We start from the raw sequence: 55255 nt of genomic DNA, 5'->3' as shown, positions 1-55255 counted from the left end.
GAACGCCACCCAGATCGCCGTCGGCATGGGCTTCCACGTGACCCTGCTCGACCGGGACATCAACAAGCTCCGCGAGGCCGACAAGATCTTCGGCACCAAGGTGCAGACGATCGTCTCCAACGCCTACGAGCTGGAGAAGGCCGTCGTCGAGGCCGACCTCGTCATCGGCGCCGTCCTCATCCCGGGCGCCAAGGCCCCGAAGCTGGTCACCAACGAGCTCGTCGCCAAGATGAAGCCCGGAAGTGTCCTTGTCGACATCGCGATCGACCAGGGCGGCTGCTTCGAGGACTCGCACCCGACCACCCACGCCGAGCCGACCTTCCAGGTCCACAACTCGGTCTTCTACTGCGTCGCCAACATGCCGGGCGCGGTCCCGAACACCTCCACCTACGCCCTCACCAACGCCACGCTGCCGTACATCGTGTCGCTGGCGAACAACGGCTGGGTCGAGGCGCTCCGCCGCGACGCCGCGCTCGGTCTGGGCCTCAACACGCATGACGGCAAGGTGGTTTACAAGGAGGTCGCCGAGGCGCACGGCCTCGAGCACGTCGAGCTGAGCACCCTCCTGGGCTGACCCCCCGCGGCACCGTCGTCAACGCGTGCCGTCAATCCGCGCACCGGCCGGACCTTGTTCGACAAGGTCCGGCCGGATGCGTGTCCGGACCCGGCGAAACGTTCGGCCAACTCGCCTTGAACGTAACTGTTTAACCGTTTCGCGCACCACTGAAACGTGTGGATGCGTGCCCGCGCACCCTTGACAGAGACGTGTTCGGTTGCCGACACATCGGGCCGGGTCCGGCGGATTGTGTTGCTGCGGACCGGTGACACGCCATAGAGTCGCCAACCGTCGGCATGGTGCCACGCTGACCTATCGATAAATGTTCCTGGTGACATCCAAGGAGGTAAGACGACTTGTGAATGAGTCGACAATTACTCCCGGGAGCGGTGCGCCAGGTGCTCCGATCGGCTCCGTCGCGGTGCGGACCTTCGCGACGCACCAGCCCATGACGACAGCCCATACGATGAAGACGATGGACGGCCTACACGTGAACGCCACGGCCGGCAACGAGATGGGCCGAGAGTCCACCCACTTCGCCGCCTTTGACGAGGTGCCCGAGGGGCACTTCTACGACCCCGACGCCGAGTACGAGCCCGACCCGGAGTACGCGGCCACCCTCGCACCCGACGCTGCCCGCCAGCGCCGCGAGCGGATCGGCCCCACCGGACGGCCCCTGCCGTACTTCCCGATCCCGGGTCCGCTGACCGACCACGGACCCGCGAAGATCATCGCGATGTGCAACCAGAAGGGCGGCGTCGGCAAGACCACGTCGACCATCAACCTGGGTGCCGCGCTCGCGGAGTACGGACGACGGGTGCTGCTCGTCGACTTCGACCCGCAGGGAGCCCTGTCGGTCGGTCTCGGCGTGAACCCGATGGAGCTCGACCTCACCGTCTACAACCTGCTCATGGAGCGGGGCATGTCGGCCGACGAGGTGCTCCTCAAGACCGCCGTACCCAACATGGACCTGCTGCCGAGCAACATCGACCTCTCGGCCGCCGAAGTCCAGCTCGTCAGCGAGGTCGCGCGCGAGTCCACGCTCCAGCGCGCCCTGAAGCCGCTGATGAACGACTACGACTACATCGTGATCGACTGTCAGCCCTCGCTCGGCCTGCTGACCGTGAACGCCCTGACGGCGGCTCACAAGGTCATCGTGCCGCTGGAGTGCGAGTTCTTCGCGCTGCGCGGAGTGGCCCTGCTGACCGAGACCATCGAGAAGGTCCAGGAGCGGCTCAACCCCGAGCTCGAGCTCGACGGCATCCTCGCCACGATGTACGACTCCCGGACCGTGCACAGCCGTGAGGTGCTCGCGCGCGTCGTCGAGGCCTTCGACGACCACGTGTACCACACGGTCATCGGGCGGACCGTGCGCTTCCCGGAGACCACCGTCGCCGGCGAGCCCATCACCACGTACGCCTCCAACTCCGTGGGCGCCGCCGCCTACCGTCAGCTCGCCAGGGAGGTGCTCGCCCGGTGTCACGCCGAGTGAGTCTGCCCGGCGCCGACGAACTCTTCCGTACGACCGGGGGGATGGCGCTCCAGTCGTCCGCGCCCCGCCGGGCCGTTCCCGCACCCGCGGGTGAGAGCGACCCGGCGGCGGCCGAGGGCTCCGCGGAGCACACGGCGGCGGGCACCGAGGCCGCCGAACCCCGCGCCCGGACGGCGGAGCCGGAGAGCGCCGCCCCCAAGGCCGCGCCCTCCGCCGCCGTACCCGCCCCGGCGGCCCGGCGGCGCGGCGGTCGTACCCCGAACCGGCGGCCCAGCGGCCGGGAGCGCCACGACGAGAAGATCACGGTCTACGTCTCCGCCGAGGAACTGATGGACCTGGAGCACGCCCGGCTCGTGCTGCGCGGCGAGCACGGACTCGCCGTCGACCGGGGGCGGATCGTCCGGGAGGCCGTCGCGGTCGTCCTGGCGGACCTGGAATCCCGCGGCGACGCGAGCATCCTCGTCCGCCGCCTGCGCGGCCGCTGACGGTAGCCTGCGGGCTGCCGCGCTCCTCGCTCCCCCTGGACCCCCATGCACCACGCCTCCGACGAAACGTCCCGCCCGCCGCGCCGCCGCGCCCTGGGGCGCGGCCCGGGCGAGGGGGCCGGGGGCGGCGGCCCCGAACCGAGCGCCGCCGGGCCCGGCGCGGAGTCCGACGGCCGACCTGTAGCCGGGCCTGAACCCGTATCCGGGTCCGGACACCGGGCCGAGGGCGAGCGCCGGGCCGAGGACGAGTGCGGCGGCCCAGAGGCCGACGGCCGACCCGAAGCCGGGGCCGGGCCCGAGGCCGAGCCTGGGCTCGAAGCCGGTTCCTCCCTCGGGCCGGAATCCGGGCCCAGGACCAGGCCCGAAGCCGGGCAGGAACCTGGACTCGGGTCTGAGCCCGGGCCCGGCGTCCGGGCGGTGACTGGAGGTGAAGCCGGGGCCGGGAACGCAGGCACCCGTGGGGGCATCGGGTCCGGTGAGGACGGCGGGGCCGTCGGTGGACGGCCGGCCGAGGCCGACAGGGCCGGCGCGTCCGACGTGGCCGGGGCGTTCACCCCGGGTGCCGAGCCCGGTGCGGTCGGCGGCTCCGGCGGCGCGCCACCGGCCGAGGGCGACACGGCCGACGTGGCCGATGGGTCCGACGTTGCTGGGGCGCCCGACGCCGGCGACACAGCCGGGGCGCCGGACGCGGCCGAGGGGGGTGGTGGGCGGTTCACCGTGCGGCTCGCCAACTTCGAGGGGCCCTTCGACCTGCTCCTCCAGCTGATCGCCAAGCACAGGCTCGACGTCACCGAGGTCGCCCTCTCCCAGGTCACCGACGAGTTCATGGCGCACCTGCGCGCCCTCGGCCCCGACGGCGACCTCGACCAGACCACCGAGTTCCTCGTCGTCGCCGCCACCCTCCTCGACCTCAAGGCCGCCCGGCTGCTGCCCGCCGCCGAGGTGGAGGACGAGGCCGACCTCGCCCTCCTGGAGGCGCGCGACCTGCTCTTCGCCCGGCTCCTCCAGTACCGGGCGTACAAACGCATCGCGGCGATCTTCGAGGAGCGCTGGGAGACCGAGGGCCGCCGCCATCCCCGTACCGTCGGACTCGAACCGCACCACGCCGAGCTGCTCCCCGAGGTCGTCATCTCCCTCGGTGCCGAGGGCTTCGCCCGGCTGGCCGCCAGGGCCATGCGGCCGAAGGCCGAGCCGCAGGTGTACGTCGACCACATCCACGCCCCGCTCGTCAGCGTGCGGGAACAGGCCGCCGTCGTCGTCGCGCTGCTGCGGGAGCGCGGGACGGCGCTCTTCCGGGAGCTGATCGAGGACGTCGACGACGACACCCTGACCGTCGTCGCCCGCTTCCTCGCCCTCCTGGAGCTCTACCGGGAGAAGGCCGTCGTCCTCGACCAGGAGACCGCCCTGGGAGACCTCACGGTCTCCTGGATCGGCGGGGAGAAGGACCCGTCCGTGGCCGTGACCGACGAATTCGACCAGGAGGCCACCGCGTGAGCGACTTCGGGCCCGACCTCAAGCCCGCCCTCGAAGCCGTCCTCATGGTCGTCGACGAGCCCGCCACCGTGGACCGTCTCGCCAAGGTCCTGGAGCGCACCCCCCGCGAGGTCGCCGACGCCCTGCGCGAGCTCGCCGCCGAGTACACCGCCCAGGGCCGCGGCTTCGAGCTGCGGCAGGTGGCCGGCGGCTGGCGGTACTACACCCGCCCCGCGTACGCCCCGGCCGTCGAGGCCTTCGTCCTGGAGGGGCAGCAGGCGCGGCTCACCCAGGCCGCCCTGGAGACGCTCGCGGTCGTCGCGTACCGCCAGCCGGTCAGCCGTTCCCGGGTCTCCGCGGTCCGCGGAGTGAACTGCGACGGCGTGATGCGGACCCTCCTCCAGCGGGGTCTGGTGGAGGAGACGGGCGCGGAACCCGAAACAGGTGCGATCCTGTACAGGACGACGAACTACTTCCTGGAGCGGATGGGCCTGCGCGGCCTGGACGAACTCCCCGAGCTCGCGCCCTTCCTCCCCGAGGCGGAGGCGGTCGAGCCGGACTCGCTGGAAGCGGTTCCGTCGTTCGATCCGGATGCACCGGATCGTGAGAACGACGACAAGACGGAAGTTTGATGCGAAGCAGCAGCGGCAGGAACAGCAGCGGAAACAACGGCGGGAGCCGTGGTGGCAACAGCGGCGGCCGCGGCGGCAGCAGCGGTGGCGGCCGCGGCGGCAGCGGCTCCGGCGGTGGCGGTGGCTACCGCGGGGGCAGCGGCGGCAGCGGTGGCGGTGGCGGCTACCGGGGTTCCGGTGGCGGCGGCGGCAGCGGCTCCGGTGGCGGTGGCTACCGTGGCGGCAGCGGCTCCGGCGGCTCCGGCTCCGGTGGCGGCGGTTACCGGGGTGGCAGCGGCTCCGGCGGCTCCGGCGGCGGTTACCGGGGTGCCGGTGGCGGCGGCCGGGACGACCAGCGCCCGAGCAACCCGCGCCGGCCTCGCCCCGAGGAGCGCTCCTACGACGTGAGCGGCCCCTCCGAGCCCCCGAAGAAGGGCCGCGGCGCCGCGGCCCGCGGAGGTGCCAAGGGCGGCCCCAAGGCCCCCCAGGGCGGTACGCCGCCCCGTCGCGGCCCGCACGGGCAGCGGCAGGCCCCGGCCCGCTCGCGCGAGCTCGACGCCAAGATCGAGCAGCGCAACCGGGAGCGGTACGAGGGCCGGCCGGAGATCAAGACCCCGAAGACCTTCCCCGGCGCCGAGCAGGAGGGCGAGCGGCTGCAGAAGGTCCTCGCGCGTGCCGGCATGGGCTCGCGGCGCGCCTGCGAGGAGCTCATCGAGCAGGCCCGCGTCGAGGTCAACGGCGAGATCGTCCTGGAGCAGGGCAAGCGCGTCGACCCGGAGAAGGACGAGATCAAGGTGGACGGCCTGACCGTCGCCACCCAGTCGTACCTGTTCTTCGCGCTGAACAAGCCGGCCGGCGTCGTCTCCACCATGGAGGACCCGGACGGCCGCCAGTGCCTCGGCGACTACGTCAACAACCGTGAGACCCGGCTCTTCCACGTCGGCCGGCTCGACACGGAGACCGAGGGCATCATCCTGCTCACCAACCACGGCGAGCTGGCCCACCGCCTCACGCACCCGAAGTACGGCGTGAAGAAGACCTACCTGGCCGCCATCACAGGACCGCTGCCCCGCGAGGTCGGCAAGCGGCTCAAGGACGGCATCCAGCTGGAGGACGGCTACGCCAAGGCCGACCACTTCCGCGTGGTCGAGCAGACCGGCAAGAACTACCTCGTCGAGGTCACCCTGCACGAGGGCCGCAAGCACATCGTGCGCCGCATGCTGTCCGAGGCGGGCTTCCCGGTCGAGAAGCTGGTCAGGACCGCGTTCGGTCCGATCGCGCTCGGCGACCAGAAGTCGGGCTGGCTTCGCCGGCTCACCAACACGGAGGTCGGCATGCTGATGAAGGAAGTCGGCATGTAAGGCCCCTGCTCCACACGGCGAAGCCCGTGACCGCCGGGCGGTCACGGGCTTCGCCGTGTTCCCGCCGCGTCCTTTTCGGTCTTGTGGCCGAAGGCCGTCCCCCTTTATAGTCAACATGACTCTTAAGGAGGCGGGCGTGAGCCTCGCAGACGTACTCGAGCCGTTGCAGCAACCGCTCTTCACCGTCCTGGACACCCCGGTCAGCTGGACCGAGGTCCTGGGGTTCGGCAGCGGAGCGCTCTGCGTCTGGCTCGTCGCCCGCCAGCACCTCGCCAACTGGCCGATCGGCATCGCCAACAACCTGTTCTTCGTCCTGCTCTTCACGCAGGCCGGGCTCTACGCCGACGCCGGCCTCCAGATCGTCTTCATCACCCTCGCCGTGTACGGCTGGTGGACCTGGACCCACGGGGGTGGACCAGGCTCCGACACCCTCCCGGTGCGCCGCACCACGCGCACCGAGTGGACGTGGCTGATCACGGCGGGGGTGGTGGGGACCCTCGGGCTCACCCTGCTGCTCGACCGCGCCACCGACTCCACCGTCCCCTTCTGGGACGCCCTGACGACCGCGCTCTCCCTCATGGCGACCTACGGCCAGTGCCGAAAGCGGCTGGAGTCCTGGTGGCTGTGGATCGCCGCCGACGTGGTCTACGTACCGCTGTACGCGTACAAGGAGCTGTACCTGACCTCCCTGCTGTACGTCGGCTTCATGATCCTCTGCGTCCTCGGCCTGCGCGGCTGGACCAGGGACCTCACCGGATCCCGGCGACTCGCGGAGGTGACGGCGTGAAGCGATACGGCCACGGCCTCGTCCTCGGCAAGTTCTATCCGCCGCACGCCGGCCACCACCACCTCGTCCGCACCGCCCTCGACCGCTGCGAGCGCCTCACCGTCCTCGTCTGCGCCTCCTCCGTGGAATCCGTCCCGCTCGCCGAGCGGGTCGCCTGGATGCGCGAGATCCACCCCGACGCCCTCGTCGTCGGCGCCGTCGACGACATCCCCGTCGACCTCCACGACCCCGACGTGTGGGACGCCCACATGGCCGTCTTCCGGGCCGCCGTGCCCGAGCGCGTCGACGCCGTCTTCACCTCGGAGCCGTACGGGGAGGAGCTCGCCCGCCGCTTCGGCGCCGAGTCCGTGTGCGTCGACCCCGGCCGCACCCGCTTCCCCGTCTCCGGCACCGCCGTCCGCGCCGACCCCGCCGGCTGCTGGGACTTCCTGGAACCGCCCGTCCGGGCCGCGCTCACCCGGCGCGTCGTCGTCCTCGGCGCCGAGTCCACCGGCACCACCACCATGGCCCTCGCCCTCGCCGACCACTACCGGCGGCGCGGCGGAGTCTGGGCCCGCACCCGGTACGTACCGGAGTACGGCCGCGAGTACAGCGAACTCAAGCTCGCCGAACTCCGCGCCGAACGCCCCGACGCCACCTGGTCCGACGTCACCTTCCACTCCTCCGACTTCCCCGTCATCGCCCAGCGCCAGGCCGAACTGGAGGAGGAGGCGGCCCGCGACGGATCGCCCGTGCTCTTCTGCGACACCGACGCCTTCGCCACCACCATCTGGCACGAGCGGTACATGGGCACCACCAGCGCCGCCACCGGCGAGATCGCCGCCCGCGGCCGGCAGCACCTCTGGCTGCTCACCGACCACAGGGGCGTCGACTTCGAGGACGACGGGCTGCGCGACGGGGAGCACCTGCGGCCCTGGATGACCGCCCGCTTCCTCACCCAGCTCGCCCACTCCGGCCGCCGCACGGCCGTCCTCAGCGGGCCCCACGAGGAGCGGCTCGCGGCCGCCGTCGCCGCCGTGGACGCGCTGCTCGCCGAGGGCCCGCACCTCACCGACCCGCTGCCGGAGCGCCGATGACCGGCCACCGCCCGCCCGAGGGCTACGACCCGAGCGCGTTCGAGCCGTTCGCCGTCACCGCCGACCTCGCCGTCCTCACCCTCCGCGAGGAACGCCTCCACGTCCTGCTCGTCGAGCGCGGCCAGGAGCCGTACGCCGGGTCCTGGGCGCTCCCCGGCGGATTCGTGCTGCCGCGCGAGTCCGCCGAGCGGGCCGCCCGCCGCGAACTCGCCGAGGAGACCGGCCTCTCCGGGGACACCGTCGCCGGACTCCACCTCGAACAGCTCCGCACCTACAGCGAGCCGGACCGCGACCCGAGGATGCGGGTCGTCTCCGTCGCCTTCACCGCGCTCGTACCCGACCCTCCCGAGCCGCGCGGCGGCGGCGACGCGGCCCAGGCGCGGTGGATGCCGTACGACACCGTCCGGGATCTCGCCTTCGACCACGACCGGATCCTCGCCGACGCCCACGAACGGGTCGGCGCCAAGCTGGAGTACACCTGCCTCGCGACCGCCTTCTGCCCGCCCGAGTTCACCCTCGGCGAGCTGCGGCAGGTGTACGAGACGGTCTGGGGCGTCGAGCTCGACCGCCCCAACTTCCGGCGCAAGGTCCTCACCACACCCGGCTTCGTCCAGGCCGTGGAAGGACCTCCGCGCCTCACCGGCGGACGGGGGAAACCGGCCGCTCTCTACCGGGCGGGCGGGGCCACCACCCTGCACCCGCCCCTCCTGCGACCCGAAGGACGCCCCGCATGAACCTCGCACGCACCGCGACCAAGCAGGCCGCGACCGGCTCCCTGATCGGACTGGCGCTCGGCGACGCGCTGGGCTTCCCGACCGAGTTCAACGACGTGCCGTCGATCCTCGCGAAGGTCGGCCCCTGGCGGGAGATGGCACTGCCCGTCCGCGGCGGCAAGGCGTACGTCACCGACGACACCCAGATGACGCTCGCCTTCGCCCGGGGGATCCGCACCGCCATGGACCGGGGAGTGCTCGCCCCGCTGCGCCTCGCCAGGCCCGTCCGTGACGAGTTCGTCGACTGGTACCACTCCCCGGAGAACAACCGCGCCCCCGGCAACACCTGCCTGCGCGCCTGCATGCTCCTCGACGGCGACCGTCCCTGGCAGGACGCCAGCCAGATCGGCTCCAAGGGCTGCGGCGCCAATATGCGCGTCACCCCCATCGGGCTCGTCCCCGGCCTCAGCGAGGAGCAGCGGGCGGGCGCCGCCCAGCTCCAGGCGGCCCTCACCCACGGACACCCCACCGCGCTCGCCGCCTCCGACCTCACCGCCCGTGCCGTGTACCTCCTCGCCCAGGGCGTGGACCCCGCCGGCCTGGTCGGACAGCTGCGCTCGTACGCCTACGAGAACCGCTCCCGCTACCACGAGAACTGGCTCGGCGACCTCTGGACCCGCTCCCAGGACCCCTCCGCCCTCTCCTTCGTCAAGCGGGGCTGGGACGAGTGCCTGGCGATCCTGGAGCGCCTGGACGCCGTCCAGCGCACGGCCGACCCGGAGCTCGACCCCTGTACGTACACCGGTGACGGCTGGATCGCCGAGGAGGCCCTCGCGACCGGGCTCCTCTGCTTCCTCCTCTTCCCCGGCGAACCCCTCACCGCGCTGCGCCGCGCCGCCTGCACCCGCGGCGACTCCGACTCGATCGCCGCCCTCGCGGGCGCCTTCGCCGGGGCGCACCTCGGCGCCGACGCCTGGCCGAAGGAGTGGGAGGAGCGCGTCGAGTACCGGAGCGACCTGCTGACCTTCGGCGCGCTCTGGGACGCTTGAGCCATGACGCTCAGCCTGGACCTGGACCTTTCCGCCGTCGTGGCGGAGCAGCCCGACCCCCTGCTCTTCGCGACCGTCTCCGGCGCGCACCTGTACGGGTTCCCGTCCCGTGACTCGGACGTGGACCTGCGGGGCGTGCACCTGCTGCCGGTGGAGGCCCTCACGGGCCTCCGCGAGCCGGAGGAGACCCGCAGCCGGATGTGGGACCGTGACGGGGTCGAGATGGACCTCGTCACCCACGACCTGCGGAAGTTCGCCCGGCTGATGCTGCGCCGCAACGGCTACGTCCTGGAGCAGCTCACCTCCCCGCTCGTCGCGCACACCACGGAGATCCACGCGGAGCTGGTCTCCCTCGTGCCCGAGGTGCTCACCTCCCACCACGCGCACCACTACCGGGGCTTCGCCGGGACGCAGTGGCGGCTCTTCGAGAGCGGCGGCGAGCTCAAGCCGCTGCTGTACACCTACCGGGCGCTGCTCACCGGCATCCATCTGATGCGCTCGGGCGAGGTGCAGGCCCATCTGCCGACCCTGCTCGGGGAGGTGGCCGAGGCGCCGGCCCGGCTGCCCGACCTCGTCGCGGCGAAGGCGGCGGCGGAGCACGGGCCCGCGGAGGTGCCGGTCGAGGCCGTACGGGCCGAGACGGAGGCCCTGCACGCGGTGCTCGAAGAGGCCCGGGCCGCGTCGAGCCTGCCGGAGTCGGCGGTACGAGCCCCCGACCTGCTGCACGACCTCGTCGTACGGGCCCGGCCGGCCGGCCGCTAGAGCCGACCGTTGGAGCCGGCCGCCCGCTGGACGGTGTCGAGGGCGGAGGCGCGGCGGGCGCGGACCAGGAAGTCCTGCACGCGCGCGTGGTCCGGCGCGGCCGGGAGCGGAGTCGTGTCGTGGGCGCGGTCGGCCTCCTCCTGGAGGCGGTCCATCCAGGACTCGACCTCCGGCCAGGAGACCTCGCCGCGCTTGACCGCGAGGAGACGCTCGCGGTCCTCGCCGACGTTGATCCGCAGCTCGCCCGTGCGCAGCAGGTCGCGGCAGCTGGTGAGCAGCCGCAGCAGGTGCATGGCGTGCTTCCAGCGGGGGTGGCCGTACTGGCGCACGTCCGCGTCGAGCTTGCGGCGCTGCCCGCCCGCGTAACGGACGAAGGTCTGATGGGCCTGCCGGGAGAGGAAGGCCCCGCGCAGCGAGAGCAGTTCGCGGCCGAGGGCGTCGGCACGCTCGACCAGGGGGGAGTGGAGGCACTCCAGGACGTTCGGGTTGTTGCGCAGGGCCAGCTCGCAGAATCGTTCCAGCTCCCAGCTGAACTGCTCCTCGCCCGGCCCCTCCACATGCGCGGGAGGCTTCTCGAAGTGCCAGAACAGCGGCGTCGGGGCGAGATAGACGCCCCGCACGTCCGTGTCGCTGCCCTCGGTCGCGAGACCGAAGGCGCGCGAACCCATGACACAGGAGTAGATCGTGTGGTCGCGCACCAGCTCGTCCGGGGTCATGCCGGTCAGGTTACGCGAGGGTGATCGTGTCCCCCGAGACGGTGATCCGCTCGGCCGGGAGCGGGCGGGTGGCGGGCCCGTTCGCCACCGAGCCGTCGGCGATACGGAACTTGGAACCGTGGCAGGGACAGTCGATGGTGCCGTCCGCGACCTTGTTCACCGTGCAGCGCTGATGGGTGCAGATAGCGGAGAACGCCTTGAACTCGCCGGCGGCGGGCTGGGTGACGACCACCTTCTCCTTCGCGAAGACCGTGCCCCCGCCGACCGGGATCTCGGAGGTGCCGGCCAGCCGGGCGCCTGCGGCCGGAGGGGAGGCGGGCGAGGAGGCGGCGGCCGAGGGGGACTCGGCGGAGGGCGAAGCGGCCGGGGACGACGTGGTGTCCGGGGCGCTCGGCGTGGCCGGCGCGTCGGTGCTCGTACCGCCGTCGCCCCCGCCGTCCGAGCCGCAGCCCGTCGTCAGGGCCACTGCGGCGAACAGGACGGCACGGCGAGGGGTGGCGCGTGAAGTCATGCCGCCAGCTTGGCCGCGCGGCGCCGCCGGGTCCCGCAACACGCCTGGACCAGGGGGCCCGGCTCCCCCGCACGGCGGTCCCGGCCGGCGTGTACGCCGAGTGGCGGAACACCCCGGTTCGGGTGACATTGATCCTGTTTCGCACCGGACGAAGGGCAGGACCATGGCGGGAAACGACCTCGGCAGTCTCCTCGGAAGCCTCCTCGGAGGCGGAGGCGGACAGAGCGGCGGCAGCGGCGGGGCGGGCGGCATCCTCGGCTCTCTGATCGGCGCCCTCGCCGGAGGCGGAGGCGGGAGCGGCACGAACCCGCTCGGCGGACTCCTCGACGCGCTGTCCAGGTCCGGCCTCGCCGACCAGGCGCAGTCCTGGGTCGGCACCGGCGAGAACCAGCCCGTCAGCGGCCCCCAGATCGCCGGGGCGCTGCCCGACGACACCCTCCAGAAGGTCGCGGCCGACGCCGGCGTCAGCCCGGAGGAGGCGGCCGACCAGATCGCGCGGTCGCTGCCCCGGGCCGTCGACAAGCTGACCCCGAACGGCTCGGTGCCCGAAGGCTCCCTGGAGGACATCATCCGCCGGCAGCAGCTCTGAGACCCGTCCCGCGCGCCCGTCCTCCGTCTCGGAGGGCGGGCGCCGGGACGCGTCGCGTCCGCCGCTGACTAGGCTGAACGGAGCACTGACGCAGGCGAAGGAGTACGACGTGGCGGTACGAGCGGTCCGCGGAGCCGTCCAGCTGGAGCGGGACGAGGCCGGACACATGCGTGAGCAGGTCGAGGAACTGCTCACGGCCGTCCTCGCGCGCAACGACCTCACCGCCGACGACCTCATCAGCATCTGGTTCACGGCCACGCCCGACCTCCACAGCGACTTCCCCGCCGCCGCGGCCCGCGGCATCGGGATCGTCGACGTCCCCCTGATCTGCGCACAGGAGCTCGACATCGAAGGGGCGATGCCGAGGGTCGTCCGGCTCCTCGCCCACGTCGAGACCGATCTGCCCAAGTCCCGGATCGCGCACGTCTACCTCGGCGCCGCGGCCGCCCTGCGCAAGGACATCGCCCAGTGAGAACAGCGCTCGTCATCGGCACCGGACTGATCGGCACCTCCGCCGCGCTCACCCTCGCGAGCCGGGGCGTCACCGTCCACCTGCGCGACCACGACCCGGCGCGCGCCCGGACGGCCGCCGCGCTCGGCGCGGGCACCGACGAGGCACCCGAGGGCCCCGTGGACCTCGTGATCGTCGCCGTCCCCCCGGCGCACGTGGCCGCCACCCTCGCAGAAGCCATGACCGCGGGACTGGCCCGCGGCTACCTGGACGTGGCCAGCGTCAAGGGCGGGCCCAAGCGGGAGCTGGAGGCGCTGGGCCTCGACCTCACCGCGTACATCGGTACGCACCCGATGTCCGGCAAGGAACGCTCCGGTCCGCTCGCGGCGACCGCCGACCTCTTCGAGGGGCGCCCCTGGGTCCTCACCCCGACCCGGGACACCGACACCGAGGTCCTGAACCTCGCCCTCGAGCTCGTCGCCCTCTGCCGGGCCGTCCCGGTCGTCATGGACGCCGACGCCCACGACCGGGCGGTCGCCCTGGTCTCCCACACCCCGCAGCTGGTGTCGTCGATGGTCGCCGCGCGCCTGGAGGAGGCCGACGAGTCCGCCGTACGCCTCTGCGGGCAGGGCATCCGGGACGTCACCCGCATCGCCGCCTCCGACCCGCGCATGTGGGTCGAGATCCTCTCCGCCAACCCGGGGCCGGTCGCCGACGTCCTCTCCGGTGTCGCCGCCGACCTCGACGAGACCGTCCGCGCCCTGCGCTCCCTGCAGTCCGCCGACGAGGACAAGCGCCGTGACGGAGCCTCGGGCGTCGAGGACGTCCTGCGCCGCGGCAACACCGGCCGCTCCCGCGTCCCCGGCAAGCACGGCGCCGCCCCCACGGTCTACGAGACCGTCGCCGTCCTCATCAGCGACCGGCCGGGCGAGCTCGCCCGCATCTTCGCCGACGCGGGCCGCGCGGGGGTCAACATCGAGGACGTCCGCATCGAGCACGCGACCGGCCAGCAGGCGGGTCTGGTCCAGCTGATGGTGGAACCCTCGGCGGCGGCGGTGCTGGGGGAGGCCCTGCAGGAACGGGGCTGGTCCCTGCGCACGGGCTGAGCCCCCCGCCCCTGTTGTGGGCACTCGCCCGGGGCTGACCCCGCCCCCCGTTGTGGGCAGCCGTTCCGCTGGGCCGGCTCTCGCCCACCCTCGTTGTGGGCATTCGTTCCGCTGGGGCGATGGGGGTCCCCCTGCTCGAGCGAAGCCGAGAGCTTGGGGAGGGCGGGCACAACGGACGGCGCCCCGTGCCGGGCCCAGGCACCTGTGCCTGAACCCGCACCCCTGGTGTGCCGCACAAAGTGGGTGCGGGTTCAGGCACAAGGGGCGGAGGCGCCGCCGAGGGCGCCGTCCCGGGTGGGTGGGTGACCGGCCCAGTGGGGCGATTGCCCACACGGGGGGTGGCCAGGTTCGTCGGTGGGCGCGCGGCCGGGTGGTGTCTCGTGGGGCGCTGGGCCGAACGGGTGCCGGGGACTCGGTAACCTTGTGGAGGTCCCCCGCATCCCAGCCGGGCCCGCCACTCACCCAGGAAGGTGTTCCCACCGTGGAATCCGTGATCGTCGCCATTGACGGGCCCTCCGGCACGGGCAAGTCCAGCACCTCCAAGGCGGTCGCCGCCAAGCTGGGGCTGAGCTACCTCGACACCGGCGCCCAGTACCGGGCGATCACCTGGTGGATGATCAGCAACGGCGTCGACGTGACCGACGCCGAGGCCGTCGCCAACGCAGCCGCCAAGCCGGTCATCATCTCCGGCACCGACCCGGCCCGGCCGACCATCACCGTCGACGGAGCCGACGCCGCCGGCCCCATCCGCACGGAGGAGGTCACCTCCAAGGTCAGCGCCGTCAGCGCCGTCCCCGAGGTGCGGGCGCTCATCACCGAGCTCCAGCGGACCATCGCCAAGGGCGCCGAGCACGGCATCGTCGTCGAGGGCCGGGACATCGGCACCACCGTCCTCCCCGACGCCGACCTGAAGATCTTCCTCACCGCCTCGCCCGAGGCCCGTGCCGCCCGCCGCTCCGGCGAGCTCAAGGGCGTCGACGTGAGCGCGACGAAGGAAGCCCTGATCAAGCGGGACGCGGCCGACTCCAGCCGCAAGACCTCCCCGCTCGCCAAGGCCGACGACGCCGTCGAGGTCGACACCACGGATCTCACCCTCGACCAGGTCATCGAGTGCGTCGTCACCCTGGTGGACGAGCGGCGGGCGGCCGCCAAGTGACCCTGCCCTCCGAGAAGGGCGCCGCCGTCGGCCGTCGCATCGGCATCGGGCTGATGTACGGCTTCTGGAAGCCGCGTGTCCTCGGCGCCTGGCGGGTGCCGGCCTCCGGCCCCGTCATCCTCGCCGTCAACCACGCGCACAACATCGACGGACCCATGCTCATGGGCACCGCGCCCCGCCCGGTGCACTTCCTCATCAAGAAGGAAGCCTTCGTCGGGCCCCTCGGGCCCTTCCTGGAGGGCATCGGGCAGGTCAAGGTCGACCGCGACAGCACCGACCGGAACGCGATAGGCAACGCCCTGGGCGTCCTGGAGCAGGGCGGCGTCCTCGGGATCTTCCCCGAGGGCACCCGCGGCGAGGGCGACTTCGCCTCGCTCCGCGCCGGCCTGGCCTACTTCGCCGTCCGCAGCGGCGCGCCGATCGTCCCGGTGGCCGTCCTGGGAAGCACCGAGCGGCGTGGACGGTTGGTCAAGGCACTGCCTCCGCTGCGCGGCCGTGTCGACGTCGTCTTCGGGGACGCCTTCGAGGCGGGCGACGGCTCCGGCCGCCGCACCCGCAAGGCACTCGACGAGGCGACCGTACGCATCCAGGGGAAGCTCACCGACCACCTGGAAAACGCCAGGCGCCTCACCGGGCGCTGAGCGAGACTTTGAGTAGTGGGCCCAGCGGCCCACCGACCACGAATGATCAAGGAACGGACTTCATGAACGACCAGCACGACCACGGGGCACTTGGCGACGCCGAGTACGCGGAGTTCATGGAGCTCGCCGCGGAAGAGGGCTTCGACGCCGAGGAGATCGAGGGCGCGATCGAGGAGGCCGGGCACGGCCCGCTCCCCGTCCTCGCCGTCGTCGGCCGTCCGAACGTCGGCAAGTCGACCCTGGTGAACCGCATCATCGGCCGCCGCGAGGCCGTCGTCGAGGACAAGCCGGGCGTCACCCGTGACCGCGTGACCTACGAGGCCGAGTGGGCCGGGCGCCGTTTCAAGATCGTCGACACCGGCGGCTGGGAACAGGACGTCCTCGGCATCGACGCCTCCGTCGCCGCCCAGGCCGAGTACGCCATCGAGGCCGCCGACGCCTGCCTCTTCGTCGTGGACGCCACCGTCGGCGCCACCGACACCGACGAGGCCGTCGTCAAGCTGCTCCGCCGCGCGGGGAAGCCGGTCGTCCTCGCCGCCAACAAGGTCGACGGCCAGTCCGGCGAGGCCGACGCCGCCATGCTCTGGTCCCTGGGCCTCGGCGAGCCGTTCCCCGTCTCCTCGCTACACGGCCGCGGCACCGGCGACCTCCTCGACGAGGTCCTGAAGAAGCTGCCCGAGGCCCCCGAGCAGCGCTTCGGCAACGCGGTGGGCGGCCCGCGCCGCATCGCCCTCATCGGCCGCCCGAACGTCGGCAAGTCCTCCCTGCTCAACAAGGTGGCGAACGAGGACCGCGTCGTCGTCAACGAGCTGGCGGGCACCACCCGCGACCCGGTCGACGAGCTCATCGAGCTCGGCGGCGTGACGTGGAAGTTCGTCGACACCGCCGGCATCCGCAAGAAGGTCCACCTCCAGGAGGGCGCGGACTACTACGCCTCCCTGCGGACGGCCGCCGCCGTCGAGAAGGCCGAGGTGGCCGTCATCCTCATCGACACCACCGACCACATCTCGGTCCAGGACCAGCGCATCATCACGATGGCGGTCGAGTCGGGCCGCGCCATCGTGATCGCCTACAACAAGTGGGACGAGCTCGACGAGGAGCGCCGCTACTACCTCGAGCGCGAGATCGAGACCGAGATGCAGCAGGTCGCCTGGGCGCCCCGGGTCAACGTCTCCGCCAAGACCGGCCGCCACATGGAGAAGCTGGTCCCGGCCATCGAGACCGCCCTCGCCGGCTGGGAGACCCGCGTCCCCACCGGCCGGCTCAACGCCTTCCTCGGTGAGATCGTCGCGGCCCACCCGCACCCGATCCGCGGCGGCAAGCAGCCCCGCATCCTCTTCGGTACGCAGGCGGGCACCAAGCCGCCCCGGTTCGTGCTCTTCGCCTCGGGCTTCCTCGAGGCCGGCTACCGCCGCTTCGTCGAGCGCCGTCTCCGTGAGGAGTTCGGTTTCGAGGGCACCCCGATCCACATCTCGGTGCGGGTCCGCGAGAAGCGCGGCCGCAAGAAGTAGCACCGGCGAGGTGACACACGGCTGAGGGCCGGGGCGTGATGCCCCGGCCCTCAGCCGTGTCTCCCCGGTGGGGCTTCCGCTAGAGGCCCCTGCGGGGTCCCGGCGGCAGCGCCGCCTGCGTCTGCTGCGGCGGGGAGTGCCGCACCGGCCACGCCGTCGTATGCGCCGTCCCGTAGCGGTGCCCCTGCCCGTGTCCGTACAGGCCCGTGCCCACCGCCGTACCGAAGGCCCGGAAGCTCAGATCCTCCTCGCCGCTGCGGTCACCCGGCAGCGTGCGGAACGTCCTGCGGTACTCCGCGTACAGGGCGTCGTAGATCGGCGTGGGCGACGTGCCGGCCGTGGCGTCCTGCGCGGGGCGCATCGAAGGGATCTGACTCGGACCGGGCTGGGGGAAGGGGTCGTATGCGTGCACGTAGGTGCCAACGACCCCACCGCCCGTCGGATGCGGGCGGCTCTCCGAATGGGGTGCCCGCCGGGGACGCGGCACGGTCGGGGCGTGCGGGCCCGCCGAGCCCGTGGCCCCCGCCGGTACGCCGGTGACCCGTGCCCACCCTATGCCCGGCTGTCCGCCGTCCATCAGGTACCGGCCAGCGGCATCGCGGCGGCGACCAGGCGCCCGTTCGCCGCGGCCTTCTCCAGCGCGTCGCGCAGCAGGTCCTCACGCGGCTGCTGGCCGATCGAGCCCACCGGGGCGGCGAAGACCAGCACCATGTGCGACTTGTTGGCCGCCGCGCGCCAGCCCTCGGTGACCTGGAGCGGCTGGTGCGCCTGCCACCAGGCGGCCTGACCGGCACCGCCGGGGCCCGGCTGGAGCACGGAGTGCAGCTGGCCCATGGCGACCAGGACCGACCAGCCCGGCAGCACCGCCGGCCGCGTGTTCAGGTCCATGACCTGCTGGAAGCCCTGGTCGGCCAGGAGCGGCAGGAACTCGTCGGTGAGACCGTCGGAACCCGGGCGGGCCACCGGGGCGGTCGGTTCCACGACGAGCGCCGGGTGCAGCTCGCCCTCGATCAGGACGAGACCGCTGGTGACGCCGAGCACGGCCTGCTCGGGGTGGGCGGCGGAGAGCGCGTCGGCGGCGTCCGAGGCCGTGATCGAGGCGACGGCGCCCTGGAGCTGCTCCTCCGCGACCCGGACGACCTGCGACGGGATGCAGCTGGCGTGGGCGAACGCGAGGACCGCGGTCTCCTCGCCGACGAACAGCACCGTGCTGGTGTGCTCCTGCTCGGAGTCTCCCGGCGTGCGGCAGGAGGTGCAGTCGTAGCTGCCCGGGGCGTTGTCACCGGCGAGCAGCCGGTCCGCTTCTTCGTCGCCGATCTCGGCGCGTACGTCCTCGCTGACGTCGAGCATGCGCGGCACGGGGGGCTCCCTGGACTCGGTACGGGGGGACGCCGGGCCGTTCCCGGTGTCTTATGCCGAGTTCAACGGGTCAGGCTCGGCCGGGGTCACGCGCGGAAGCGTGGCAACTTGCCACCGGCTCGGGCGGCGGGTCCCGTGACTCCGACCGGGTGGGGTGTGAACAGTGTTCCGCGCGGCACGGACGGAGGGTGCCGGAGGGCTGTCTAGCCTGCCTCGATGTCGAAGATCCGATGGTGGACGACCGGTTCCCTCGTGGCGGCGTCCGCGGCCGCGCTGCTGACCCTCGATCCGGCGCCGGCCTCCGCGCGGGACGTACCGATGGGGCCCCGGGACGCGTCCGTCGCGCCGCGGAACGTGTCCGACGGGCTTCTCGCGGCCGCCGTTCCCTCGTACGCCTGTGCCAAGGACCAGTGGCCGTGGGGCTGCGTCGCCGAGTGCGAGAGCAGCGGCCGCTGGCACGTCAACACCGGCAACGGCTTCTACGGCGGACTCCAGTTCTGGCACCCGACCTGGGTCGAGCACGGCGGACTGAAGTACGCCAGGCGCGCCGACCTGGCGACCCGTCCGCAGCAGATCACCGTCGCGGAGGAGGTCCTGCGCACCCAGGGGTGGGGGGCCTGGCCCGTCTGCTCCAAGCGGTACGGGCTGAGCGGGCGCGTCCACACCGTGCAGCCCGGCGACACCCTCAGCTCCATCGCCCGCCGCTTCGGCGTCAAGGGCGGCTGGCGGGCGCTGTACGCGGCGAACCGGAGCCTGATCGGGGCCGATCCGAACCGGGTCGTCGTCGGGACGATGCTGCGGTTCGCCCCGCTCTGACGCGCCCGTCCGTCAGCCGGACGGAGCCGGCCCGGCCCGCTCGGCCGCTTCCCCGCGGAACGCGACGGAGCCGCGCCGCAGCTCGTGCACCGGCGAGCCGGGCGGCAGCCCGTCCGGTACGCGCTGTTCCGCCAGGACCACGGCCGCCCCGCCCTCGAGGGCGAGCCCCACGAGCCTCCGGTACGTACGGGCCGCGACCGGCGGGGCCAGACCGAGCGACGGCTCGTCGACCAGCACCACGCGCGCGCGTGGTGCGAGGAGGGCGCGGGAGAGCGCCAGCATGCGGCGCTCGCCACCGGAGAGCGTTCCGGCGGTCCGGGACAGCAGAGGGACGAGTTCCGGATACGGGGGAGCGGCCCCGGGCCCGGCCCCGAGGGCGGTCCCGGGTACGGCCAGCGCGAGGTTGTCCGCGACGGTGAGGCTCGCGTACACCGCTTCGAGGGCGGGTACGAAGCACAGCCCCCGCCGGGCCCGTTCGTGGGCCGGCAGCCGGGTCACGTCGGCGCCGCGCCACACGACCCGGCCCGCGGAGAGGCGCACCGTGCCGGCGAGGGCGCGCAGGGCCGTCGTACGCCCCGAGCCGTTGCGGCCCAGGAGAACGGTGACCGTACCGGCGGGCACGGGCAGGTCCAGGCCGTGCAGGGCCTCCAGGGGGCCGTAGCGGACCCGGGCGGAGCACAGGGCGATCTCGACGCTCATGACACGATCCGGCCGCCTTCCATGGTGTGCACGGTGTGGGCGATCCCGGCGACGAGGTCCAGGTCGTGCTCGACGACCAGGACGGTCAGGCCGTCGGCGGCCAGCGCGGCGAGGATCCGGGCGAGCGCGGCCGTCTCGGCGGCGTCCAGGCCGGCGGCCGGCTCGTCGAGCAGCAGGGTGTGCGGCTGCCCGGCGAGGGCGCGGGCCAGTTCGACCCGGCGCAGCGTTCCGGTGGGCAGGTCCGCCACCCTCCGGTGCCGCACGGGCCCGGCGAGCCCGAGCAGCCGCAGACCGCGCTCGACGGCGGCGGGGTCGCCGCGGACATGGCCCTGCTCCTCGCCGACGCGGACGTTCTCCTCGACGGTCAGGGAGGGGAAGACGGCGAGCCGCTGGAAGGTCCGGGCGATGCCGAGGCGGCTCCGGGCGTGGGCGGAGCGGGTGGTGATGTCGGTCCCGCCGAGCGTGATCCGTCCCCGGTGGGGGCGGAGGGTTCCGGCGAGACAGTCGAAGAGGGTCGACTTGCCGGCGCCGTTGGGGCCGACGAGGGCGGTGACGCGGAAGGGGACGAGGGCGAGGGTGACGTCGTCGAGGGCGGTGAGGCCTCCGGGGTAGGTGAGGGTGAGGTGATGGGCGCGGAGGACGGGGGGCGGTGCGGAGCGCTTGTCCGGTGCGGGTGCCTGTGCGGGTGCGTCGCCGGGTGCGGGCCGGTGGGAGTGCGTCCGGCCCTGGGCCGGACCGGTGTCCCCACCCGTCCCCCTTGTCGGGAGAAGCACGGGTCCTCCCGTGGGAGGCTCGGCGCCGTCGGCGGCCGCCGGTGCGCGGGGCTTGTGCGGCAGCAGGTTCGTCAGTGGGGGGATCCGGCCCGTGAGGGCCGCCAGGAGGCCCAGGAGGACCGCTGCCGCGCCCGCGTGCGGGCCCGCGTCCAGGGTGACCAGGAGGGTGGCAGCGGCCAGGGGGGTGAGGAGGCCGTCGGCGCCCAGGACCAGGACCGCCGCGCACCAGAGGAGACCGCGTACCGGGTCGTACGCCTCCGGGTCGAAGGCGCGCAGGCCCATGCCGAGGAGGCCGCCGCCCAGGGCCGCCAGGGCCGCGCCCAGGACGAAGGCGAGGAGCTTGAGGCGGGGCACGGCGACACCCGCCGCCTCCGCGCCCGGCTCGTGGTCCCGCAGCGCGGCGAGCGCACGGCCCGTGCGGCCCCGGCGGAGCGCCGCCACCAGGGCCAGGCAGCCCGCGAGGACGAGCAGTTCGAGGGCGTAGAAGGCACGGTCGTCCGAGAAGCCCGCCGGGCGGCCGAGGGAGAGGCCCGCCGTCGCGTACGGCTGGGTGAGGACGAAGCGGCTCACCGCCACCCCGGTCGCCAGCGTCACGAGCGCCAGGGCGAGGCCGTGCCGCCGGATCGCGGGCCGGCCCGTCAGCAGGCCCACGACGGCCACCAGCGGCACCGCGAGGCCGAGCGCCACCAGGCCCTGCACCCCGCGTGCCGTGAGGAGCGCGGTGAACAGCGCGCCCAGGCCCGCGTACGCCGCCTGCCCCAGCGCGATCTGGCCGCCCCGCCCCGCCACGACGACCAGGGACAGGAGGATCACCGACAGCGCCGGCACCTGGATCGCCGTGCGCAGGTCCGAGCCCGCGAAGCCGAGCGGGAGGAGGAACAGGACACCGACGACGACCCACACCCCGCCCGGCACCCGGCCGGAGCGCACCGGTGGCGGCAGGGCGTCCCTGCCCTTGCCGCCGATCCCCGGCAGGACGAGCGCCGCGACCAGGAGCGCCACCACGAACAGGTTCGCCCCGACGGCCTGGAGCAGGGGGCCCGCCCAGCCCTCCGGGTGCAGCCGGGTCAGCTGGGCCTGGGCCACGCCGATCAGGAGCGCGGCCGCCACCACGACCGGCAGCGACCGCATCCGGGCGATGACCGCGACCGCGATCACCTCGATGACGAGGAGCGGCATCCCGTACGGGTCGAGCCGTACGTACGGGGCGAGCAGCACCCCGGTGAGGCCGGCGGTGAACGAGCCGAACGCCCAGCCGGCCGCCGCGACCCGGTCCGCGTCGATCCCGGAGAGCACCGCGAGCCGCCGGTTGTCGACGACGGCCCGCACTTCCCGACCGAACCGTGTCCACCGGGTCACCGCCCCCACCAGGGAGGCGAGCGCGGCCACCGCCCCGAGCTGCGCCCACGGGTCGTCACCGAGGAGCACCGGCGCGTCGTCCCGCGCCCCCGGGCCCCACATCAGCACCGCCGCGCCGACGAGCAGGACGAAGACGCCGACGGAGGCCACCAGGGTCTGCGCCGGGTTCGCCCCGCGCCGGGCGAGGGGCCGGAACACCGCGCGGTCCAGGACGAGGCCGATGCCGGGGGCGACCACCAGGAGGGTGAGGAGGGCGGCCGCCGGCAGCGGCCAGCCCCCGTCGACCACAAGGCCGCGCAGCACGTACGCGCAGATCATGGCCACGGCGCCGTGCGCCAGGTTCAGCACGCCGGTCGTCCGGTGGGTGACCACCAGGCCGATGCCGGTGAGCGCGGCGGCACTGCCGACCGCGAGGCCGGCGAGCGTCAGCTCGTACGTCAGGGAGGCCACGGCTCACACACCGGACAGGGCGTCAGGGACGGGTCGTCCCCGGCCTCCACGGCCGTGGTCCGGCCCGCCACGAGCGGGCAGTCCGGCCGGTGCGCGAGGGTCCCGCCGGGGACGCGGAGCGGCGGGCCGTCCGAGGACGGGGCCGGGGACGGCGGGGGAGCCTCCTCCACCGCGGGGACGTGGGGCTCCGGAGGGCGTACGGGAAGCGCGTACGCCGCCACGACCAGCACCGATCCCGCCACGATCAGCGCCGCCCCCGGCACCGTGCACGAGGCGAGATAGGGCAGCTGCCGCTCCGCGAACCGCTCGCCGGAGATCCCGTACCAGCCGAGCACGCACAGGACGGCGCCCCCGGCGGCCACCGCGAGACCGCTCCACAGCAGGATCCGGGATGCCGTCACGGAGACCTCCCTCGCCTCTTCCCTTCTTCCTTGCACTATGCCCCTGATCTTGCGCTATGACCTGATCCGTCCCACCCTGGAAGCATCCGGCCGTACGATCCCCAGGGACACACGGTGGTGAGCCAGATGGTTTTCGAACGACCCGGCCGACGTCCCCGGCTCGCGGCTCTCGCCGCCGCCACCGTCCTCGCGCTCACCCCCGCCGTCGCGAGCTGCGGCGACAGCGGAGAGGGCCGCTCACAGGAGGCCGACACCTCGGCCCCGCCCGGGACGACCGCCGAGCCGCCGGGCGCCGGCGAGCCCGCCGACCCCGCCGCGGCGAAGGCGGAGATCACCAGGAACTGGACGGCGTTCTTCGACCCGAAGACGCCCGAGGCCGAGAAGGTGGGGCTCCTGGAGGACGGGGAGCGGATGCGGGGGGTCCTCGGAGCCTTCGCCGGTGACAAGAACGCGGCCATGACCTCGGCGAAGGTCACGGGCGTCGAGTTCACCTCCGCCACCGGGGCGAACGTGACCTACGACCTGCTGGTCGGCGGAAACCCGGCCCTGCCCGGCGCGCAGGGCACCTCCGTCCTCCAGGACGACACCTGGAAGGTCTCCGTGCGGACCCTGTGCGGCCTGGTCGAGCTGAGCGGTGTCACCGTCCCGGGCTGCTGAGGCGGGAGCGGCGCTGCTCCTGGCGCTCGCACTCCTCCTCCTCGCGGCCTGCGGCAGCCGGCTCCCCGAGCGCGCCTTCGGGACACGGCCCACCACTCGCCCCTCCGGCGGCGAGCCGCTCCGCGTCGGGATCATCACCAGCGCCACCAGCCCGGTCGGCGGGCAGGCGCTCACCGGCCCGCGCGACGGAGCCCGCGCCTACTTCGACGCCCTCAACGCCCGCGGTGGCCTCGACGGGCGCCGGATCGAGGTCGAGACCTGCGACGACGGCGGCAGTGGCGTCGGCAACAACGCGTGCGTGCACCGGCTCGTCGACGAACGCAAGGTCTTCGCCCTCGTCGCCACCACCGCCCTCGACTACGCGGGCGCCCCCCTCGTCGCCCGCGCGGGCGTCCCCGACATCGGCGGCCAGCCGCTCACCCCCGCGTACGACACCTATCCGCACCTCTACGGGATCTACGGCAGCTCCGCCCCGCGCACCGGCGGGGAACCCGGCTGGGGCGGGGTCCTCTACGGCGGGACCGAGGTCTACCGCTGGTTCGCGAAGGAGCGGGGGGCGAGAACCGCAGCCGTCGTCTCCTACAACCAGGCCGCGTCCGCCGCGTACGCCCGGCTGGTCACCCGGGGGCTGCGCGCCGAGGGCTACCGGGTCGTCGAGGAGCAGGTGGACTTCGCACTGCCCAACTTCCGCGCGGTCGCCGCCGATCTGCGGGCCCAGCGCGTCGACGTCCTCTTCGACGCGCTGGACGTCCACGGCAACGTGCGCCTCTGCGAGGCGATGGAGGCCCTCGGGGTACGGGTCGCCGCCAAGGTCACCCACGCGCAGAACTGGTCCTCGTCCGTCGCCCGCGACTACGCCCGCGCCCCCGGCTGCCGGGACGCCCTGTGGGTGACCGGCTCCAGCCGCAACCACCAGGACACCGGCCATCCGGCGGTCCGCGAGTTCCGTGCGGCGATGGCGGGCCGGCCGCTGTCCCAGTGGCAGTTGGAGGGGTGGGCGGCGGCGATGTGGTTCACCGACGCGGCCCGCTCCTGCCTCGCCGGGGAGGGACTCACCCGCGCGTGCGTGGAGAGGTTCATGAACCGTCCGGAGCCGTACACAGCGCGGGGACTGCTGCTCCCGGTCCGCTACGAGCAGCTGGCCCGGCCGCCGGCGACCCGGAACACCTGTCTGTCCGTGGCCCGTTGGCAGGACGGCCGGGGCTGGGTGAGCCAGGGCGAGATGACGGAGAACTGCGCGACCGTGCCCCAGCTCGGCTACCGGCCGTGACCCCGCCCGACCACGCCCGTGCCCCCCGCCCGACCGCGCCCGTGAACGACGTCCCGCCCCCGGCAGTACAGTCGAGCGACCGATCAACTGACCGGGGGGAACCGGCAGCGCGATGCATATCTCCTTTCTGCTCCACAACGGCTACCACTACGGCGGCACGATCCGGACGACGTTCACCCTCGCCGAGGAACTGGCGGAACGCCACGAGGTGGAGATCGTCTCGGTGTTCCGCCACCGCGACCGTCCACGCCTCGGCCTGCCCCCGGGGGTGACCCTGCGCCACCTCGTCGACCTGCGCCGGGACAGCCCCGGATACGACGGCGACCACCCCGACTTCCACCGGCCCGCCGAGGTCTTCCCGCGCGGCGACGGACGCTGGAAGCAGTACAGCGCGCTCACCGACGCCCGGATCGGGGAGCACCTGCGCGGCGTCGAGGCCGACGTCCTCGTCGGCACCCGCCCCGGACTCAACGTCCACCTCACCCGGCAGGCCCGGCGGGGGCCGGTCCTCGTCGGGCAGGAGCACCTGACCCTGGACGGTCACAGCTACCGGCTGCGCCGGGACATCGGCCACGAGTACCCGCTCCTGGACGCCGTCACGACCGTCACCGAGGTGGACGCCCGCGCCTACCGGAAGCTCGGCCTGGCGGGCGTACGGATCGAGGCCGTGCCCAACAGCGTGCCCGCGCCCTCCGTGCCGCCCGCCGACCCCGCGGCGAGGACCGTCGTCGCGGCGGGCCGGCTGACCCGCGTCAAGCGGTACGACCTGCTGATCGACGCCTTCGCGGGGATCGCCGCCGACCACCCCGACTGGAAGCTGCGGATCTACGGAGCCGGCGACGCGGTCCAGGACGTCAAGGGAGCCCTCGCCCGGCAGATCAAGGACCGGGGCCTCGCCGAGCAGGTCTTCCTCATGGGGTCGGTGACCCCGATGGAACCGGCGTGGGCCGAGGGCTCGATCGCGGCCGTCACCTCGCGGCGGGAGTCCTTCGGCATGAGCATCGTCGAGGCGATGCGCTGCGGACTCCCGGTCGTCTCCACGGACTGCCCGCACGGGCCGCGCGAGATCATCGAGGACGGGGTCGACGGGTTCCTGGTGCCGGTCGACGACGTGGCCGCGTTCGCGCGGGCGCTGCGCGGGCTCGTCGAGGACGACGAACTGCGCGCCAAGACGGCACGGGCGGCGCTCGCCGCCTCCGAGCGCTTCGACCCGGCCCGGATCGCCGCCCGGCACGAGGCGCTCTGGACGGAACTCATCGAACGGGGCGCGGGCCGGCGCGTCCACTCCCCGGGCCGGGCCTCGCTCCACCGGGAGGTCGGCCGGGCCGTCGACGCGGTCTACACCCTGAAGGCGAAGGCCGGCCGGCTGGTCCGCCGCTTCCGCTAGGGCGTGCCCGGCGGATCATGGCCGGGCTCGCGACGCCCGGCACGGAGCCTTGCCGCATCCCCAAGGCCCTGCCGGGCCTGGGGGAGCACCCGCCCCCCAGGCGCCGCGACCTGTCCGCCTCTGATCAGCCGGACACGCCGGATACGCCCCAGCCCTTCACCTCCTGCATCGAGGACAGAAGTCGTCCGCGAGGGCTGGCAGACTCGGCGCCATGTTGGAGACCTCCGCACGGCTCTTGCGTCTGCTCTCGCTGCTCCAGGCCCACCGCGACTGGTCCGGCGCCGACCTCGCCGAGCGGCTCGGGGTCACGCCCCGCACCGTACGGCGGGACGTCGACCGGCTGCGCGAGCTCGGCTATCCCGTGAACGCGAGCCCCGGCACCGGCGGCGGGTACCAGCTGGGCGCCGGTGCCGAACTGCCGCCGCTGCTCCTCGACGACGAGGAGGCCGTGGCGGTCGCGGTCGGCCTGCGCGCCGCCGCCGGGCAGGGCGTCGAGGGCATCGGCGAGAGCTCGGTACGCGCCCTGGCCAAACTGGAACAGGTGCTGCCGGGGCGGCTGCGCCGCCGGGTCAGCGCCCTGAACGCCTTCACCGTGCCGATGCTGCGCACCCCGCGCGAGCGGATCGACCCGGCCGTGCTCACCGAGCTCGCCCACGCCTGCCGGGACGCCGAGCGGCTGCGCTTCGAGTACCGCGACCACGGTGGGGCGGCCACCCGCAGGACCGTCGAGCCGCACCGGCTGGTGTGCAGCGAGCGGCGCTGGTACCTGGTCGCCTGGGACGTGGACCGGGCCGGCTGGCGTACCTTCCGGGCCGACCGGATCACGCCGACACCGCCGCACGGCCCCCGCTTCACGCCCCGCGAGCCGCCCGCCGAGGACCTGGCCGCTTATGTGGCGAAGGGCGTGTCCACCGCCGCGTACGCGACCGAGGCGACGATCCGGCTGCACGTGCCGCTCGCCGAGGCCGCGGCGGCCGTCGGTGCCGCCGACGGCGTCCTGTCGGCGGACGGGGAGAACGCCTGCCTGCTGCGGACCGGCGCCCACAGCCTCGACGTGATGGTGATCCACGTGTCGATGATCGGCTTCGAGTTCGAGGTGCTCGATCCGCCGGAGCTGGTCGACCGGGTGCGGGCGCTCAGGGACCTGTTGTCCCGCGCTCTCGACCGGTCGGACGGCGTAAGCATTGTGTAAGGGAAGGGTGAGCGCCTCGCGTACGCGTCGCCGGCGCAATTCGGGGCGGGCGCGCGGAGAGAGGGAATGGGGCCTTTCCCGTCGGTGCTTCCGGCCCCGCTTCCGGCGCCTTCGTGCGAACTGCTGGAGATGTCGCGGAATTGCTGGAGAAACGGCCGGAAACCGTCTCTCCGAGTGACGGCGAACCAAGCAAACGTATGTCGAGAACTTGTGACACAAGCGTGACCGCCAAGGTACTAACGTGAGGGCCATGGCACCCACATCGCGCACTCCCGAACCGCCCCGCGACAGTCCCGAGTCCTATGTGGGCCTCGACGCGGAAGGCGCCGCGCAACTCGCGAGAACGAGGGGCTGGAGCACCGTCAGGTCCCTGCCGCCCGGCTCGATCATCACGATGGAGTACCTGGTCGGACGCATCAACTTCGAGGTCGAGGACGGCAGGGTCACCCGCTGCTGGGTCGGCTGAGCGGAGCCGGCCGGAGAGACGCGAAGGGCCCCGGCCGATGGCGGCCGGGGCCCTCTGCTCGCGCGTCCCGCGCGAGGTGACGGGGGTGGTCAGCCGCCGGTCGCGGGGGTGCGGCGCCCGGCCACCCCCACGGTCTCCCGTACCGGCTCCTCGGAGCCGGCCGGACGCGGCGGGAAGAACCCCGGGCGCGGCCCGCCGGAGGCCACGGGCAGCGAGGGCACCAGACGGCGACGGTCCCGCAGCCGCTCCCGCATCCGGTCGCGCACGGCCAGGATCCACGACTCCGCCACGGCGAGTACCGGCTCGCACCAGGGCAGCGCGAGCAGGATGAGCAGCCCGGCCGCCCAGCCGAGGAGCACGTCGCTCAGCCAGTGCGTGCCCAGGTAGACGGTGGTGAGCCCGACGCCGAGCGCGACCACGGCGGAGAGCGCCGACAGATAGCGCCTGGCCCGCGGAGTGGTCGCGAGATAGGCGAGGATGCCCCAGGTCACGACCGCGTTGGCGGTGTGGCCGGAGGGGAATATATCGCCGCCCGCGAACAGCTCGGCGGAGCCGACCTGGGTCGCGTAGTGGGGTCCGAGGCGGCCGAGTCCGAGCTTGACCGCGCCGACCGAGACGTTGAGCAGCAGGAGGGCGGCGCCGAGGCACAGCAGGGGGCGCAGGGTGTGCTGGCGCCAGGAGCGCCAGCCCAGCCAGGCGGCCACCATGACGGCCGTGGGGCCGCGCTGGCCGAGGACGACGTAGTAGTCGAGGAAGCCGTGGATCCCGGGCCACTGCTGGTAGGGCCGGAAGAGCATGATCTTCCAGTCGAGGGTCACCAGCCACGTGGACAGAAGTACGGCCACGACCATGGCGAGATAGAACGCCGACGTCCCGCCGAAGAGGGCGAGACGCGTGCGGGTCATCCGCGGGACCTCTATCTTCGGCGGTTCCGGCTCCCGGTCCAGCCGGGCAAAGATGTCGGTTCGCACCCAATCGACGTTACAGGGAGTGAGAAGCAGACCCGGTCGATCCACTCCCTTCGTGATGTTGATGTGATGTGGAGTAGGTCTCAGTGGGCGTCCTATTGCCGGCGTCCGTCGGGAAATCCGATGACCTTCCGCCCTATTGCCGTAACGTCCATTCCGGAAGAGTGTTTGAATGCGCGGGAATTGCGTCAAACAGACGTCCGTGCGGAATTCCATGCGACACGCGGGCCGCCCCGAGTGGCGTACGCCACACCGGCGGGGCCGCCGGTGTGAGAGCTGCACCACGCGCTCGGGGCTCGGACTCGCGTACGCTGACGGCTCACTCGCCCGTCGATGCCGGGCCGCCCCAGGGACATAAGTCCTGGTCGGGGGCCGCCGAGCGCGAGAGCTTCACCGGGAGGTACGCACATGTCGCGGACGAACACGGCCCAAGGAACGCCGTCCGCCGCCGTCGGCGGCGAAGCCAACCGCTGGGTCGTCCTCCTCGTCCTCTGCGTCAGCCTTCTCCTCGTCGCCCTCGACGCGACCATCCTCCACGTCGCCGTCCCCTCACTCACCGAGGACCTGCGCCCCAGCTCCACCGCGCTGCTCTGGATCGTCGACGCCTACCCCCTGATCTGCGCCTCGCTCCTCATCCTCTTCGGCACCCTCGGGGACCGGGTCGGACGGCGGAGGATCCTCCTCCTCGGCTACGCGCTGTTCGGCATCGCCTCGGCGGTCGCCGCGCTCGCCACCGAACCCTCGGTCCTCATCGCGGCCCGCGCGCTGCTTGGCGTCGGCGGCGCCATGATCATGCCCGCCACGCTCTCCATCCTCCGGACGGTCTTCCCCGACCGGCGGGAGCGCGCCACCGCCATCGGCGTCTGGACCGCGGTCGCCGCGGTCGGCGCCGCCACCGGACCGGTCCTCGGCGGCTTCCTCGTCGAGCACTACTGGTGGGGCTCCGTCTTCCTCATCAACATTCCGCTGATGGCGCTGATCCTGCCGCTCGGCCGCCGCCTCCTCCCCGAGTCCCGGGGAGCCGCCGACGGGCCCTGGGACGTCCTCGGCGCGCTCATGGCCGCCGCCGGCGTCCTCGGCTGCGTCCTCGGCGTCAAGCGCGCCGGGGTCGGAGACCCGCTCCTGGCCCTGCCGACCGCCGGACCGCTGCTGCTCGGCGCCGCGCTCCTCGTCCTCTTCGTACGGCGGCAGAGGCGGCGCCCGCACCCGCTGATCGACATGGGGCTCTTCTCCCGGGCGGCCTTCACCACCTCGGTCGGCTGCATCGTCATCGGCATGCTGGCCCTGGTCGGCCTGGAGCTGATCGCCGTCCAGTACCTCCAGCTGGTCCTCGGCCTCACCCCCCTGGAGACCGGCCTCCGGCTCCTTCCGCTCACCTTCGCCGCCATGGCCGCCGGCGCCACCGGCTCGTACACCCTGCGCAGGATCGGACCGCGCCGGATGGTCGGCTGGGGCTTCGTCCTCACCGCCGCCGCCGTGCTGCTGCTCACCCTCATGGGGCAGCACGACCGGCCGCTGCTGCTCACGGTGGGCTTCGTCCTGCTCGGCTTCGGTCTGCAGACCACGCTCTTCTCGGCGTACGAGTCGATGCTCAGCGAGGCGCCGCAGCGCAGCGCGGGCGGCGCGGCCGCGATCGGCGAGACCTCGTACCAGCTCGGCGCGGGCATGGGCATCGCCCTGCTCGGCAGCGTGATGAACGCGGCGTACGCCCCCGGGCTCGCCGCCGTCCCCGGGGTGCCCGAGGAGGCGAGCAGGGCTGCCGCGAACTCGCTCGGCGAGGCCTACCAGGTCGCCGACCAGCTCGGCGGCGCGGCCGGCGGCGCGCTGCACCAGGCCGCCCGGCACGCCTTCGTGAACGGGCTGCACGTCACGCTCTTCGTCAGCGCGGGGCTGCTGCTCCTCGGCGCGGTGATGGCGCGGCGGCTGCCCCGGGTGATGGAGTGCCCGGTGGATCCGGAGGGGACGGTGGGCCCGGAGGAGACGGCGGGTCGGGCTGTGACGGCGGGTCCGGTCGTGGCGGTGTCCGCTCCGGAGGGGGCCGGAGGGGCGTCCGCCCTGGACGCGGAGCGGGCCGGAGGAGTGTCCGTCGTGGCGGCGGAGCCGGTGGCCGTACTGGTGGCGGAGCCGGTGGTGAAGGGTCTTTCGCGGCGGGCGGAGTGTCCGGGGCCCGCGCGGTCCTCGGGGTCCCCGGAAGCGGCCGTGTCCTCGGAGGCCGCCGGGCTCGCCCGGCCGTCCGAGCCGCGGGTGCCCGCGACCCGGGAAGTGATCGAGCCCGCCGGCTCGGGTCGTCCGGCGCACTGACCCCCGATCCTCCCGGAGGTGTCCGGTCGGGCCGGCGGACCCGCTCAGCTCTGGTTGAAGAAACCGTCCTGCGTGCGTCGGCCCGTCTCGCCGGTGATGATCCGGGTGTCGGCCGGGGTCAGCAGGAAGACCCGCGTCGCCACGCGCTCGATGGATCCGCGCAGACCGAAGGCGAGACCGGCGGCGAAGTCCACCACGCGCTTGGCGTCGTTCGGCTCCATCGCGGTCAGGTTCACGATCACCGGAACCCCGGCCCGGAAGAGCTCGCCGATGCCCCGGGCGTCCCGGAAGCCGTCAGGGGAGACGGTGGCGATCCGGCGGCCCCGCTCCTCGGCGCTGTCCGTGGCCACCTGGACGCGGGGGTCCGTCACCCAGGCGTCGCCGCCCTCGGCACCGTCGGCGTACTCGTCGTCGTAGTAACGCTCGTCGTTGTCCTCGACGAGTCCCAGCCAGGCGCTCGCCTTGCGCACCGATCCCATGGACGCCTCCTTTCGCGCGGTCACTTGTGGTTCCGCATGTCCCTATCGTCGTCCATGATGCGGATCGCGCGCCAAGTGGTTGGGTGCCGCGCTGAGGATTCGTGACGGTACTGGTGCAGAACGTGAGCACCGCTTTCTGGCGATTCGTCAGGAAACATGCGGTATGCGGGGGCTGAGGAAGGGCCATGTAGCTGAAAATATGAAAGTCGGGCCGGAAGGGTGACGATGGGCGCGTACGGGTGAACGCACCCGCTCGCTACCATGCCGCGAGGCCGCTCGGCGGCGCCGCACACCACTCACGGGGGAGTCTCTTGTTCGGAATCGTCAGGCCCTGCACACATCGGCTCACCGACGGTCTGAAGGTCGAGTGGATGGCCCACCTCTGCGGCCTCTGCCTGGCACTTCGCGCCGACCACGGCCAGTTCGCCCGGGTCGTCACCAACTACGACGGCCTCATCGTCTCCGTTCTGACGGAGGCTCAGACCGGCTCGGTGGAGAGCGGGCGGCGCACCGCCGGACCCTGTCCGCTGCGCGGGATGCGGACCGCCCCCGTGGCCCGGGGGGAGGGCGCCCGCCTCGCCGCCGCCGTCTCGCTCGTCCTCGCCTCGGCGAAGGTGCGTGACCACGTCGCCGACCGGGACGGCCTGTTGGCCCGGCGGCCCGTCGCCGCCGCGGCCCGCCGGGTCGCCCGCTCCTGGGACCGCGCCGGGGCCAGGACCGGCCGTTCCCTCGGCTTCGACACCGCCGTCCTCGTCGACGCCGTCGACCGCCAGACCGGGATAGAGGCCCTCGCGGGCCCCGGCACCTCCCTGCTCGCCGTCACCGAGCCGACCGAGACCGCGACCGCGGCCGCCTTCGCGCACACCGCCGTCCTCGCCGGACGGCCGGGGAACGCCGAGCCGCTCGCCGAGGCGGGCCGGCTCTTCGGCCGCCTCGCCCACCTCCTGGACGCCGTCGAGGACCAGGCCGCCGACGGGGCGAGCGGCGCCTGGAACCCGCTCACCGCGACCGGCACCTCCCGCGAGGAGGCCCGCCGGCTCGCCGACGACGCCCTCCACGGCATCCGGCTCGCGCTGCAGGACGCCGAGTTCGCCGACGGCAAGCTGGCCCACGTCCTCCTCGCCCACGAGCTCCGCACTTCGGTGAACCGCGCCTTCGGCACGGCGAGCTGCTCGCACGTGTCGCCCGGGGCGGGGGCGGGGGCGGGCCACGGAGCCGCCCACGGGCAGGGCCCGGTACCGGGGAACCCGTACGCCCCCAACGGCCCGGGCCCCGTCCCCGGCAACCCGTACGCCCCCGGTCCCGGCGGCCCGGGCGGACCGTACGCCCCCGGCCCCGGCGGACCCGGCGGTCCCGGCGGACCGTTCCCGCCCGGGCCGCCCAACCGGCGCGGGCTGATCGCCGGATGCGCCCTCTGGGTCGGCATGGCCTGCACCTGCCAGATGTGCTGCGGAACCTTCGAGGACCCCTGGAGCCGTCAGCGGCGCGACGGCCTCTGCCAGCAGTGCGACCCCGGCAACTGCTGCGACTGCTGCGACTGCTGCAGCAACTGCTCCTCCTGCTGCGAGGGAGACGGCTGCTGCGGGGACTGCAGTTGCGGCTGCGACTGCTGACGGACCGTCCGCGCGCCGCCGCCGGAGACCCCGGCCGTCACTTCGGCGGCGCCGGGATCTCCGGCGGGGAGATCTCCGACCGCTCGATCCCCGACGCCGTCACTCCCACTTCCGCGGGATCCTTCCGTACGTCCCGTCCGCCTTCGGACCGCTCACCGTCGCCGGCGCGGGCGGTGAGCGTGAGCGTGACCGCGGTGATCAGCGCGAACGCGAGGGCCGTACGGACGGGACCGGTACTCGTACGCGTACTCATGCGCGTACTCGTACGCGTGCGCGTGCTCATGGCTTCGGGTTCTCCAGGATTTTCTCGAACGGCAGCGGGCCGATCGACTCGGGATCGGCGGTCACGTCGAACAGCGGGCGGTAGCCGCTCGCCAGGTAGAGGCCCCTGGCCTCCGGCTGGCGGGGGCCGGTCGTCAGGTGGACGCGGGAGTAGCCGCAGGCGGCGGCCTCCCGTTCGAGCACGGTCAGGACGCGGCGGGCGAGCCCGCGCCTGCGGTGCGCCGAGTGGGTCCAGATCCTCTTGAACTCGGCGGTGTGCTCGTCGTAGCGGCGGTAGGCGCCGCCCGCCACGGGCCGGCCCTGCTCCAGGAGGAGCAGGAAGGCGCCGTGGGGAGGGGCGAACTCCTCCGCCGGGTAACGGCTCAGATCGTGTGCGGAGCCGTACCGGGTCGTGTATTCGTGCGCCAGCTCGTCGAGGAGCGGGCGCGCCAGGGAGTCGGTGGTCGTGGTCCGGTGCACGGACAACGCGAAGGTCATGGCGGTCCTTCAGGGCGAAGGAAGGTGGAGTCGTTCCTGAGGGCGAAGGCGGGCGGAGCCGTCCCACGGGACGAAGGCGGGCGGCGTCGTCCCTCAGGAGGAAGGAGGACAGCGGGGCAGGGCGAGGGGAGGGGAGAGCTCAGGCGCCCACGAGGGGCCCGGGTGTGAAGGCGCCGCGGAAGAGAGCACGCGGGCGGGGCAGAGCGGAGGGTCGGCTCAACAGGAAGAGGACCACACGCGACCGAAGTCGATGTGGGAGCGCGTGACCAGCTGCTGCTGCGGATGCATGGCCCCAGTGGAACAGGCATCCGCCGACCCGTCAACCTCGATGAGACGTACGGCTCACAGTGCGGACACCCTTGACACCGGGCCGTGTTGACCACATAGCCTCGAAGGGCGGATCGGGCTGAGGGGCCCGGATCCGTGCTCAGCGCGTGTGAAGGCGCACCCCCGTGTTCGATCCGCCCTCTGGCATCCACGGAGCCTTCGCATGTCCGCGACCCTCGTCCAAGTCCCCTCCACGGCCCCGCCGGCCGAACCGTCCCTCCGCGTCGTCCCCACCCACCGAGCCGGGCACCACCGCGTCGTGCGGCACCACGTCGAGCGGCACCACGCCCGCGGCACGGCCGGTGCGCGATGAGCGGCCGCCCGTCGACCGTTTCTTCGACCACGTCGTCGACCGCCGCGTCGGCCACGCCGTCGACCGCTCCGTCGATCGTGATCGTGGGCGCCGGGCCGCGGGGGACCGGTCTCCTCGAACGCCTCGCCGCCAACCTGCCCGAGCTGTACGGCGACGGCCCCCTCGACCTCCATGTCGTCGACCCGCACCCGCCGGGCCCCGGCCGCATCTGGCGCACCGGGCAGTCCCCGCTGCTCTGGATGAACTCGCGGGCCGAGGACGTCACGATGTTCACCGACGAGACCGTGGACCTCGAAGGCCCCGTCCGGCCCGGACCCACCCTCGCCGAATGGGCCGGCATCGACGGCGGCACCTTTCCCACCCGGCCGCAGCAGGGCGCCTACCTGCGCTGGGTGTACGAGCGGGCCCGGGCGTCCCTGCCACCCTCCGTCACCGTCCACGAACACCGCACCACCGCCCTGCGCGTCGGCGGCCCCCGCGAGGGACGCCAGCGGGTCTGGCTGGACGGTCGCTCCGTACCCCTCCTCGCCGACCTCGTCGTCCTCACCGTCGGCCACCTCGACGCCGAACCCGACCAGGAGCAGCGGGCCCTGGCCGACTTCGCCGCCCGCCACGGCCTCGTCCACCTGCCGCCGGGCTTCACCGCCGACACCGACCTCACCGCCCTCCGCGCCGGCGAACCCGTCCTCGTCCGCGGCCTCGGACTCGCCTTCGTCGACCTGACGGTGCTGCTCACCGAGGGCCGCGGCGGACGGTACGAGGGCGAGGGCGACGCGCTCGTCTACGTACCCTCCGGCGAGGAACCGGTGCTGTACGCCGGATCGCGGCGGGGCGTCCCGTACCACGCGAAGATCGGCTACGTCCTCGACGGCGAACGACCCCCGCTGCCCCGGTTCTTCGGGACCGAGCAGACCGACGCCCTGCTGAGGCGGACCGGGCCGGTCGACTTCCGGCGCGACGTGTGGCCCCTCGTCGACAAGGAACTCGGCTGGGCCCACTACCACCGGCTGTTCTCCACCCACCCCGAGCGGACCGCGCTCGCCTGGAGCGACTTCGAGAAGGCGTACGAGGCAGCCCCGCCGCGCGGGGCCGAACTCGCCGCGGTCGTCGCCACCGCCGTCCCCGACCCCGCCGACCGGCTCGACCTCGACGCCCTCGACCACCCCCTGGACGGCGTCCGCTTCTCCTCCGCCGAAGCCCTCCAGGACGGCCTGCGCGACTACATCACCCACGACCTGACCCGCCGCCACGACCCCGCCCACAGCCCCGACGCCGCCGTCTTCGCCGGTCTCCTCTCCGTCTACGGCCGACTCCTGCGGCTCGGTACGCGCCTGGAACCGGACGGCTGGTGGCACGGCTTCTTCAGCTACCTCGCCTCCGGGCCCCCCGGCCCCCGGCTGCACCAGCTCCTCGCCCTCTCCCGGGCCGGCGTCGTCCGCTTCCTCGGCCCCCGGGTGACCGTCGAGACCGACGAGGAACGCGGGCTCTTCCGGGCCGCGTCCCCCGCCGTACCGGGGGAGGGGACCCCGGCCCGCGCCCTGGTCGAGGCCCGGCTCCCCGACCCCACCGTCGAACGCACCGGCAGCCCGCTCCTGCGCGCCCTGTACGAGGCGGGCGCGCGGGCCACCGCCGACGGCCTGCTCGCCGTCGACCCCGCCGACGGCCGGATCCTGGAGCGCGACGGCCGGCCGCACCCGCGCCGCTTCGCCCTCGGCCCGCACACCACGGCCCGTGCCGGCGCGGCCTTCACCCGGCCCCGTACCGGCGGGGTCGCCTTCGGGCAGAACGACGTCACCGCACGGGCCGCGCTGACCTTCCTGCGCGACCGGGAGTGTCGGCTCCCGGTACCGCTGAGCGCCTGACCGCGCGCTCCCCTTCCCACGAGCTTTCCCCGCGAGCTTTCCTGCCCGCGCGCTCCCCCTTCCGCGCGCTCGCCACCGCGCCCCTTTCCGGCCTTCCCGCCCCTTCCGAGGAACCGTCATGGCTCTCACCAGTGATCCGCCCGCCACCGAGAACGTCGTGAAAGACCCGCCCGCCACCGAAAACGCCCTGAAGGACCCGTCCACCACGCCGTCCGCACCCGCCGCGCTCGTCGTCGTCCCCGTGCGTCACCCCTGGCGCTGGGCGGCCGTCGCCGCCACCGCCGTCCTGCTCGTCCAGTTCGCCCACGGCCTCGTCACCAACCCCGGCTGGGAGTGGGACGTCTTCGCCGCGTTCTTCACCACGGAGACCATCCTCCGGGCCGTCTGGGTCACCCTCCAACTCACCTTCTACGGCACCGCCCTCGGCTTCGCGCTGGGCATCGTGCTCGCCTTCATGCGGCTGTCCGCCAGCCCGTTCCTGCGGTCCGTCGCCTTCGGCTACATCTGGGCCTTCCGTTCCATCCCGCTCATCGTCCAGCTGCTCTTCTGGTTCAACCTCGCCTATCTGTACGAGGAGCTGAGCATCGGCATCCCCTTCGGACCGAGCCTCCTCTCCTTCGACACGACGGGCCTGGTCGGCGAGATGAGCGCCGCCGTCCTCGGCCTCGCCCTGCACCAGGCGGCCTACGCGGCGGAGATCGTCCGCGGCGGGGTGCTCGCCGTCGACCAGGGCCAGTCGGAGGCCGCGGCCTCGCTCGGCATCCCGAGGCTCCGGCAGGCGCGGCGGATCGTGCTGCCGCAGGCGATGCGCTCGATCCTGCCCAACGCCGCCAACGAGATCATCTCGCTCTTCAAGGGCACCTCGATCGTCTCCGTCATGGCGATCGGCGAACTCTTCTACCAGGTCCAGGTCGTCTACGGCCGCAACGGACGGGTCGTCCCCCTCCTGATGGTCGCCACCGTCTGGTACGTCCTGCTCACCACCGCGCTCTCCGTCGTCCAGCACTACGTCGAACGCCACTACGCGAAGGGGAGCGTCCGATGAGCTCCGTCACCGCGGACCCGAAGACCGAGGCCGGGGAACGGGCCAAGGTCGAGATCCGGGGCGTCCACAAGAACTTCGGCCCGCTCCACGTCCTGCGCGGCATCGACCTCGACGTCCGCGCCGGCGAGGTCACCGTCGTCCTCGGCCCCTCGGGCTCCGGCAAGTCCACCCTGCTGCGGACCGTCAACCACCTGGAGAAGGCCGACAGCGGCACCGTCAGCGTCGACGGCACCCTCGTCGGCTACCGCCGCTCGGGGAACAGGCTCTACGAACTGCGCGAGCGCGACATCCTCAGGCAGCGCACCCGGATCGGCTTCGTCTTCCAGAACTTCCACCTCTTCCCGCACCTGACCGTCCTGGAGAACATCGTCGAGGCCCCCGTCTCGGCCCTGAAGCGCCGCCGCGAGGACGCCGAGGCCGCGGCCCGGAGCCTGCTGACGCGCGTCGGACTCGCCGACAAGGCGGAGGCGTACCCCAAGCAGCTCTCCGGCGGACAGCAGCAGCGGGTCGCCATCGCCCGCGCGCTCGCCCTCGAACCCGGCCTGCTCCTCTTCGACGAGCCGACCTCCGCACTCGACCCCGAACTGGTCGGCGAGGTCCTCGACGTCATCAAGGACCTGGCCGCCTCCGGCACCACCATGATCGTCGTCACCCACGAGATCGGCTTCGCCCGCGAGGTCGCCGACACCGTGGTCTTCATGGACGAGGGCCGGATCGTCGAGCAGGGCCCGCCGTCCCAGGTGCTGGACAACCCGCGCCACGAGCGCACCCGCGCCTTCCTCTCCAAGGTCCTCTGACCTCCCCTCTCTCTCACACACACAGGAGCACCGCCATGAAGACCCGCCGCACCCTCCTCACCGCCCTCGCCTCGCTCACCGCCCTCGGGGTCCTCACCGCCTGCGGCGCGGGCGACGCCGCCGTCGAATCGCTCAAGCCCGAGGGGAAGAAGGGCGGAGGCATCAATCTGAGTCCTCAGCAGAACCGCGTCCACACCCCCAAGGTCGACGCCCTCGCCGGTCTGCTGCCCGAGGCCGTCCGCGCGAGAGGCACGCTCGTCCTCGGCGTCTCCGCGACCGGCAATCCACCGCTCAACTTCCACGCCACCGACGACAAGACGCTGATCGGCGTCGAGGTCGACCTCGCCACCCTGGTCGCCGACGCCCTCGGTCTGAAGCCGGAGTTCCACCCGGTCGCCTGGGAGAACCTCTTCGTCGGCCTGGACAGCGGCAAGTACGACGGCGTCTTCTCCAACGTCACCGTCACCGAGGAGCGCAAGGACAAGTACGACTTCGCCACCTATCGCCTCGACGACCTCGCGTTCGAGGCGAAGAAGGGTTCCGGCTGGACGGTGAAGGGCCCCGAGGACGTGGCCGGCAAGAAGATCGCCGTCGGCTCCGGCACCAACCAGGAGAAGATCCTCGTCGACTGGTCCGCGCGGAACGAGAAGGCCGGCCGCGAGCCGGTCGACATCACGTACTACCAGAACACCTCGGACTACTACCTGGCGCTCCAGTCCGGCCGGATCGACGGCTACCTCGGCCCCAACCCCGTCGCCGCCTATCACGTGCTCTCCGCCGGACAGACGGAGATCGTCGGGAAGTTCTCCGGCGCGGGCGCCGGCCTCCAGGGCAAGATCGCGGCCACCACGAAGAAGGGCAGCGGACTCGTCGCCGCCTACGCGGCCGCCCTCGACCACGTCATCGAGAACGGCACCTACGCGCGGGTCCTCAAGCGGTGGGGCCTCGAAGGCGAGGCCGTGAAGAAGTCGGAGATCAACCCGCCGGGTCTGCCCCGGACCAAGAACTGACCCGCTCCGTACCGGAGAACCGTCAGAACGATCCTGAGAGAGACCGCATGAGCAGCACCCGAACGCTCCATCTCGCCGCCGAGCTCGCTCCCGGACCCGGCGGAACCCCCGGCACCGCCCCTTCCACCTCCGCCGCGCCCACCGTCGCGCTCGCCCGGCTCGCCGAGGCCGCCGGGCTCGACCTCCTCACCCACGACGACTCCTTCGCCCGGCCCGGCCTCGACGCGCTCGCCGTCCTCGCCCGGGTCGCTCCCGAGACCCGTTCCGTCGGCCTCGTACCGACCGTGACCACCACCCACACCGAGCCCTTCCACGTCCAGGCCGCCGTCGCCACCCTCGACTGGGTGAGCCGGGGTCGGGCGGGCTGGCGGATCGCGGTCTCCCCGACCGCGGCCGAGGCCCGGCTCTTCGGCCGCCGCGAGGTCCCGCCCACCGCCGAGCTCTGGCAGGAGGCGGGCGAGGTCGCCGAGGTCTCCCGCAAGCTGTGGGACAGCTGGGAGGACGACGCCGAGATACGCGACGTGGTGACCGGACGGTTCGTCGACCGCCGCAAGCTGCACCACGTGAACTTCCAGGGCGCGACCTTCTCGGTCAAGGGCCCCTCGATCGTCCCCAGGCCCCCGCAGGGCAACCCGGTGACCGTCGTCGACGCCACCCGCCCCGCTGCCCGTGACACCGCCGCCCACCACGCGGACGTGGCCCTGATCAGGGCCTCCTCCGCCGAGGAGGCCGCCGCCCTCCGCGCCGAACTGCACCGGGCGGCCCGCGCCCACGGCCGCGACCCCGGGCAGCTGCGCGTCCTGCTCTCGGCCACGGTCGACCTCGACGCGTACGAGGGCGGGCCCGGGGCGCTCGCCGAACTGATCGCCGGCTGGCACGGCGGCGGCGCGATCGACGGCTTCCACCTCGTCCCGGCCGTCCCCGAACGGGACCTGGAACGGTTCACCACCGGCACCGTGACCCGGCTCAGGGACCAGGGTCTCTTCCGTACCGCCTACGAGGGCACCACCCTCCGCGACCACCTGGGGCTCACCCGCCCCGTCAGCCAGTACGCCACGACGGGAGCAGGCGCGTGAGCACACCCGCGAGCCGGAAGCTGATCCACCTCGCCGCCCACTTCCCCGGCGTCAACTCCACCACCATCTGGTCCGATCCGCGCTCCGGGTCGCAGATCGACTTCTCCTCCTTCGAACACCTCGCGAGGACCGCCGAGCGCGGCCTCTTCGACTTCTTCTTCCTGGCCGAGGGGCTGCGGCTGCGCGAGCACGACGGGCGGATCCACGACCTCGACGTCGTCGGCCGGCCCGAGTCGATCACCGTCCTCAACGCGCTGGCCGCCGTCACCGACCGGATCGGCCTGGCCGGCACGGTCAACGCCACCTTCAACGAGCCGTACGAACTGGCCCGGCGGTTCGCCTCGCTCGACCACCTCAGCGCGGGCCGGGCCGCCTGGAACGTCGTCACCTCGTCGGACGCCTTCACCGGCGAGAACTTCCGGCGCGGCGGCTACCTCGACCGCGCCGACCGGTACACCCGGGCCGCCGAGTTCCTCGCCACCGCCCGGGAACTGTGGGACTCCTGGACCCCGGACGGCCACCCGCGGCCCTTCGCCCACAGCGGGCCGCAGTTCCGGATCGAGGGCGAGTTCACCGTCCCGCGCTCCCCGCAGGGGCATCCGGTCGTCATCCAGGCCGGGGACTCCGCCGAGGGCCGGGAGTTCGCCGCGTCGGCCGCCGACGTGGTCTTCACCCGGCACTCCACCCTGGAGGCGGGCCGGGAGTTCTACGCCGACGTCAAGGGGCGGCTCGCCCGGTACGGGAGGGACCCCGGCGACCTGAAGATCATGCCGGGGGTGACGTACGTCCTCGGGGACACCGACGCCGAGGCACAGGAGCGGGCGGCCGAGATCCGCCGCCTCCAGGTCTCCCCGCAGAACGCGATCCTCGCCCTGGAGCAGGTCTGGGGCCGCGACCTGTCCGGCTACGACCCCGACGGGCCGCTCCCGGACATCGACCCCGACCCCGATTCGGCGCTCGTCCAGGGCCGGGTGCGGATCGCCGACCCGGTGGCGGTGGCCAGGAAGTGGCGGGAGCTCTCCGAGGCGAAGGGCCTGTCGATCCGTCAGACGGTCATCGAGTCCTCCGGCCGTCAGTCCTTCGTCGGCAGCCCGGCCACGGTGGCGGCGGCCCTGGAGGAGTTCGTCGCCACGGACGCCGCCGACGGCTTCATCCTCGTCCCGCACCTCACCCCCGGCGGCCTCGACGACTTCGTCGACCGGGTCGTCCCGCTGCTCCAGGAGCGCGGAGCCTTCCGTACGGAGTACTCCGGCACGACGCTCAGGTCGCACCTCGGGCTTCCCGGGCCCGTATGGAAGGGTTGAACACCATGAGCACGGATCAGCAGACGGATCGACAGCAGGACTGGCAGCGCTGGCACGAGCAGCGCGAGGCCGCGGTCTCCTCCTCGTACGGCCCGCTCTCCCTCACGGGCACCCACTGGCTCGCGGACTTCCCCGAGGGGCGGATTCCGGCCGTTCCCGGTGAGTGGCGGGAAGACGGCGACGAGGTGCTCCTGTCGGCGGGCGCCGAGGACGCGGTCACCGTCGACGGCAAGCCCCTCATCGGCACGGTCCGGCTCACCGCCGACCACGGTCCGATCCACGAGTCCCGGGTCGAGTCGGCGGGCCGGCGGCTCGTGGTCCTTCGACGCGAAGGGCTCTGGGCCGTACGGGACTTCGACCCGGAGTCGGCGGCGCGCCGCGCCTTCCGGGGCATTGAGGCCACCCCGTACGACGAGCGCTGGGTGATGCCCGGCGTCTTCCGTCCGTACGGGGAGACCCGCAGCGTGCGGGTGGAGAACGCCGACGGCAGGGAGCGCGGTCTCGGCCTCTCCGGGGAGCTGGTCTTCGGCCTGCGCGACGGCGAGCACAGCCTTCAGGTGGCCGTCGAGGAGGACGGCTCCTTGTGGGCGGTCTTCGCGGACGCCACCAGCGGCCGGGACAGTTACCGCTTCCGCTTCCTGCGCCCGGCGGCCCCGGCGGCGGACGGCTCGGTGACGGTGGACTTCAACCGCGCGCTGCTTCCGCCGTGCGCCTTCGTCGACCACTTCATCTGCCCTTTCCCGCCGCCGGGGAACACGCTCGACATCGCCGTCCCGGCGGGGGAGCGGCGGCTGATCCCCTCCTGACCGGGTCTTCGGCGGGAGACGGGACGGATGAGGGGTGCCCCCGGCCGTGACGGCCGGGGGCACCCGTCCGTTCGGCGGTCTTGTGCGTCCGCTCAGAGAGGGCCACTATCGCTGTCGGTGCATGTCAGGAACACGTCACCTGGCGGCGCCTCATGGGCCCGCCATCCACGGGCCCCTCCGCTTTTCCTAGAAGGAGAATCGTGAGGAGCACAGTGAGGAACACCCGCACCCGTCTGCTCGCCCTCGTCGCCGGAATCGCCGCCGTGACGGCCGTCGGACTCCCCGGAGCCCAGGCCGCCCCCGCCCCCGGCCCGGCCGGAGCCGCCCAGCTCGCCCGCGCCGACGCCGCCGTCGACGCCGCCGGTGTCGGCGGCACCGCCTGGTACGTGGACAGAGCGGCCGGCCGGGTCGTCGTCACCGCCGACTCCACCGTCACCGACGCGGGGATCGCGAAGATCCGCGCGGCGGCCGGTGCCGACGCCGGAGCCCTCCGCGTCCAGCGCACCCCCGGCGTCTTCAAGCCCCTGCTCGGCGCGGGCGACGCCATCTACGGCAGCGGCTACCGCTGCTCGCTCGGCTTCAACGTACGCAGCGGCAGCACGTACTACTTCCTCACCGCCGGCCACTGCGGCAACGTCGCGAACACCTGGTACGCCAACTCGGCCCAGTCCACCCTGATCGGCGCCACCGTCGGGTCCAGCTTCCCCGGCAACGACTACGCGCTCGTCCGCTACGACAACGCCTCGCTCGCCCACACCGGGGGCTTCACCGCCGCCGACGCCTACGTGGGGGAGCCCGTCAAGCGCTCCGGCTCCACCACCGGCACCCGCAGCGGCACCGTCACCGGGCTGAACGCCACCGTCCACTACTCCGGCGGCGGCACCGTCCGCGGCATGATCCAGACCAACGTCTGCGCCGAGCCCGGCGACTCCGGTGGCGCGCTCTACGACGGAACCAAGGCGCTCGGCCTCACCTCGGGCGGCAGCGGCAACTGCTCCACCGGCGGCACCACGTTCTACCAGCCGGTTCCGGAGGCCCTCGCCAAGTACCGGGTCAGCCTCTACTGATCCGCCACCCGCACGGCCCGTTCACCCATCCCCCCACCCAGGAGGAACGAGAAGTGAGGACCATGCGCACCACCCCCACGAGAAAGTTCCGGCTGCTCGCCCTCGCCGCCGGTCTCACCGCCGCCGCGGCGACGCTCGCCGTCCCCACCGCGAGCGCCGACTCGGCGCGGACCTTCGGCGCCGACCGGCTCTCCGCGGCGAGCGACGCCGTGCTCGCCGCCGACGTGGCCGGCACCGCCTGGCACGTCGACACCGCCACCGGGAAGGTCGTCGTCACCGCCGACTCCACCGTCTCCCCGGCCGAGATCGCGAGGATCAAGCAGCGGGCGGGCGCCGACGCCGGTGCGATCCGGATCGAGCGGACCCCCGGGAAGTTCACCAAACTGATCTCCGGCGGCGACGCGATCTACGCCGACGCCGGCTGGCGCTGTTCGCTCGGCTTCAACGTCCGCGACAGCGCGGGGACGTCCTACTTCCTCACCGCGGGTCACTGCACCGACGGGGCCGGGACCTGGTACTCCAACTCCTCCCGCTCGACGGTCCTCGGCTCCACGACCGGGTCGAGCTTCCCGGTCAACGACTACGGCATCGTCCGCTACACCAACAGCGCGGTCTCCAAGCCCGGCACCGTCGGCAGCGTGGACATCACCAGCGCCGCCAACGCGACCGTCGGCATGTCGGTCACCCGCCGCGGCTCCACCACCGGCACCCACAGCGGCTCGGTGACCGGCCTCAACGCCACCGTGAACTACGGCGGCGGGGACATCGTCTACGGCATGATCCGCACCAACGTCTGCGCCGAGCCGGGCGACTCCGGCGGCCCGCTCTACTCCGGCAGCCGCGCCATCGGCCTCACCTCCGGCGGCAGCGGCAACTGCTCCTCGGGCGGCACGACCTTCTTCCAGCCCGTGACGGAGGCCCTGAGCGCGTACGGGGTCAGCGTCTACTGACCGGCCCCGGCTCCGAACCGTCCCTCCGACCGCTCCGGCGGCCGGAGGGAGGGTCGTTGGTGCCACGCGGATGCCGATGACCCGCACCTCGAAGGGCCGGGATCAGACCCGGGTGTCGTTCAGCTCCCCGGCGATCGGCTCTCCCTCCGGCTTGCGCTTCAGCGAGGACATCACCAGGGTGACCGCCGCGCCGACGACCGCCCAGGCCGCGAGGACCAGCATCGAGCCGGTCATGTCGTTGCCCTTGAAGTACGCGATCGAGCGCGCCGCCCAGGTGCCCGCGCCCGGCGGCAGGGCGGGGCCGATCGCCTTCCAGAACGGGGGCAGCATCGGCAGAGGGAAGGCGCCGCCCGCGCTGGGGTTGCCGGCGACCACGACGATCAGGATCGCCAGGCCGATGCCGACGATCCCGAAGACCGACTGCAGGGCGAGGGTGGCGCAGCCGACGGCGAAGACGACCAGTGCGCCGAGCCCCCACAGGGCTGCGACGCTGCCGGGCAGGGCGCCCAGGACCGGGCCGACGATGACCGCGCCGCCGAGGCCGCCGAGGACCGAGTAGACCGCGAGCACGCCGAGGCGGATGATCGCGCGCTCGCGGTTCGCGGGCCGGGAGCCCGCGCTGATCGCCAGGATCGCGGCGCAGATGTAGCCGCCGACGCACCAGCCGACGACGAGGTAGAAGGCCGAGAGCCCGTCGAAGTCCTCCGCCGACGCCGGGGCCACGTCGACCGTCCGTACGGTCCGCTGCTGTGCCCCCTCCACCCGGGTGAAGATCGTCTCAAGGGCGGAGGAGAGCACGGTGCCGCCGCCGGAGGCGACGAGCAGGGTGTCGGTGCGGCCCCGGGGGTCGACGATCAGGGCGCCGTCGATGTCCCGGTTCAGGATCTGCTGCCGCGCCTCGGCCTGGTCGGCGACCGTACGCGGGTCGAGCGGGTCGCCGGGGAGCTTCTCCAGCTGGCCGAGGAGCTGGGCGGAGACCTGTTGCGGCGCGACGACGCCGAAGGGCACGTCCCTCGGCTGGGGATGGTGCAGGGCCCCGACGTACGAGGCGATGAACAGGAGCTGGAGGGCGAAGACACCGACGACCAGGAGGGCGGCTCGGGGCGTGACGGCGCTTTTCAGTTCGTCGACGAGGCTCATGCCCTCACGCTCCGGGGCGGGGGGTGTTTCCGCAGGTGGGGTGCGCCCGGACGGGTGAGGCGGGGAGGGGTCGCACGTCTTGCCGTACGGACGTTCGAAGCGGTCCGGGGCGAAGAAGCCCCGCCCGAGGGCGATCCTCCCGAACTCGCGGGAAACCCAACAGGCCGAATATCAAACCATCTTGACGATGCATCACTTTTTACCGACGCGTAACTTCCCAGTCGAGGCTACCGGTGCGTAGCTTGGCTGAAGCGCATCCCCACTTGTGGTCCGGACCGCAGGGCGTCACACCCCACCTTTCCCCTTGAGCCGCAAGGAGATCGCCCGATGCTGCCCCGGACCCCCTGGAAGCACGCCGTCAGAGCGCTGTCCGTCCTGCTCCTCACCGCCGCCGCCACCCTCGCCCCGACCACCGCCGCCTCGGCCGGGACCGAGACCGCCACCACCAGCCGTGGCTGGAACGACTACTCCTGCAAGCCCTCCGCCGCCCACCCGCGCCCCGTCGTCCTCGTCCACGGAACCTTCGGGAACTCCGTCGACAACTGGCTCGGCCTCGCGCCGTACCTGGTCAACCGGGGCTACTGCGTCTTCTCGCTCGACTACGGCCAGCTGCCGAACGTGCCGTTCTTCCACGGGCTCGGCCCCATCGCCGCGTCCGCCGGACAGCTCGACAGCTACGTCGACCGGGTCCTCGCCGCCACCGGCGCCCCCGAGGCCGACCTCGTCGGACACTCGCAGGGCGGCATGATGCCCCGCTGGTACCTCAAGTTCCTCGGCGGGGCCGAGAAGGTGAACGCGCTCGTCGGAATCGCCCCCGACAACCACGGCACCACCCTCCTCGGCCTCACCAAGCTCCTGCCGTACTTCCCCGGGGCCGAGGACCTGATCAGCTCCACCACCCCGGGCCTCGCCGACCAGATCGCCGGCTCCCCGTTCATCACCGAGCTCAACGAGGGCGGCGACACCGTGCCGGGCGTCCGCTACCACGTCATCGCGACCCGGTACGACGAGGTCGTCACCCCGTACCGCTCGCAGTTCCTGTCCGGGCCGAACGTCACCAACGTCCTCATCCAGGACAAGTGCGCGCTCGACCTGTCCGAGCACGTGGCGATCGGCACGGTGGACCGGGTCACCTTCCACGAGGTGGCCAACGCCCTCGACCCGGCCCACGCGACCCCGACCACCTGCCTCTCGGTGATCGGTTAGCCCTGCCGGGCCGTCCGCCCCCGCCGGACGGCCCCGAAGAGCACGGCCGCACCGAGCGCGAGCACGGCGGCGCCACCGATCGCGAGGTACGGGGTGACGGCGTCGCCGCCCGTCTCCGCCAGCTCCACACCGGAGCCGGAACCGGCGGGGGCGGGCGCGTTCGGGGCGGGGGCCTGAGCGGGGGCCGTGGTGGTTGCCGGGGCCGTGGCGGTGGCCGTCGCGGCCGCCCCGGTCGGCGCCGCGGCGGCCGACGGGACCGTCGTGGCCGGGGCCGCCGCCGTCTCCCCGGCGCCCGTCGCCGCGTCGCCGTCCCCGTGCCCACCGTGCTCGACCGACGACTCGTCCTGGCCCGCCTCGATCTGCTCGTCGCTCGGCGCGGAGGCGGTCGGCGCCGGGGCCGTACCGCCGCCGTCCTTCCCGAACACCACGTCCGAGCAGGTGTAGAACGCCTCGGGCGAGTCGGAGCGCTGCCAGATCGAGTAGATGAGATGACGGCCGGACTTGTTCGGCACGGTCCCCTCGAAGACGTAGTCGCCGCTCTCCATCCGCGGGTCGGTCACCGTCGCGAACGGCTTCTCCTCCAGGTCCGACCACGCCAGCGGCTTCGACGGGTCGTACCCGTCCTTCGTCACGTACAGCTCGAACGATCCCCGGTGCGGCGCGGTCCCCTTGTAACGGAAGGTGTGCGCGCCGGACGTCATGCCGCTCGCCGGCCAGTCGGTCCGCGCCAGGTCCAGCCCCCGGTACTTGTCGTTGCCCGCGCTGCACAGCTCGCCGTCCGGGATCAGCTCCCGGTGCTTCCCGGCGGCGTTCGCGATGTTCACCGCGTTCCAGTCGTAGAACGCCTGCGCCCCGCTCGCCGCCACCGCCGCCTTGCACGCCGCCGACCGCGGGGACTCCGGCCCCTCCGCGTAACAGGCCGAGACCCGGCTCACCGGATCGGTCATCGACCCGTGCGCGAACGCGGGCGCGGAGACGAGCCCGGAGAGGGCGAGGACCGCGGTGGCGGTGACGGCCGAGGCCGTACGGCGAGACGTCATGGGGGGACAGCTCCTTCACGAGGGCGGTACGTGGGGGTCGGCCAGAAAGCTAGCCGCCGCCACCCGCGGAAAAGCCGGTGGAGCAGGGAAGAGGACGATTCTTAGGACCGCTTTAAGACGCAGGTAAGAGTGCCCTCAGGGAGCGCCTGCCGCTGGGCCTCGAAGCGCTGAGCTGAGACGCCCTGTTGGTCCGTGGGCGTTCGTCTGGGCCCGCTGGATGTCGTGTGCGGTGGCTCCCTGTGTGGCTCTCCCGGGGAGCCACACAGGGAGCGGCAGCGGAGCCGTGGTATCCCGTCGCGGAGACCGGTTACCCATTACTAGGCTGCACAGGGGTGGGGCTGTACTGGGAAGATGCTGCTCGTTGCGCAGGAAGTAACCCACCCCCGCCGAGGAATAGACCCATCCAGGACTAAACAGGTATAGGGCCGATTTGAGGGGTGACCGATGGTGAGTTCCGGTCAGCGCGGGCGGCCCGCGTATGGCTTACAGGCGGCCGAGAGTCTGCGTGCCCCTTGTGCCTGGCGCCATCAAATCTGCCGGCACTGCGGCCTGGGCAGGGTGCCGGTAGCTGGGCAACTTCAGTAGGCGGGGATCGGCGCACAGTGGCAGGGGGCGGCCTCATGATTTTCTGAGCCGTTAGTTGCGAACATCCTCAGTGGCCCAAGTTCCGGTTCCGGTGGCAACGTCCTCTATGGTATTTCCTGCACGCTCATAAGCGACTGGCATATCGAATCTGGTACTGGCGGACCCATTGCGATCAGACCGAACCACTATGGGGGTCTGATCGATAACTCGATGAATCTTGCCGGTACCTTTTTCCGTCCATCCGCACCTGAATCGGGCGTCACTTTTCGGTGTAAAGCCGCTGCCGATTAGATACACGGAATAGGCCCCATTAGCTTTGACCGACGCGTGGAGGTTCATGGGGAACTCAAGCGCGAAGTCAAAGGTTGTAGGGAGGTCGCCGTGCCCTTCGTGCTCACCGCCCTTTGGGCATACCCCCTTCGGTGAATGCTCTACGCCTTCGTAGAAGAGTGATAGGCATTTCCAGCATGCGCGCCAGCCATCCTGCCGGTAGTCAGTTGTGTCCCACCAGTGCATCAGATGGAAGTCATAGTCTGCCTTGCCATGCTCCCCACCCGCCGGACAGGCGCCCTTGTAGTTGTCGTGCCCGTTAAACATCAAGCATTGGCATTTGGGGCAGTTTCGCCAGTTGGATTGGTAGGTTTGAGAGACGATAGCAGGAATTGGCACCTCGTTATAAGTCAGGTGGAATTCGTAGCCGTGAGGGACATGTTCGCCCATGTTCGGCGCGGCTGAACAAACGCCGCCTTTTTCGAATCCGTCGTAAAAGAGGCTTCTGCAGAAATAGCAGTATCGCCAGCGGTTTTGTGTGGGCATCGCAACTCCTGCTAGGCATGCGGTGAAGCGTCAAACGTACAAAGGTCACAATCGCGCGAAAGTAATGAACTTGATCCCGGCGCTTAGGATATGCCCGCGATCGAGCCCCTGGGTAAATTTTTGGTCATCACCTCCATTGAAGCCCTGAATCGCATGCCTTGCAACCACGTCACCACAGTTATTGATGGTTAAATTTTACGACTAAAAGTTGACCCGTAAATGATTTACGATCTGCCTCGGGACGATCAATCGCAGTGCGGACCGATCGCCTTGAAGGAGGTCCGCAGCTTGCCGTCCCAGCCTGAATGCCTAAAGGTCGGATCCGCCGAGATCGACGCCTTGTCCGGTAAAGCCCCTACGAGATGGCGCCCGACTGACTACCGACGAAACGAGCGTTGCTGACGCGCGCAGACTGACGAGGCCGTCTCTGCGCGGAGTGGTCTTGTCACGTAGTAGCAAGCCCTCTCAAGTACGTCGTAGCGCCCACAGCGACGCCGTGAGCAGGGCTCGTGGGAAGCTTGATTGGCTGGACGGAGCTGACTGTCACAGGAGGTACGTGTGTCTCAACCAAGTCCGCGTGGGACCTATCTCGTGGTCTCGGAGGCTCTGCGTGTACGAATCGTTGAGGGAGCCTACGCCGACGGTCTGCCTTCCGAAGCGGAGATCGGGCGAGAGTTCGGCGTAGCGCGTACGACTGTTCGGCGAGCCCTGCGTGCCTTGGAAGAGTCGGGCGACATTGCGACGGTTCCGGGAGTCGGGCGGCAGGTGGCGGCGTCAAGCAAGGTGGCGCCATACGAGCAGATCAGGTTGGACCTACAGAAGCGCATCCGCGAGGGCACGCTCCCGGTTGGTGCACGCCTGCCCAGCGAGGCAGAGCTGGCGGAAGCCTACGGAGTGTCCAGAGGTACCGTGCGGCGCGCCGTTCGCGAACTAGAGACGACTGGGTACGTGAGAGCCCAGCACGGCGTTGGGCGGTTCGTCAGCTCGGCACCGTGAATCGAGATGAAGCCGGAGGGTACGCACTGTGAAGTTGGCCGAGTGGACATATGACCTCGCCGAGTCCATGCTCGCCGATTGCTTCCCGGATCGGTGGGCTCATTCTCAGCGGGTCTACTCCCAGGCTTTGGCGCTAGCGCCAGCCCTTGGGGAAGACGCTGAACTGCTGGCAGCCGCAGCCATCGCACACGACGTCGGCTATGCCCGAGAGGCCGTGGACACGGGGCAGCACATGATCGACGGTGCCCGGTACCTCCGGGACGTGGTGGGGGCAGATCCTCGGCTATGCAGCATCGTCGCCTTCCATACATCCTCTCCGTGGGAGGCCGTCGAGCTTGGGCTGTCCGAGGCGCTCGACGAGTTCGGGCCGGCGGAACACGAGCTGGTGGACGCGATCACTTATTGCGACCTGACGAGCAGCCCCACGGGGCAGCTAGTTGACCCTGCTCAGCGGTTGGCGGAGGTGCTGGACCGGTACGGTCCTGGGCACGTCGTATTCCGTGCTGTCTCGGCGGCACGGCCTGAGCTGCTGAATCGAGTGGAACGCGTTCAGCAGCGCCGGGCCGTGGCTGCCCAGGAGAGGTTCAGCTGATACGGGGGACGGGTGATTCACGGAAGCCCTCTTCGAGGCGAAGCCTCGTCGTGGGCGCCATGTCGAGCGAATCGACATCGGACCGTGGAACCCATCGAACTTCGAAGGACTCGGAGCTCACCTTGATCTCGCCGCTGATGGGCCTTGCCCGGAAGCACAGCGAGAACTCCTGGCGGACCTCGCCGTCTGAGAACTCGATCACGTGGCCAGGGTCGGTGAAGATGCCGACCAAGCCGATCACTTCGACTGCGATTCCTGTCTCTTCCAAGACCTCTCGCCTGACGGTTCCGGCGATGCTTTCGCCGATCTCCTGGACGCCTCCGGGCATGCCCCAACGGCCGTTGTCCGAACGGCGTTCCAGGAGAACCTCATCTGCGTCGTTGACTACGAAGGCGGTCACCGCCGGCACGATGGAGTTGGCTTTTGGTGCTGTGGGATCGTTGAAGTAGTCCGTGCGGGTCATGGTTGCCCTTCGATGGGTACGGCCTCGCTCCACACCTTCTCGAAGCTCTGCTGGTAGGTGGAGACCAGTTCGGCGCCGACCACCTTCCTCAGGTGCAGTACCGGGGCCATGGGTGCGCTGACTCCGTAGACCTGGGTATTCACGAGCCACTCGTCGTCGGAGCGATACAGGGAGTTGTGGAGCGTCGACCTGTGCAGCCGAAACTCGATGCCAGGCATTGCGTAGAGAGGGCGGTAGAGCTTCATGACCTCCCGCACCTTGTACGCGACGCCCTCCCCGATCTCCTCCTCCTCGCCCCGGCGCTGGATCTCCGGGCTCTCTGGGTCACCAAGGAGGATCCGGGCGCGGACGCCGGAGGATGCCTTCAGCTTCAGCAGCTGCGTCCAACGTGGGTTCTCTGCAAGGAACACGCCAGCGTGAACCAGGATGCCTATCTCGCGCTCGGCCCTGCCGAAGAGCTGTAGCCAAAGGTCCGCAGGGACGTAAGAGCGATGCGGGTACACCTTGAGGACTTCGGCGTCGGCTGCGTCCTTCCGCTGCCCTTCTGGTAGCCCATCAGGCCACAGGTACGCCTCGTCTTCCCGCAGGTAGGCGGCGATGGTGAGTCGGTGTCGGCGGTATGGAGCACGCCCTTGGGTGATCCAACGCTCGACGGTCTTCGGGTCCACCCCGGCGTGTTCAGCCATCGCATCCACCGTCACGCCGCTCGACAGCATGGCGGATCGTAACCGCTCGTTGGCCATCTAATCCCCCAGGGACGTCCAGGGACGTAGTCGTCCCACAAAACGCTATCGAGGACGTCCCAAGTCGTCCAGCGACGTGGTGACTTCGTCCTGGCCCTCAGCGGCAATCTGATGACACACCACACCGGCGCGGAAATCGCGAAGGGCTTGACAGCCCGAATCGAGCGAGCCAATCTGAGATGCATGTTCAAGCGTGTATCGCTTCGGTGATGCGTGCAGCTTTGTCACAACTCAACAGCGTGATCCACCGCAGCACGACGGCCGTGACAGCTCCGGCTGGTGGCGAGTGGAGACCAGCCGACCGAGACCGGGCCCGCGTCACAACCGGGCCCCACACCCCGCAGGGGGACACGCAGTCGGCTCTAAAGAACCGCGTGGCCGACATTGACGCCGCAACGCGCTCCGGGAGTCGGACCTCCCCGGGGTCAGCGGCACCACGCGCGTCGGAGGTCCGACGCAGTACCCCACGACTTCCGCAGCCACTCGGCTGTGGCCGGTTGCCTCCTCCGCCCGTCTCGTACGGGCGGGGTCGAGGGGAGCCGGAGATTCCTGGTTCTGACGGCGAGAGGCCCCGGAGCGGACACTCCGGGGCCTCGGTTCGGGCCGTCCCACCCTGAGAGGAAGTACGACCCATGAACGTGATCGTTGCTGGTCAGCGGATCGTTACGCAGGCCGAGCTGATCGAGGCCGCGCTCGGCTTCGACGCCGACCCGGCCGGGCCGCTGGAGTTCGACTCCGCCGTCGGCCAGGACGCGCTGCGCGGCATCGTCGCCGTCCTGGAGGCCGAGGCCGCGACCGACGTCGACGCCGAGGATGTCGCGCACTACCGGGGCCTGCTCGGCGCCCGGGTCCTGGCCTTTCCCCGCCGCTCCGCCCTCGGCTCCGTGCGGGGTGCCGCGTGAACACCCTCGCCTACTACCGGCTGCTGCTGGTCCTGTGCGTCGCCGCCGAGGTCTGGGGCGTGGTCATCGGCGTTCAGGACGTCGCCCTCGTCGGTGCCATCGCCGCGCTCGGCGTGATCGGCGTCGACCGTCTGCTGCTGCGCGCCGACCGGTACGAGGAGTTCGTTGAGGCGGGTGAGGAGCGGTGAAGTCCCTCGCCCAGACCGTGCTGTTCGTGCTGGCCGTCCTGGAGCTCGCGCTCGGCCTGCTGGCCGGGACGGTGGCGCTGCTGAGCCTGATCACCGAGACCATCGCCCGGGCCGCTGCGGCTGCCGACGAGCGGTTCGCACGCCGGTTCCGGCTGGACCGGGTCTCCCCCAAGCTCCGCCAGGAGCTCGCCGACGTCCTGTACGGGATCACGACCCCCGCCGGAGGTACCCGATGAGCAGCTACCGCGAAGACCGGCGCGCGGACCGGGCCACCGAGCGGGCCCAGGACCGTGAGGACCGGCGCCTGGAGCTCGAAGCCGCCCAGCAGCGCGAGCGGGTACGGGCGGAGGAGAAGCGCAAGGACGCCGAGGCCAGGCGCCGCCAGGAGCAGGCCGAGAAGAAGGCCAAGCTCGCGGAGCAGGCGGCGAAGAGGGCGGCCGCCGCCGCCCAGCGCGCCAAGCTGGTCCGCTGGCTGAAGACGAATCCGGCGACGCTGTTCGTCGGCTTCGTGATGGTCGCCTCGATCGTCCCGGCGTTGCTGTCCCAGATCGGCGCCCTGACCGGTGCCACCGTGGCCGTGCCGATGGCCGGCCTGCTCGCGGCGATGCTGGAGGGCGGCGCCTGGGCCATCACGTTCATGGGCAAACAGGCCGAGGACGCCGGCCGCGAGCCCCGCAAGTACCGGATCGGCACCTGGACCGTCGCCACCGTCGCGGCGGCGGTGAACTTCTGGCACGGCTGGGAGCAGTACGGCGCCCACCCGTGGGTGGCGTTCGTCCTCGGCGCCTCCTCGCTGTTCGCGATCTACATCTGGGACCTGAAGACCCACGGCTCCCACGGCAAGACCCGGGAGCAGAAGCAGGCAGAGAAGGCCCGCAAGGCGCATGTCTCCGCCCGCCGCAAGCACCACCCGCAGATCGTCGAGCAGGCCGTCAAGCTCCAGGCCGCCCTGCCCTACGGGGTGCTGGACGACGAGGCGGCGTTCGCCGCCGCCTGGCGGATCCACACCGGCGCCGAGCCCGGTCTGTCCGCCCAGCTCTACGCCACCGCGACCGAGGCGGTGCTCCAGCTCGGGGCGGCGTTCGAGCTCGGCGACAACGTCCGCGACGAGCTGCTGGAGACCGGCTTCAAGGCCGCCCGGCTCAACCCCTTCCCCGAACTGACCCAGACCCCCACATCCCAGGCGGGAATTGGGTCGAACACTCCCGAACCGCCCGCCGAGAAGCCCCGTGAGAGCGGGCCCCGGGGACGGTCCGACGAGGAGCTGAACGCGCTCCTGCCGGACGCCCTGACCGCCGCCGCCGAGCTCGTCGCCGAGGGCCGTCAGATCTCCGCCCACGGCCTGGCGAAGAAGCTCCAGATCCGCCGCGAGGACGCCGTCGTCCTGCGCGACCGCGTCATCGAACAGCGCCGCCTGCACGTCGCCTGACCCACCCCACCGCATACCAGGGAGCGCCCGTCATGGGTCTGTTCAGCCGCAAGCAGCTCGACCCCCGCTTCGTCACCGAGAACGTGGCCGCCGCCGACAAGCCGGACACGTCCGTGACCCGGAAGAAGCCCGCGCACACCGTCACATGGCCGGTCGCGCCGTCCGGCATCCGCACCGTCCTCGTCGAAGGCGCCCGCTCTCCCCAGGACGCCGTCACCCGCGCCCTGCGCGACCAGCGGGGCATCGAGCGGACCACCACGCGTGGCTACCGCGTCCGCTTCGAGGCCACCCCTGAGGTCTGGCTCATCGACTCCACCGGGGCCCGGGACGTGACCGGCCCCCGCCTCGCCCAGTCCTGACCCACCCCATGCACGCGGGGCCCGGCCCTCGCCTGGCAGCACCGGCCGGGCCCCGCTACCTCACCAGGAGGCACCGCAAGCATGCCCGAGCACTCCACCGAAACCAACGCCCCCTCCACCCCGACCACGCCCGCCGAGCCGACGATCGCGACCGTCACCTTCCTCCGCCCCCCCCCCCCCCCCCCCCCCCCCCCCCCCCCCCCCGGGGGCCACCCCCGCCCCCCCGGACCCCCCCGGCCCGGGC

The 55255-nt window shown here is 72.2% G+C and carries 59 protein-coding genes (1 of these 59 cut by a window edge); 43 read left to right on the top strand and 16 right to left on the bottom strand.

The annotated features are described in order from the left end of the window. The 11 genes from ald to ACFWUY_RS27815 form a co-directional block, all read left to right on the top strand. A protein-coding gene (ald, locus tag ACFWUY_RS27865; protein ID WP_384115239.1) for an alanine dehydrogenase crosses the window boundary here: on the top strand, positions 1-574 show its 3' portion. 542 nt of this gene lie to the left of the window's left edge; only the last 574 of its 1116 coding nucleotides appear in the window; its start codon lies off the left edge, out of view; its stop codon occupies positions 572-574. Positions 575-1022: 448 nt separating this feature from the next. Then, the gene (locus tag ACFWUY_RS27860; protein WP_037637819.1) at positions 1023-2048 is read left to right on the top strand and encodes a ParA family protein; all 1026 of its coding nucleotides are present in this window, start codon (positions 1023-1025) and stop codon (positions 2046-2048) included. Next, positions 2033-2533, top strand: coding sequence for a hypothetical protein (locus ACFWUY_RS27855; RefSeq protein WP_384115236.1), 501 nt, complete (start codon positions 2033-2035; stop codon positions 2531-2533). The genes ACFWUY_RS27860 and ACFWUY_RS27855 overlap by 16 nt, the downstream gene beginning before the upstream one ends. Before the next feature lie 417 nt (positions 2534-2950). Beyond that, complete coding sequence (locus ACFWUY_RS27850; RefSeq protein ID WP_384115234.1) at positions 2951-4027, top strand: segregation and condensation protein A; 1077 nt, start codon at positions 2951-2953, stop codon at positions 4025-4027. 44 nt (positions 4028-4071) lie between these two features. Further along, positions 4072-4638 carry an SMC-Scp complex subunit ScpB gene (scpB, locus tag ACFWUY_RS27845; protein ID WP_384115298.1) on the top strand — a complete coding sequence of 189 codons (567 nt, stop codon included), beginning with the start codon at positions 4072-4074 and terminating at the stop codon, positions 4636-4638. Then, positions 4638-5978: a pseudouridine synthase gene (locus ACFWUY_RS27840; protein WP_384115231.1), complete on the top strand. Its 1341-nt coding sequence runs from the start codon at positions 4638-4640 to the stop codon at positions 5976-5978. Before scpB ends, ACFWUY_RS27840 begins: the two co-directional genes overlap by 1 nt. Positions 5979-6114: 136 nt before the next feature. After that, positions 6115-6765, top strand: coding sequence for a nicotinamide riboside transporter PnuC (pnuC, locus tag ACFWUY_RS27835; RefSeq protein WP_384115229.1), 651 nt, complete (start codon positions 6115-6117; stop codon positions 6763-6765). Beyond that, positions 6762-7841, top strand: a complete 1080-nt coding sequence (locus ACFWUY_RS27830; protein ID WP_384115227.1) for an AAA family ATPase — start codon at positions 6762-6764, stop codon at positions 7839-7841. The genes pnuC and ACFWUY_RS27830 overlap by 4 nt, the downstream gene beginning before the upstream one ends. Beyond that, positions 7838-8575, top strand: coding sequence for an NUDIX domain-containing protein (locus tag ACFWUY_RS27825; protein ID WP_384115225.1), 738 nt, complete (start codon positions 7838-7840; stop codon positions 8573-8575). Before ACFWUY_RS27830 ends, ACFWUY_RS27825 begins: the two co-directional genes overlap by 4 nt. Next, positions 8572-9603, top strand: coding sequence for an ADP-ribosylglycohydrolase family protein (locus ACFWUY_RS27820; RefSeq protein WP_384115223.1), 1032 nt, complete (start codon positions 8572-8574; stop codon positions 9601-9603). The genes ACFWUY_RS27825 and ACFWUY_RS27820 overlap by 4 nt, the downstream gene beginning before the upstream one ends. A gap of 3 nt (positions 9604-9606) precedes the next feature. Next, positions 9607-10365 carry a DNA polymerase beta superfamily protein gene (locus ACFWUY_RS27815; RefSeq protein WP_384115220.1) on the top strand — a complete coding sequence of 253 codons (759 nt, stop codon included), beginning with the start codon at positions 9607-9609 and terminating at the stop codon, positions 10363-10365. Here ACFWUY_RS27815 and ACFWUY_RS27810 read toward each other — a convergent pair. Then, the gene (locus tag ACFWUY_RS27810) at positions 10362-11081 is read right to left on the bottom strand and encodes a DNA polymerase beta superfamily protein (protein WP_384115217.1); all 720 of its coding nucleotides are present in this window, start codon (positions 11079-11081) and stop codon (positions 10362-10364) included. The genes ACFWUY_RS27815 and ACFWUY_RS27810 overlap by 4 nt on opposite strands. A 10-nt stretch (positions 11082-11091) precedes the next feature. Further along, a complete protein-coding gene (locus ACFWUY_RS27805; RefSeq protein WP_384115214.1) occupies positions 11092-11592 on the bottom strand; it encodes a Rieske (2Fe-2S) protein in 501 nt (166 codons plus the stop codon). Positions 11593-11755: 163 nt separating this feature from the next. On the opposite strand from ACFWUY_RS27805, the gene ACFWUY_RS27800 reads away from it, so the two are divergent. From ACFWUY_RS27800 to der, 6 genes are all read left to right on the top strand, one after another. Beyond that, on the top strand, positions 11756-12181 hold the full coding sequence (locus ACFWUY_RS27800) for a YidB family protein (protein WP_384115211.1): 426 nt from the start codon (positions 11756-11758) through the stop codon (positions 12179-12181). A gap of 109 nt (positions 12182-12290) precedes the next feature. Next, positions 12291-12653, top strand: a complete 363-nt coding sequence (aroH, locus tag ACFWUY_RS27795) for a chorismate mutase (protein WP_351219920.1) — start codon at positions 12291-12293, stop codon at positions 12651-12653. Further along, a complete protein-coding gene (locus ACFWUY_RS27790) occupies positions 12650-13738 on the top strand; it encodes a prephenate dehydrogenase (RefSeq protein ID WP_384115208.1) in 1089 nt (362 codons plus the stop codon). The genes aroH and ACFWUY_RS27790 overlap by 4 nt, the downstream gene beginning before the upstream one ends. A 490-nt stretch (positions 13739-14228) precedes the next feature. Then, positions 14229-14894: a (d)CMP kinase gene (cmk, locus tag ACFWUY_RS27785; protein WP_384115205.1), complete on the top strand. Its 666-nt coding sequence runs from the start codon at positions 14229-14231 to the stop codon at positions 14892-14894. Next, positions 14849-15535, top strand: a complete 687-nt coding sequence (locus ACFWUY_RS27780; RefSeq protein ID WP_384115202.1) for a lysophospholipid acyltransferase family protein — start codon at positions 14849-14851, stop codon at positions 15533-15535. The genes cmk and ACFWUY_RS27780 overlap by 46 nt, the downstream gene beginning before the upstream one ends. Before the next feature lie 62 nt (positions 15536-15597). Continuing rightward, the gene (der, locus tag ACFWUY_RS27775) at positions 15598-17046 is read left to right on the top strand and encodes a ribosome biogenesis GTPase Der (protein ID WP_384115199.1); all 1449 of its coding nucleotides are present in this window, start codon (positions 15598-15600) and stop codon (positions 17044-17046) included. A gap of 79 nt (positions 17047-17125) precedes the next feature. On the opposite strand, the gene ACFWUY_RS27770 is transcribed toward der, so the two are convergent. After that, on the bottom strand, positions 17126-17458 hold the full coding sequence (locus ACFWUY_RS27770; RefSeq protein WP_384115196.1) for a hypothetical protein: 333 nt from the start codon (positions 17456-17458) through the stop codon (positions 17126-17128). A 164-nt stretch (positions 17459-17622) separates the two neighbouring features. Beyond that, positions 17623-18405: a hypothetical protein gene (locus tag ACFWUY_RS27765; protein WP_384115193.1), complete on the bottom strand. Its 783-nt coding sequence runs from the start codon at positions 18403-18405 to the stop codon at positions 17623-17625. A 216-nt stretch (positions 18406-18621) separates the two neighbouring features. Between ACFWUY_RS27765 and ACFWUY_RS27760 the strand changes: the two genes are divergently transcribed. Then, positions 18622-19221, top strand: coding sequence for a transglycosylase family protein (locus tag ACFWUY_RS27760; protein WP_384115191.1), 600 nt, complete (start codon positions 18622-18624; stop codon positions 19219-19221). Between the two features lie 12 nt (positions 19222-19233). Here ACFWUY_RS27760 and ACFWUY_RS27755 read toward each other — a convergent pair whose 3' ends face one another. From ACFWUY_RS27755 to ACFWUY_RS27745, 3 genes are read right to left on the bottom strand one after another with little or no spacing between them, the layout of a single operon-like run. Continuing rightward, the gene (locus ACFWUY_RS27755) at positions 19234-19920 is read right to left on the bottom strand and encodes an ATP-binding cassette domain-containing protein (RefSeq protein WP_384115188.1); all 687 of its coding nucleotides are present in this window, start codon (positions 19918-19920) and stop codon (positions 19234-19236) included. After that, complete coding sequence (locus ACFWUY_RS27750) at positions 19917-22502, bottom strand: ATP-binding cassette domain-containing protein (RefSeq protein ID WP_384115185.1); 2586 nt, start codon at positions 22500-22502, stop codon at positions 19917-19919. The genes ACFWUY_RS27755 and ACFWUY_RS27750 overlap by 4 nt, the downstream gene beginning before the upstream one ends. Next, positions 22490-22903, bottom strand: coding sequence for a hypothetical protein (locus ACFWUY_RS27745; protein ID WP_384115182.1), 414 nt, complete (start codon positions 22901-22903; stop codon positions 22490-22492). The genes ACFWUY_RS27750 and ACFWUY_RS27745 overlap by 13 nt, the downstream gene beginning before the upstream one ends. Before the next feature lie 126 nt (positions 22904-23029). On the opposite strand from ACFWUY_RS27745, the gene ACFWUY_RS27740 reads away from it, so the two are divergent. The 5 genes from ACFWUY_RS27740 (at position 23030) to ACFWUY_RS27720 (ending at position 27875) form a co-directional block, all read left to right on the top strand. Then, positions 23030-23560 carry a hypothetical protein gene (locus ACFWUY_RS27740; protein ID WP_384115179.1) on the top strand — a complete coding sequence of 177 codons (531 nt, stop codon included), beginning with the start codon at positions 23030-23032 and terminating at the stop codon, positions 23558-23560. After that, on the top strand, positions 23538-24830 hold the full coding sequence (locus ACFWUY_RS27735) for an ABC transporter substrate-binding protein (protein WP_384115176.1): 1293 nt from the start codon (positions 23538-23540) through the stop codon (positions 24828-24830). Before ACFWUY_RS27740 ends, ACFWUY_RS27735 begins: the two co-directional genes overlap by 23 nt. 112 nt (positions 24831-24942) lie before the next feature. Beyond that, a complete protein-coding gene (locus ACFWUY_RS27730; RefSeq protein WP_384115173.1) occupies positions 24943-26217 on the top strand; it encodes a glycosyltransferase family 4 protein in 1275 nt (424 codons plus the stop codon). A 211-nt stretch (positions 26218-26428) separates the two neighbouring features. Further along, positions 26429-27409 (top strand): helix-turn-helix transcriptional regulator, encoded by a 981-nt coding sequence (locus tag ACFWUY_RS27725; protein WP_384115170.1) that lies wholly within the window; start codon positions 26429-26431, stop codon positions 27407-27409. Between the two features lie 250 nt (positions 27410-27659). After that, the gene (locus ACFWUY_RS27720; RefSeq protein WP_384115167.1) at positions 27660-27875 is read left to right on the top strand and encodes an I78 family peptidase inhibitor; all 216 of its coding nucleotides are present in this window, start codon (positions 27660-27662) and stop codon (positions 27873-27875) included. Between the two features lie 89 nt (positions 27876-27964). Here ACFWUY_RS27720 and ACFWUY_RS27715 read toward each other — a convergent pair whose 3' ends face one another. Continuing rightward, complete coding sequence (locus ACFWUY_RS27715) at positions 27965-28780, bottom strand: phosphatase PAP2 family protein (protein WP_384115164.1); 816 nt, start codon at positions 28778-28780, stop codon at positions 27965-27967. A gap of 471 nt (positions 28781-29251) precedes the next feature. Here ACFWUY_RS27715 and ACFWUY_RS27710 point away from each other — a divergent pair, with 471 nt between their 5' ends. After that, positions 29252-31144 (top strand): MFS transporter, encoded by a 1893-nt coding sequence (locus tag ACFWUY_RS27710; RefSeq protein WP_384115160.1) that lies wholly within the window; start codon positions 29252-29254, stop codon positions 31142-31144. Positions 31145-31188: 44 nt separating this feature from the next. Here ACFWUY_RS27710 and ACFWUY_RS27705 read toward each other — a convergent pair whose 3' ends face one another. Then, the gene (locus ACFWUY_RS27705; protein WP_384115157.1) at positions 31189-31623 is read right to left on the bottom strand and encodes a cell division protein SepF; all 435 of its coding nucleotides are present in this window, start codon (positions 31621-31623) and stop codon (positions 31189-31191) included. A 311-nt stretch (positions 31624-31934) separates the two neighbouring features. Here ACFWUY_RS27705 and ACFWUY_RS27700 point away from each other — a divergent pair, with 311 nt between their 5' ends. Beyond that, the gene (locus ACFWUY_RS27700) at positions 31935-33236 is read left to right on the top strand and encodes a DUF5685 family protein (RefSeq protein ID WP_384115154.1); all 1302 of its coding nucleotides are present in this window, start codon (positions 31935-31937) and stop codon (positions 33234-33236) included. Between the two features lie 37 nt (positions 33237-33273). Here ACFWUY_RS27700 and ACFWUY_RS27695 read toward each other — a convergent pair whose 3' ends face one another. Together ACFWUY_RS27695 and ACFWUY_RS27690 are read right to left on the bottom strand one after the other, a co-directional pair. Next, on the bottom strand, positions 33274-33489 hold the full coding sequence (locus tag ACFWUY_RS27695; protein ID WP_384115151.1) for a hypothetical protein: 216 nt from the start codon (positions 33487-33489) through the stop codon (positions 33274-33276). Positions 33490-33515: 26 nt separating this feature from the next. Next, positions 33516-33995: a GNAT family N-acetyltransferase gene (locus ACFWUY_RS27690; RefSeq protein WP_384115148.1), complete on the bottom strand. Its 480-nt coding sequence runs from the start codon at positions 33993-33995 to the stop codon at positions 33516-33518. Positions 33996-34485: 490 nt separating this feature from the next. Here ACFWUY_RS27690 and ACFWUY_RS27685 point away from each other — a divergent pair, with 490 nt between their 5' ends. The 10 genes from ACFWUY_RS27685 (at position 34486) to ACFWUY_RS27640 (ending at position 44552) form a co-directional block, all read left to right on the top strand. Beyond that, positions 34486-34635 carry a hypothetical protein gene (locus ACFWUY_RS27685; RefSeq protein WP_384115145.1) on the top strand — a complete coding sequence of 50 codons (150 nt, stop codon included), beginning with the start codon at positions 34486-34488 and terminating at the stop codon, positions 34633-34635. Continuing rightward, a complete protein-coding gene (locus ACFWUY_RS27680) occupies positions 34632-36497 on the top strand; it encodes an FAD/NAD(P)-binding protein (RefSeq protein WP_384115142.1) in 1866 nt (621 codons plus the stop codon). Before ACFWUY_RS27685 ends, ACFWUY_RS27680 begins: the two co-directional genes overlap by 4 nt. Positions 36498-36615: 118 nt before the next feature. After that, positions 36616-37542 carry an amino acid ABC transporter permease gene (locus tag ACFWUY_RS27675; RefSeq protein WP_384115139.1) on the top strand — a complete coding sequence of 309 codons (927 nt, stop codon included), beginning with the start codon at positions 36616-36618 and terminating at the stop codon, positions 37540-37542. Further along, the gene (locus ACFWUY_RS27670; protein ID WP_384115130.1) at positions 37539-38339 is read left to right on the top strand and encodes an amino acid ABC transporter ATP-binding protein; all 801 of its coding nucleotides are present in this window, start codon (positions 37539-37541) and stop codon (positions 38337-38339) included. Before ACFWUY_RS27675 ends, ACFWUY_RS27670 begins: the two co-directional genes overlap by 4 nt. Before the next feature lie 35 nt (positions 38340-38374). Continuing rightward, on the top strand, positions 38375-39349 hold the full coding sequence (locus ACFWUY_RS27665; protein ID WP_384115123.1) for an ABC transporter substrate-binding protein: 975 nt from the start codon (positions 38375-38377) through the stop codon (positions 39347-39349). 47 nt (positions 39350-39396) lie between these two features. Then, complete coding sequence (locus ACFWUY_RS27660; protein ID WP_384115119.1) at positions 39397-40425, top strand: LLM class flavin-dependent oxidoreductase; 1029 nt, start codon at positions 39397-39399, stop codon at positions 40423-40425. Between the two features lie 23 nt (positions 40426-40448). Continuing rightward, entirely contained in the window at positions 40449-41729 is a 1281-nt protein-coding gene (locus tag ACFWUY_RS27655; protein WP_384115294.1) for an NtaA/DmoA family FMN-dependent monooxygenase, read from the top strand. A 5-nt stretch (positions 41730-41734) separates the two neighbouring features. Next, positions 41735-42535 carry a DUF1684 domain-containing protein gene (locus tag ACFWUY_RS27650; RefSeq protein WP_384115112.1) on the top strand — a complete coding sequence of 267 codons (801 nt, stop codon included), beginning with the start codon at positions 41735-41737 and terminating at the stop codon, positions 42533-42535. 152 nt (positions 42536-42687) lie between these two features. Beyond that, positions 42688-43602, top strand: a complete 915-nt coding sequence (locus ACFWUY_RS27645; protein WP_384115106.1) for a S1 family peptidase — start codon at positions 42688-42690, stop codon at positions 43600-43602. Between the two features lie 53 nt (positions 43603-43655). Further along, on the top strand, positions 43656-44552 hold the full coding sequence (locus ACFWUY_RS27640) for a S1 family peptidase (protein ID WP_384115099.1): 897 nt from the start codon (positions 43656-43658) through the stop codon (positions 44550-44552). A gap of 102 nt (positions 44553-44654) precedes the next feature. On the opposite strand, the gene ACFWUY_RS27635 is transcribed toward ACFWUY_RS27640, so the two are convergent. Next, the gene (locus ACFWUY_RS27635) at positions 44655-45692 is read right to left on the bottom strand and encodes a DUF3533 domain-containing protein (RefSeq protein ID WP_384115094.1); all 1038 of its coding nucleotides are present in this window, start codon (positions 45690-45692) and stop codon (positions 44655-44657) included. A gap of 327 nt (positions 45693-46019) precedes the next feature. Between ACFWUY_RS27635 and ACFWUY_RS27630 the strand changes: the two genes are divergently transcribed. Further along, a complete protein-coding gene (locus tag ACFWUY_RS27630) occupies positions 46020-46898 on the top strand; it encodes an esterase/lipase family protein (RefSeq protein ID WP_384115089.1) in 879 nt (292 codons plus the stop codon). Here ACFWUY_RS27630 and ACFWUY_RS27625 read toward each other — a convergent pair. Together ACFWUY_RS27625 and ACFWUY_RS27620 are read right to left on the bottom strand one after the other, a co-directional pair. Then, positions 46895-47938 carry a lytic polysaccharide monooxygenase gene (locus ACFWUY_RS27625; RefSeq protein ID WP_384115083.1) on the bottom strand — a complete coding sequence of 348 codons (1044 nt, stop codon included), beginning with the start codon at positions 47936-47938 and terminating at the stop codon, positions 46895-46897. The genes ACFWUY_RS27630 and ACFWUY_RS27625 overlap by 4 nt on opposite strands. Positions 47939-48574: 636 nt before the next feature. Continuing rightward, the gene (locus ACFWUY_RS27620) at positions 48575-49339 is read right to left on the bottom strand and encodes a hypothetical protein (RefSeq protein WP_384115076.1); all 765 of its coding nucleotides are present in this window, start codon (positions 49337-49339) and stop codon (positions 48575-48577) included. A 558-nt stretch (positions 49340-49897) separates the two neighbouring features. Between ACFWUY_RS27620 and ACFWUY_RS27615 the strand changes: the two genes are divergently transcribed. Continuing rightward, positions 49898-50335: a GntR family transcriptional regulator gene (locus tag ACFWUY_RS27615; RefSeq protein WP_384115070.1), complete on the top strand. Its 438-nt coding sequence runs from the start codon at positions 49898-49900 to the stop codon at positions 50333-50335. A gap of 28 nt (positions 50336-50363) precedes the next feature. After that, on the top strand, positions 50364-50927 hold the full coding sequence (locus ACFWUY_RS27610; protein ID WP_384115061.1) for an HD domain-containing protein: 564 nt from the start codon (positions 50364-50366) through the stop codon (positions 50925-50927). Here the strand turns inward: ACFWUY_RS27610 and ACFWUY_RS27605 are convergent. Then, positions 50920-51390: an NUDIX domain-containing protein gene (locus ACFWUY_RS27605; protein ID WP_384115058.1), complete on the bottom strand. Its 471-nt coding sequence runs from the start codon at positions 51388-51390 to the stop codon at positions 50920-50922. The genes ACFWUY_RS27610 and ACFWUY_RS27605 overlap by 8 nt on opposite strands. Beyond that, positions 51387-52106 carry an XRE family transcriptional regulator gene (locus ACFWUY_RS27600; RefSeq protein ID WP_384115055.1) on the bottom strand — a complete coding sequence of 240 codons (720 nt, stop codon included), beginning with the start codon at positions 52104-52106 and terminating at the stop codon, positions 51387-51389. The genes ACFWUY_RS27605 and ACFWUY_RS27600 overlap by 4 nt, the downstream gene beginning before the upstream one ends. 659 nt (positions 52107-52765) lie before the next feature. Here ACFWUY_RS27600 and ACFWUY_RS27595 point away from each other — a divergent pair. Genes ACFWUY_RS27595 through ACFWUY_RS27575 form a run of 5 tightly spaced genes read left to right on the top strand, consistent with a single transcriptional unit; the run spans position 52766 to position 55011 of the window. Further along, a complete protein-coding gene (locus ACFWUY_RS27595) occupies positions 52766-53035 on the top strand; it encodes a hypothetical protein (RefSeq protein ID WP_384115052.1) in 270 nt (89 codons plus the stop codon). Next, positions 53032-53223: a hypothetical protein gene (locus ACFWUY_RS27590; RefSeq protein ID WP_384115049.1), complete on the top strand. Its 192-nt coding sequence runs from the start codon at positions 53032-53034 to the stop codon at positions 53221-53223. Before ACFWUY_RS27595 ends, ACFWUY_RS27590 begins: the two co-directional genes overlap by 4 nt. Then, positions 53220-53459 carry a hypothetical protein gene (locus ACFWUY_RS27585; protein ID WP_384115046.1) on the top strand — a complete coding sequence of 80 codons (240 nt, stop codon included), beginning with the start codon at positions 53220-53222 and terminating at the stop codon, positions 53457-53459. Before ACFWUY_RS27590 ends, ACFWUY_RS27585 begins: the two co-directional genes overlap by 4 nt. Further along, the gene (locus ACFWUY_RS27580) at positions 53456-54652 is read left to right on the top strand and encodes a hypothetical protein (protein ID WP_384115043.1); all 1197 of its coding nucleotides are present in this window, start codon (positions 53456-53458) and stop codon (positions 54650-54652) included. The genes ACFWUY_RS27585 and ACFWUY_RS27580 overlap by 4 nt, the downstream gene beginning before the upstream one ends. A gap of 32 nt (positions 54653-54684) precedes the next feature. Continuing rightward, positions 54685-55011, top strand: coding sequence for a hypothetical protein (locus ACFWUY_RS27575; protein WP_384115041.1), 327 nt, complete (start codon positions 54685-54687; stop codon positions 55009-55011). Positions 55012-55255 lie beyond the last annotated feature (244 nt).

The sequence above is a fragment of the Streptomyces sp. NPDC058664 genome, assembly GCF_042716635.1.
Taxonomy (GTDB): Bacteria; Actinomycetota; Actinomycetes; order Streptomycetales; family Streptomycetaceae; genus Streptomyces.
Note: the sequence above shows the minus strand (reverse complement) of the source record. Positions and strands in the feature narration are given on the sequence as shown.

What these genes read in the sequence shown, in the direction of transcription:
- ACFWUY_RS27595 (WP_384115052.1), top strand. Translation starts at nt 52,766, where the DNA reads ATGAACGTGATCGTTGCTGGTCAGCGGATCGTTACGCAGGCCGAGCTG.
- ACFWUY_RS27605 (WP_384115058.1), bottom strand. Translation starts at nt 51,390, where the DNA reads ATGACCCGCACGGACTACTTCAACGATCCCACAGCACCAAAAGCCAAC.
- ACFWUY_RS27715 (WP_384115164.1), bottom strand. Translation starts at nt 28,780, where the DNA reads ATGACCCGCACGCGTCTCGCCCTCTTCGGCGGGACGTCGGCGTTCTAT.
- ACFWUY_RS27815 (WP_384115220.1), top strand. Translation starts at nt 9,607, where the DNA reads ATGACGCTCAGCCTGGACCTGGACCTTTCCGCCGTCGTGGCGGAGCAG.
- ACFWUY_RS27695 (WP_384115151.1), bottom strand. Translation starts at nt 33,489, where the DNA reads ATGAGTACGCGTACGAGTACCGGTCCCGTCCGTACGGCCCTCGCGTTC.
- ACFWUY_RS27840 (WP_384115231.1), top strand. Translation starts at nt 4,638, where the DNA reads ATGCGAAGCAGCAGCGGCAGGAACAGCAGCGGAAACAACGGCGGGAGC.
- ACFWUY_RS27860 (WP_037637819.1), top strand. Translation starts at nt 1,023, where the DNA reads ATGAAGACGATGGACGGCCTACACGTGAACGCCACGGCCGGCAACGAG.
- ACFWUY_RS27820 (WP_384115223.1), top strand. Translation starts at nt 8,572, where the DNA reads ATGAACCTCGCACGCACCGCGACCAAGCAGGCCGCGACCGGCTCCCTG.
- ACFWUY_RS27645 (WP_384115106.1), top strand. Translation starts at nt 42,688, where the DNA reads ATGGGCCCGCCATCCACGGGCCCCTCCGCTTTTCCTAGAAGGAGAATC.
- ACFWUY_RS27680 (WP_384115142.1), top strand. Translation starts at nt 34,632, where the DNA reads ATGAGCGGCCGCCCGTCGACCGTTTCTTCGACCACGTCGTCGACCGCC.
- ACFWUY_RS27600 (WP_384115055.1), bottom strand. Translation starts at nt 52,106, where the DNA reads ATGCTGTCGAGCGGCGTGACGGTGGATGCGATGGCTGAACACGCCGGG.
- ACFWUY_RS27620 (WP_384115076.1), bottom strand. Translation starts at nt 49,339, where the DNA reads ATGCCCACACAAAACCGCTGGCGATACTGCTATTTCTGCAGAAGCCTC.
- ACFWUY_RS27630 (WP_384115089.1), top strand. Translation starts at nt 46,020, where the DNA reads ATGCTGCCCCGGACCCCCTGGAAGCACGCCGTCAGAGCGCTGTCCGTC.
- ACFWUY_RS27740 (WP_384115179.1), top strand. Translation starts at nt 23,030, where the DNA reads ATGGTTTTCGAACGACCCGGCCGACGTCCCCGGCTCGCGGCTCTCGCC.
- ACFWUY_RS27730 (WP_384115173.1), top strand. Translation starts at nt 24,943, where the DNA reads ATGCATATCTCCTTTCTGCTCCACAACGGCTACCACTACGGCGGCACG.
- scpB (WP_384115298.1), top strand. Translation starts at nt 4,072, where the DNA reads ATGGTCGTCGACGAGCCCGCCACCGTGGACCGTCTCGCCAAGGTCCTG.
- ACFWUY_RS27665 (WP_384115123.1), top strand. Translation starts at nt 38,375, where the DNA reads ATGAAGACCCGCCGCACCCTCCTCACCGCCCTCGCCTCGCTCACCGCC.
- ACFWUY_RS27675 (WP_384115139.1), top strand. Translation starts at nt 36,616, where the DNA reads ATGGCTCTCACCAGTGATCCGCCCGCCACCGAGAACGTCGTGAAAGAC.
- ACFWUY_RS27710 (WP_384115160.1), top strand. Translation starts at nt 29,252, where the DNA reads ATGTCGCGGACGAACACGGCCCAAGGAACGCCGTCCGCCGCCGTCGGC.
- ACFWUY_RS27650 (WP_384115112.1), top strand. Translation starts at nt 41,735, where the DNA reads ATGAGCACGGATCAGCAGACGGATCGACAGCAGGACTGGCAGCGCTGG.
- ACFWUY_RS27800 (WP_384115211.1), top strand. Translation starts at nt 11,756, where the DNA reads ATGGCGGGAAACGACCTCGGCAGTCTCCTCGGAAGCCTCCTCGGAGGC.
- ACFWUY_RS27685 (WP_384115145.1), top strand. Translation starts at nt 34,486, where the DNA reads ATGTCCGCGACCCTCGTCCAAGTCCCCTCCACGGCCCCGCCGGCCGAA.
- ACFWUY_RS27670 (WP_384115130.1), top strand. Translation starts at nt 37,539, where the DNA reads ATGAGCTCCGTCACCGCGGACCCGAAGACCGAGGCCGGGGAACGGGCC.
- ACFWUY_RS27760 (WP_384115191.1), top strand. Translation starts at nt 18,622, where the DNA reads ATGTCGAAGATCCGATGGTGGACGACCGGTTCCCTCGTGGCGGCGTCC.
- ACFWUY_RS27810 (WP_384115217.1), bottom strand. Translation starts at nt 11,081, where the DNA reads ATGACCCCGGACGAGCTGGTGCGCGACCACACGATCTACTCCTGTGTC.
- ACFWUY_RS27705 (WP_384115157.1), bottom strand. Translation starts at nt 31,623, where the DNA reads ATGGGATCGGTGCGCAAGGCGAGCGCCTGGCTGGGACTCGTCGAGGAC.
- ACFWUY_RS27725 (WP_384115170.1), top strand. Translation starts at nt 26,429, where the DNA reads ATGTTGGAGACCTCCGCACGGCTCTTGCGTCTGCTCTCGCTGCTCCAG.
- ACFWUY_RS27660 (WP_384115119.1), top strand. Translation starts at nt 39,397, where the DNA reads ATGAGCAGCACCCGAACGCTCCATCTCGCCGCCGAGCTCGCTCCCGGA.
- ACFWUY_RS27825 (WP_384115225.1), top strand. Translation starts at nt 7,838, where the DNA reads ATGACCGGCCACCGCCCGCCCGAGGGCTACGACCCGAGCGCGTTCGAG.
- ACFWUY_RS27805 (WP_384115214.1), bottom strand. Translation starts at nt 11,592, where the DNA reads ATGACTTCACGCGCCACCCCTCGCCGTGCCGTCCTGTTCGCCGCAGTG.
- ACFWUY_RS27635 (WP_384115094.1), bottom strand. Translation starts at nt 45,692, where the DNA reads ATGAGCCTCGTCGACGAACTGAAAAGCGCCGTCACGCCCCGAGCCGCC.
- ACFWUY_RS27720 (WP_384115167.1), top strand. Translation starts at nt 27,660, where the DNA reads ATGGCACCCACATCGCGCACTCCCGAACCGCCCCGCGACAGTCCCGAG.
- ACFWUY_RS27690 (WP_384115148.1), bottom strand. Translation starts at nt 33,995, where the DNA reads ATGACCTTCGCGTTGTCCGTGCACCGGACCACGACCACCGACTCCCTG.
- der (WP_384115199.1), top strand. Translation starts at nt 15,598, where the DNA reads ATGAACGACCAGCACGACCACGGGGCACTTGGCGACGCCGAGTACGCG.
- ACFWUY_RS27625 (WP_384115083.1), bottom strand. Translation starts at nt 47,938, where the DNA reads ATGACGTCTCGCCGTACGGCCTCGGCCGTCACCGCCACCGCGGTCCTC.
- ACFWUY_RS27755 (WP_384115188.1), bottom strand. Translation starts at nt 19,920, where the DNA reads ATGAGCGTCGAGATCGCCCTGTGCTCCGCCCGGGTCCGCTACGGCCCC.
- ACFWUY_RS27575 (WP_384115041.1), top strand. Translation starts at nt 54,685, where the DNA reads ATGGGTCTGTTCAGCCGCAAGCAGCTCGACCCCCGCTTCGTCACCGAG.
- ACFWUY_RS27580 (WP_384115043.1), top strand. Translation starts at nt 53,456, where the DNA reads ATGAGCAGCTACCGCGAAGACCGGCGCGCGGACCGGGCCACCGAGCGG.